Raw genomic sequence first — 57,671 nt, 5'->3', positions numbered from 1 at the left:
CGGCGAGTTCGATTTCGATCCACTGAGCATCGACGTGCGCGGCGGCTATGCCCGCACCGACCGGCGCGCGCCGTTCAACCTGAACTACGTCTATGCCCGCACCAACCTGCCCGAAGAGCAGGACCGGTTCGGCAGCGTCTACCGTGTGGATCTCAGCGGCGCGGGCCAGCAGGCTTTGCAGGAAACCGGCGTTACCTCGTCCTTCTCCGATCTGCAGGAAGAGGTATGGTTCGGCGGTCTCGACCTCAGCTATCAGGTTCTCGACAACCTCTCTGCCACTATCGGCTATGCCTACACCGACACCCAGCGCACGACCACGCGCCGTGCCTTCCAGCTGCGTGCGACGGTGGACCCCGACTTCCACAATCCGGGTGGCGAGCCGCTCGATCCGGCGGTGGTGGAGCAGATTCAGAACGTGGTCCTGCCTGCGGTCGGCACACGCAGCCCTGCGTTGCTGTTCAACGGTGCAACCTTCGACACATTCGACGTGACGTTGCTCGAATTCGGCAGCACCACGCCGGCATTCGATGCCGCTTTGGAAATCCACGCCGGTTACGGCCAGCTTCAGTGGGTGCCGATCGAGACCTTAACGGTGCAGGCCGGTGTCCGCTACGAATCGGCCACGCAATCGTCGATCCCGGTCGGCGCCAACAACACGGCGCAGGCGCGGACGAACGAGAACGATTATTTCTTGCCGGGGTTGACCCTGACCTGGGAGCCGATGGACGATCTGCAGGTTCGTGCCAGTGGTTCGCGCACGCTCGCCCGCCCGCAGTTCCGCGAACTCGTCTCGCAGATCTATTTCGATCCCGAGACGAACCGCACCTATGTCGGCAACACCTTCCTTGACGACAGCGAGCTGCTGAACGTCGAAGCGCGTGCAGAATATTACCTTTCGCGCCAGAACAAGTTCTCGATCGCGGGCTTCTACAAGAAGATCGATAATCCGATCGAAGCGTTCCGCACCGGCGCAGGTGACATCACCTATGCCAACGCACCCGAGGCCACCCTTTACGGTGCCGAGGTGGACGCGCAGTATTTCCTCGACCTTTACGACATGGGCGGCTGGTTCGAGACCAAGCAGCTCCTGTTCCTTGTAAACTACACCTACACGCAGTCGGATCTCAGCGTTGGCGACGAGACCGTCATCATCGACCAGGGTGGCAACCCGATCGAGCGTGCGGCCAACACCATCTTTGTCGATGGCTCGCCGCTGGTTGGCCAGTCCGATCACCTGGTCAACTTCCAGGTCGGTATCGAGGACGTTGACCGTTTGCAGCAGGTGACCGTGCTGATGTCCTATGCCTCGGAGCGGCCCACCTTCCGCAACCTGGCGCCGCTTCCCGACACGGTCGAAAAGCCTGGCGTGCAGCTGGATATCGTCGCGCGCCAAGGTGTGAACCTGTTTGGCGCCGAGGCGGAGTTCAAGCTGGAAGCGCGCAATCTCCTGGGTACGCGCAACCAGGAATACTACGTGAACTCCACCGGCCTGCGGGTTGAGCAGAACACCTACGACGTAGGCCAGTCGTTCTCGGCCGGTCTGTCGGTGACCTTCTAACTGCGCACCGCAAAAGACGTTACGAGGAAAGGCCTCCCGCGTGAGCGGGGGGCCTTTTTGTAGCAAGAGATAAGAGGCGAATGCGCCCGAACCGACGAGGAGCCCCGACTCAGGGCAGGTCGAGCACGTAGCCTTTCGAGTGAACCGTGCGCAGCAAGTGCCCCGCTCCCGCGCTGCGCAGACCAAAGCGCAGCCGCTTGATCCACACATCAACCGTGCGCAGATAGCCCGGATCGCCCGCCTTGCCGAGCGCGTCGACCAGTTCCTGCCGGCTCAGCACACGGTTGGGGTTCTCGGCCAGAAACCGCAGCACGCGAAACTCGTTCGGGCGCAGCGTGATCTGCTGGCCCTTCCAGCGCGCCTGCTCGCCCGCCACGTTGATCTGCAACTCACCCAGATCGAGCACTTGCGGCAAGCTCGGGCGCTGGTGGGTGGCGTAAAGCGCCAGCACCCGGTCTAGCATCGCCTTGCGGTCGAGCGGGCCGATCACATAGTCGTCGGCCCCGGCCTTGATCGCGCGGCGGCGGTCCTCGGGGTCGTCCTCGTCGAGCACCATGGTGATATGGGCATCGCGCGTGCGGGGATCGGCGCGCAGGCGGCGGCACATTTCGAGGCCCGACAAGTCGTCGAGCACCCAGTCGACAAAGGCCCAGACGCTGCCTTCCACCAATTTGTTCGGCCCGACCGAAGTCAATTGCTCGAATACAAATTGCGCATCGCCATGATCGAACCGGTCATACCCGGCCGCTTCCTCGCTGGTGGCGAAGATGGTGACGTGTTCCATCCACTCATTCCCCAATTGGACGGGGGAACCTCTGCAAGCCGGAAATGACCGTGCTATGACAGATGGGCGCAAGCCGTGCAGCGCCATCTCATGGCGCAAGGTCGCTTGCCTCTGGGCCTGACCGAACGGGCGTGGATTATTTCCCGGCAACGCCGGTTTGTCGGGAACCCGGGGTGGCGATCTGTCATTCGAAAAAGCGAAAGCCGCATTTTGGCACGAGGAATTTATCATGGCCGACACTCTTCCCGATCCGATAGAATATGAGGGGTCTGCAGGAGGGTGGGGCTCGCTCAAGGGCATGACCCGGATAGAGCTTTCCGGCCAGGCTGGCCCCGGCGCCGCTGCGACCCTGAAGGTGCAGAACAAGCCCGGCGGCTACATGTGCTCCTCCTGCGCCTGGGCTAAACCGCCCAATCCCCACGTCTTCGAGTTTTGCGAGAACGGCGCGAAGGCAACCTTGTGGGATCTGACTAGCAAGCGCTGCACTCCCGATTTCTTCGCCGAACACAGCGTGAGTGAACTGGCCGGATGGTCGGATTACGATCTCGAAATGCAGGGCCGCCTGACCCACCCGATGCGCTATGACGCGGCAAGCGACAGATATGTCGAGGCAAGCTGGGAAGAGGCGTTCGAAGGCATCGCCGCGAAACTGAACCAGCTCGATCCGAAATCGGTGACCTTTTACGCCAGCGGCAAGGCCGGGTTAGAGGCGAGTTATCTCTACGCCATTTTTGCGCGCGCCTATGGCCACAATAACCTGCCCGACAGTTCGAACATGTGCCATGAGACGACGTCTGTCGGGCTCAAGAAGGTCACCGGGTCATCGGTGGGCACGTGCCAGCTCGACGATCTCGAGCATTGCGACGCGATCTTCTACTGCGGGCAGAACCCCGGCACCAATTCGCCGCGCATTCTGCACCCCTTGCAAGAGGCGGTGAAGCGGGGCTGTAAGATCATCGTGCTCAATCCCTTGCGGGAAAAGGGCCTGCTGGAATTTACCAATCCGCAGAACCCAAAGCAGATGACGCTCGGCAGCCCGACCGAAATGAGCCACATGTATCTTCAGGTGCGGGCGGGCGGCGATATCGCTGCGCTGATGGGCATTTGCAAGCGGGTTATAGAGCGCGACGAACAGGCAAAAGCCGCAGGCGCAGCGCGGGTGCTCGACGAGCAGTTCGTTCAGCAGCACACGCACGGCTTCGATGCCTTCATCGAGACGCTTAAATCCACCGATTGGCAGCAGCTCGAAACCGCCTCCGGCATATCGCGCCCGCAGCTTGAAGCCGCGGGTGACGTCTACGCAGAGGCGAAGAACGTGATCGGGATCTATGGCATGGGGCTGACCCAGCACGTGCATGGTTCGCAGGCCATCGGAATGCTGGTGAATCTGCTGCTGCTATCGGGGAACATCGGGCGGCAGGGTGCCGGCATTTCCCCCATCCGCGGCCATTCCAACGTGCAGGGCCAGCGCACTGTGGGAATCACCGAAAAGACCAAGCTGGCGCCGGTCGAAAAATATCGTGAACTGCTCGATCTCGAAACGCCTGAAGAGGATGGCCGCAACACGGTCGAATTTCTCGAAGCGATGCTGAGGGGTGAGAACAAGGGGTTCATCGGGCTTGGCGGCAATCTCGCCAAGGCGGTGCCAGATCACCTGCGTGTTCATCCGGCCTGGCGCGATATGGAACTGACCGTTCACATCGCTACCAAGCTGAACTCCACCCATTGTATGCCCGGCAAGGCAAGCTGGATCCTGCCCTGCCTTGTGCGAGCGGAGGAGGACATTCAGGAAAGCGGGAATCAGCAGGTGAGCATGGAGGACAGCTTCAGCCATATCTACGGTTCGATCGGCAAGCGCGAACCGGCGAGCGAGCATCTCAAGAGCGAGACCGCCATCGTCTGCGGCCTTGCCAAGGCCACCTTGGACGGCCGCAACCCGAAGTTGACCTGGGATGCCTGGCAGGCCGATTATTCCCGTATCCGCGACCTGATCGCGCAGACATTCCCCGACGAATTCCACGACATGAATGCGCGCATGAACCAGCCCGGCGGCTTCTACCGAGGCAATGCTGCACGCGACCGCATCTGGAAAACAGAAAGCGGAAAGGCGGAATTCACCGATCCCGACAGCCTTACCTCTTGCGGCATCGGCGATGCGCAAGGGCGCTATCACCTCGTAACGTTGCGCTCGAACGACCAGTTCAACACCACGATATACGGCCACGACGATCGGCTGCGCGGCCTCAAGGGCAGCAGGATGATCGTTTTGATGCGGCCGGAAGACATCGTGAGTGAGGGCCTGTCTGAAGGCGAGGAGGTCACGTTGCAGACCGACAGCGATGGCCATGATGCGCAGGAGCGCGCCGTTTCGGGCCTGACCGTCACCCCTTATGACCTGCCCAAGGGCACGCTGGCGGGCTATTTCCCCGAACTCAACGCTTTGGTGCCGCTGTGGTATCACGACAAGCTTTCACAGACGCCTGCGAGCAAGGGCGTGCCCGTGCGGATCGTGAGAGGGTAAGTTCCGCTTTTCGGCACGGGCATTGCGTGTAGTTTAGCGCCCCGTGCCCTGTGCGAGGCGCCATATAGCGCATGTTATCCGTTCGGGCGCGAGCGGCGCGATTTGTGCAAAATGTTCCCCTTTGCCTGCGGCTTGCGGCAAATCTTGCGATGTGGACGATGGGGCCTAAGTAATCTGAACGAAGTTTCTTTAAGGAGAACCCCAAGCTTCCATGCCCCATCCAGAACAGCCCGGAACCTGGCGCTTCGCAATCGATCGTGGCGGCACCTTCACCGATGTCGTTGCCACCGCTCCCGACGGGCAGCTGGTTACCGACAAACTGCTCTCGGAAGACCCGGGGCGCTACGATGATGCGGCGAGTGAATCGGTCCGGCGGCTGATGGAGCGCCATGGCGCAGGGCCTATTGCCGAAATGCGGATCGGCACCACCGTGGCGACGAACGCCCTGCTGGAGCGCAAGGGCGAGCGGCTTGCCCTCGCGATCACGCGCGGCTTTGGCGATGTGCTCAGGATCGGCACGCAGGCGCGGCCCGATATCTTCGCCCGCCATATCGTTCTGCCCGAACAATTGCCGTCCCGCGTGGTGGAAGTGGACGAGCGGGTCTCGGTCGATGGTACGGTTCTGCGCGCGCTCGATCTCGATGCTGCCCGGCGTGACTTTATGGCGCTGCGCGACGAGGGTTTCGACGCGCTTGCCATCGTGCTGATGCACGGGTGGAACCATCGCGATCATGAAGAACAGCTGGCGCAGCTCGCGCGCGAACTGGGCTTTGCGCAGGTCAGCGTCAGCCACGAGGTTTCGCCGCTAATCAAGCTGGTCCCGCGCGGCGATACCACCGCGGTCGATGCCTACCTTTCGCCCGTGCTGCGACGTTATACCGACGGGCTGCAGGCAGGGCTTCCCGAGACCGGGGCCTTGCGTTTCATGCAGTCGCACGGCGGGCTGGCCGAGGTCGGCGCGTTTCGCGGCAAGGATGCGATCCTCTCCGGCCCGGCGGGCGGCGTGGTGGGCATGGTCGCGACCGGAGAGGCGCTCGGGCACGACAAGCTGATCGGCTTCGACATGGGCGGAACCAGCACCGATGTCGCGCACTATGCGGGCGAATACGAGCTGACCGGTGACAGCGTCGTCGCGGGCGTGCGGGTGGCAGCACCAATGATGCAGATCCACACTGTCGCGGCGGGTGGCGGCTCCATCTGCTCCTTCGACGGGTCACGCTTTCGCGTCGGGCCGGAGAGCGCGGGTGCGCATCCGGGGCCAGCCTGCTACCGCAAGGGCGGCCCACTAACCGTCACCGACTGCAACCTCTTTCTCGGTCGGATAGATCCGGCGTTCTTCCCCTCGGTTTTCGGCTCCGATGGCGACCAGCCGCTCGATCCGGCTGCCGCCAAGTCACGGCTGGAGGAGGTCGCCGCATCGCTTGGGGAGCCGAAGGCGCTTGAGGAAATTGCCGAGGGCTTTCTCGCCATCGCGGTCGACAGCATGGCCAACGCCATCCGCAAGATTTCGGTCGCGCGCGGCCACGACGTGACGGCCTATGCGCTCGCCTGCTTCGGCGGGGCGGGCGGGCAACATGCCTGCAAGGTCGCCGACGAACTGGGCATCGAAACCGTGCTGGTCCACCCGCTGGCGGGCATCCTCTCCGCATACGGGATCGGCCTCGCCCCGGTGAAGGCGATCCGCGAGGTCAGCCTTGTGCGCCAGCTTGGCGAAGACTTTGCAGTGGACTTGTCCACGCTCCAAGATGAAGCGCGCACAGCGCTGGTCGAACAGGGGATCGCCGCGGAGGCCGTGACGCTGCACAGCCGTGCCCGTTTGCGCTTCGAAGGCAGCGATTCCACGCTCACAATTGATTGTACCGCAGCGGAGGCGATGGATGCCGCGTTCCGCATCAGCCATCGCCAGCGCTTCGGCTATTCCGACGACAAGGCACCGATCATCGTCGAAGCGCTGAGTGTCGAAGCGAGCGGCATTTCGGGCGGGCTTGGCGAAGCCGTCGCGCAACCTATTGCCGCCGAGGGGGAGGCCACGGGCCACTGGCGCACGATCGAGCGTGCCGCGCTCGGCGTTGGCGAGACGGTCGACGGACCAGCGCTGATTATCGATCCCGGCTCGACCACTGTGATCGAACCGGGCTGGCAGGCGAAGCTGGCCGAAGAGGGCAGCCTGGTCCTCAGCCGCCAGGTGCCGCTGGAGCGTGACCGCGCGGCAGGCACGCAGGTCGATCCGGTGCGGCTGGAAATCTTCAACAACCTGTTCATGGCGATTGCCGAGGAAATGGGCGTGGTGCTGCAATCCACCGCAACCTCGGTCAACATCAAGGAACGGCTCGACTTCTCCTGCGCGCTGTTCGACCGCGAAGGCGCGCTGATCGCCAATGCGCCGCATATCCCCGTGCATCTGGGCAGCATGGGCAACTCCATCGCCCGCGTGATTGAGGAGCGCGGCGAGGCGCGGGACGGTCGCGGCTTCCGGCGCGGTGATGCCAATGTGCTCAACGATCCGTTCCACGGCGGCACCCATCTGCCCGACATCACCGTGATCGTGCCTGTCTTCTACGATGATACGGCCAAGGAACCCGATGCGTTTGTCGCTGCGCGCGGCCACCATGCCGATATAGGCGGGATCGCTCCGGGCTCGATGCCGCCCGAAAGCCGGACCATCGAGGAAGAAGGCGTAATGATCGACAACCTTCTGATGGTCGGCGAAGGCGCCTTCCGCGAGGCTGCCGTGCGCAAAGCGCTCGCCTCCGCGAAATACCCCGCTCGCAACCCCGACCGCAACCTGTCGGACCTGCGTGCCCAGCTTGCCGCCTGTACGCGCGGGGTCGAACTTCTGCAAACTGCCGCGCGCGATCAGGGCGGCGAGGTCGTCAGCGCCTATATGGGCCACGTCCTCGCCAATGCCGAGGAGAGCGTTCGCCGCTTGCTGGGCAAGCTGGACGACGGCAGTTTCGCCTACGAAATGGACAGCGGCGCGGTGGTCAAAGTCGCGATCCGGATCGACCGCGACAATCGCTCGGCAGTGTTTGATTTCACCGGCACGAGCGCGCAGCAGCCGGGCAATTTCAACGCCCCCCACTCGATCACGCGCGCCGCTGCGCTCTATGTTCTGCGCACCCTGATCGACGATACGATCCCGATGAACGACGGCTGCCTGCACCCGGTCGAGCTGGTCGTTCCCGAAGGCTCGATGCTTAATCCCGCACCCGGTGCGGCCGTGGTCGCGGGCAATGTCGAGACGAGCCAGGTGGTGACCGATGCGCTGTTCGCCGCCACCGGGCGGCTTGCGCCCTCGCAGGGCACGATGAACAATTTCACCTTCGGCAACGATAGCCACCAGTATTACGAGACCATCGCCGGGGGCTCGGGTGCGGGGCCGGACCATGACGGGACGAGCGCGGTGCAGACCCACATGACGAACAGCCGCCTGACCGACCCGGAAGTGCTCGAAACGCGTATGCCGGTGCGGCTTGACCGCTTTGCCATCCGGCAAGGCTCCGGCGGCAAGGGCGCGCACAAGGGCGGCGAAGGCGTGGAGCGGCGGATCACGTTTCTTGAGCAGATGCGCGCAAACATGCTCGCCAATCGGCGCAAGGTCGCACCGCGCGGCATCTGCGGCGGGGGCGATGCGCAACCGGGGCGCAACTGGGTGGAGCGGGCCGATGGCTCGCGCGAGGATCTGTCCGCCACGCAGAGCGCACAGATGCAGCCGGGCGATGCCTTCGTGATCCTGACGCCCGGCGGCGGCGGCTTCGGAAACCCTAAAGAATGATGCCGCTGGCGGCCATTGCCATGCGCTTCGCTTCCCGTCCTTTGCCGCCGGAAGCTGGCTCCATGGCGGCCCGCCGATCTCGGGCTTTGTCAACGTGACAAGTGAAACTGCATAGGCCTCAACGGTTTAATAACCGTCACGCTTTTAATGTGCGTGAATGGACATGTCGAACCATCCGCACACACAGGGATGCGAGGATGAGCGCCTGGCCGCGCTGGCGGATCTCGCAATTCTCGACACGCCGGCGGAACACGAGTTTGACAGCTTGACGCGATTGGCCGCGAACGCGCTGAAAACGCGCAGTGCAGCAATCAGTCTGATCGATGCCGACCGGCAGTGGTTCAAAGCGCACCACGCGATTCCGTTCCAAGAGACGCCGCGCGACATCGCCTTTTGCGATCATGCAGTTCGCATCGGCCGAACGCTCGTTGTAAAAGATGCGCGCGAAGACATCCGTTTTTGCAACAATCCCCTCGTCACCGGCGAAACCGGAATTCGCTTCTATGCCGGCGCGCCGATCTTCGCTGCCTCGGGTGCATGTGTGGGCACTCTGTGCATCATCGATGACAAGCCCCGCGCCACCTTCGAAGATGCCGAGCGAAAGGTTCTGGAAGATTTCGCGCGGCTTGCAGGAGAGCTGATCAGAGCCCGCGCCAAACGGCGGGCAGACGAGATCGCGGCGAAGGTTATCGATACAACATCCGATGCGGTGATCGCTGTAGACCGATCCGGCACCATCGTGTTTCTCAACGCGGCAGGGGAAAGGATGTTTGGCCATTTGAGCCAGGACGCACTGGGTCACCACGTTGATTTACTTATCCCGGAGCGGTTTCAGACATGGCAGCAAAGTGTGGCTGAGAACGCCGCACCCGATGATCAGGCGCACCTCTTTGGTGCGTCCGTGGAACTTGAGGCCCGCCATGCGGACGGTCACCAGTTTCCCGTCGAACTGTCGTTCGCTCCATGGGGGGAGGCGCAGGCTGAGGGCGGATTTGCGGCAATCGTTCGCGACATAAGCGAGCGCAAGCAGCTGGAAAGTGACCGCCATCATGCTCGCCAGTTTCTGAACACGATCGTCACCAACTTGCCGGTGATGCTGTTCGTGAAAGATGCGTGCACGCGCAAATATCTGTTTCTCAACAAAAAGGCCGAGGAGCTTATCGGTCGTAGCGCCGACCAGCTAATCGGCCACAGTGACAGTGAACTCTTTCCGGGCGTGGGAGAAAATTTCGAGCGCCGTGATCGATTGGCCGCGGCGTCATCCGAACCCTTCGTTCACGAAAGCGTATTTACGAAGGACAATGGTACGCGCGTCAATATCAGGACAACGCGCGTGCTGGCGGATGGGCCGGACCGCCCGGCCCAGTATATTCTCGGCATGGCCGAAGACCTGACCAGGATGCGCGACACCGAGGCGGAAAATGATCGCCTGGCTCGCTCCGATCCGCTTACAGGCTTGCTCAATCGCGCGAGACTGGTCGAGGCGCTCCACGAGATGGTCGGCGAACAGACGCCTTTTGCCACTTTGAGTATCGACCTCGACCGGTTCAAGGCGGTGAACGATCAGTTCGGGCATCTGGCTGGCGATGAGGTTTTGAAAGAAGTCGGCCGTCGCCTGGCGGAAGTTACCGAACAGACGGACCTGGTTGCGCGCATGGCCGGAGACGAATTTACCGTCGTTCTCACCGGGTCACGATTGCGCGAGCGCGCTGCGCGCGTGGCCAACCGGCTGATCGAGAGTTTGGCCATGCCGATCATGACGACCTGTCACACAGCGCATATCGGCGCGACAGTGGGCATCGTCATTTTTCCCGATCATGGCACCTCGGTAGAAGAACTGCGCGAGCATGGCGATCTGGCGCTGTACCGTGCCAAGAATGACAAACGGGGCAGCATCTGCTTCTTCGATGCCGAGATGGACGCTGCCATAAAGGATCGCTTCAAGCTCGAGGTGGACCTGCGCACAGCTATCGAGGCGCGCGAGGTGCAGCTGCAATACCAACCGGTGGTTTCCTCTGCGACCGGCCGGATGACGAGCGTGGAGGCGCTTGCCCGATGGAGGCATGGTTCGCGCGGCCCAGTGCGACCCGATGATTTCATCGCCCTGGCTGAGGAATGCGGCCTGATCAACGTGATGGGCGCCCAGCTTCTGGCACAAGCCTGCGCGGATGCGAGCAAATGGCCATCCGATATAAAGGTCGCGGTCAATCTCTCGCCGATGCAGTTTCAATCCGGCGATCTGACTGAAATTATCTCCGCAGCCTTGGAGAAAACGGGGCTGGAGCCGGCCCGGCTGCAACTGGAAGTGACCGAGCGGATGGTCATTCAGGATGCCGAGCGGACCTTTGTTCAGCTGGAAGCCTTGCGTGCCTTGGGAATTCAGATCCTCATCGACGATTTCGGGGTCGGCTATTCCTCGCTGAGCTATTTTCAGCGCTTTCCGTTCGACAAGGTGAAGATCGACAAATCTTTCGTCCGCGAGGTCGAAACCTCGCGCTCGTCGCGGGCGATTGTCCGCGCGGTTGTCGGTTTGGCGCGCGAACTGGAAATGGGCATTGTCGCCGAAGGTATCGAGCTGGAGCGTCAGCGTGCAACCCTTACGAAGCTGGGTTGCACGCATCTGCAAGGCTACCTGTTCAGCAAGCCGCTCGATGCCGATGAGGTGCTGGCCTTTGCAGCCAGCCTGAAGGATCGACGGCAAGCGGCATAAGGGCCGCCCTTGCGAAGGGGCTCACGGCCGAACGCGCGGCGCTTGCCGTCTAACCATGAGGCAGAAGCTCCTCGAAGAAGGACGCTTTCCCGGGTGAGCCAGCGGCGTCGACCTCGCGGTGCTGCTTCGGGCTCTTGGCCCGAGCCCGCGCCTGGTGGAGGATCGGCTCGGTATAGCCCGAGGGCTGGCAGGTGCCTGTGAAGATCAGGTCGCTTGCGGCGGAAAGCGCAATGGATTGCGGCCCGTTCGCTACCATCGGGATATAGTCCGCGTTGCCGGCATTCTGGGCATCCACCTTTGCGGCCATGCGCTGCAGCGTTTGTTCGACCATCGCGCGGTCAACCACGCCATGAAGCAGCCAGTTGGCGATATGCTGGCTGGAAATACGCAGCGTGGCACGGTCTTCCATCAAGCCGATATCGTTGATGTCGGGCACCTTGGAGCAACCGATGCCGGCGTCGATCCAGCGCACCATATAGCCGAGGATGCCCTGCACGTTGTTGTCGAGTTCGGCCTGCACGTCCTGCGCCGACCACCTGGCGTCTTCAGCCAGCGGTGCGGTGAGCAGTTTTTCGAGCGGCGCCACCGGTTCGGCGCGGCGCTCCTGTTGGCGTTCGGCAACGTTGCAGCGATGGTAGTGGGTGGCGTGCAGCGTTGCGGCAGTCGGAGACGGAACCCAGGCCGTGCTCGCCCCGCTGATGGGGTGCGCGATCTTGTCGGCCAGCATCGCGTGCATGGCATCGGGCGCGGCCCACATCCCCTTGCCGATCTGCGCCCGCCCGGCAAAGCCGCAAGCAAGGCCGATCTGGACATTGCGATCCTCGTAGGCGGCGATCCATCCGGCTTTCTTGATATCCGCCTTGCGCAGCACCGGGCCAGCCAGCATCGCGGTGTGGATCTCGTCACCCGTGCGATCGAGAAAGCCGGTGTTGATGAAGAACACCCTGTCCTTCACGGCTTGGATGCAGGCGGCAAGGTTGGCGCTGGTGCGGCGTTCCTCGTCCATCACGCCGATCTTCAGCGTGTGGCGATCAAGCCTGAGCATGTCTTCCACCGCATCGAACAGATCGTTGGCGAAAGCGCATTCTTCGGGGCCGTGCATTTTCGGCTTCACGATGTAGATCGCGCCGCTCTCGCTGTTGCGCAGGGGGCCGAGAGCCTTGAGGTCGTGCAGCCCGGCGAGCGCGGTGACGGCGGCATCGAGCAAGCCTTCGAACATCTCCGAGCCATCGGCCAGCCGCACGGCGGGCGTGGTCATCAGGTGGCCGACATTGCGGACGAGCAGCAGGCTGCGGGTGCGCAGCGCGCGCTCGTTACCCTCAGCGTCGCGATAGGTGCGGTCGGGCTCGGCCTTGCGGTCCACTGTGCGCTTACCCTTGGTGAAGCTAGCCGTCAGATCTCCGCGCAGGGCGCCGAGCCAGTTGCGATATCCGGCAACCTTGTCCTCACCGTCCACCGCCGCGACCGAGTCTTCGAGGTCGATGATGGTGGACAGCGCGGATTCGAGGCGAATATCGGCGATGCCGCCGGGGTCGCTCGCGCCGATCGGGTTCGCAGCGTCGATCACCAATTCGATCAGCAGCCCGTTATGGCGGAGCAGGATGTTTTCGCCCTCCGTGCCAGCGAACTGCGTGCCGTCCGCCAATTGCAACGAGCCGCCAGTCCAGCCTGACCAGCTGCCGCTTGCCAGCGGAACACAGTCATCGAGAAAAGCCTTGCCCCAGGCGATGACATCAGCGCCGCGAGCGGGATCATAATCAGGTGTCTGCGGCAGTGTGCCATCGACAGCGTCGGTGCCGTAAAGCGCATCATAAAGGCTGCCCCAGCGCGCATTCACGGCGTTGAGCACGAAGCGGGCGTTCAGCGCAGGCACGACCAGCTGCGGCCCGGCCAGCGTGGCAATCTCGTGATCGAGCCCCCGTGTGCCGATGGTAAACGGCGCAGGCTCCGGCACCAGGTAGCCCATTTCGCGCAGCAAGTGCGCAGGTGCGCCGGTGCCGGCCTGGGGATTCTTCCGGTGCCAGCTGTCAATCGCGGTTTGCAGCTCCTCGCGCCGCTCCAGCAGAGCGCGGTTCCGGGGCGTGAACTGGGCGGCGAGGCGGGCGAGGCCGGACCAGAAGCTGTCGGCGTCGATGCCGGTTCCGGGCAGGGCTTCGCTCTCGATGAATTGCGCCAGCAGTGGGTCGATGGCCAGTCCCGCGCGACAGACGAAGCTGTCGCGCGGTTTGGCACCGACCCCTTGCTCGCAGGCGGGGGCGGCTGCGGGTGTCATCGGCCGAAGCGTCCCAGCCGGTGGTGGAGGTTCGCCAGCTTGCGATTTTCGGCGGTGTCTTCGCTGGTGCGGATGGCGATGGCCAGCGCGTTGCGGATCAGGCCGAAGTCCTCGGTCGAGAAAACCGGGCGGATTGAAGTGGGTTCTTGCATGGTATTTCTCCTTTTCCTTCTGGTGTGCGGCGTCAGGCCGCGAACTGGTTCATGGTGTTGTGTTCGCCGCCGGCTTTCAGCGCGGCTTCTCCGGCAAAGGCTTCCTTGTGGTCGTCGCCGATGTCGGAGCCGGCCATGTTCTGATGCTTCACGCAGGCAATGCCCTGGCGGATTTCCTCGCGCTGCACCTGCTTGACGTAGCCGAGCATTCCTTCCTCGCCGAAGTAGCGCCTGGCGAGATTATCGGTGCTCAGCGCTGCCGTGTGGTAGGTCGGCAGGGTGATCAGGTGGTGGAAGATCCCCGCCCGCGCAGCGGCATCGCGCTGGAAGGTGCGGATTTTCTCGTCCGCTTCGATCGCAAGCGCGCTGTCGTCGTAGTCCACGATCATCAACCGCTCCCGGTCGTATTGCGACAGGTCCTTGCCTTCCGCTTCCCATGCATCGAACACTTGCTGGCGGAAGTTCAGCGTCCAGTTGAAGCTGGGCGAGTTGTTGTAGACCAGCTTGGCCTTGGGGCAGACCTCGCGGATGCGGTCGACCATGCCGGCGATCTGATCGATGTGCGGCTTTTCCGTCTCGATCCACAGCAGGTCGGCACCGTTTTGCAGCGATGTGATGCAGTCGAGCACGCAGCGGTCCTCGCCGGTTCCGGGGCGGAACTGGTAAAGGTTTGATGGCAGCCGCTTCGGACGCATCAGCTTGCCATCGCGGTTGATGAGCACGTCGCCCGTGTTTCCGGCGCCTTCCACGGTCTCGCAATCGAGAAAGCTGTTGTACTGATCGCCAAGGTCGCCCGGCTCGCGGCTGAAGGCGATCTGCTTGGTGAGCCCTGCGCCGAGCGAGTCGGTGCGGGCGACGATCACGCCTTCAGGAATGCCCAGTTCGAGGAAGGCATAGCGGACCGCGCGGATCTTCTGCAGGAAGTCCTCGTGCGGCACGGTCACCTTGCCATCCTGATGCCCGCATTGCTTTTCGTCGGACACCTGATTTTCAATCTGGATGGCGCAGGCACCGGCCTCAATCATCATCTTTGCCAGGAGATAGGTCGCCTCGGCATTGCCGAACCCGGCATCGATATCGGCGATTATCGGCACGATGTGTGTTTCATGGCTGTCGATGGCCTGCTGCGCGCGGGCGGCGGCAGCCTCGTCGCCAGCCTTGCGGGCCTTGTCGAGATCGCGGAACAGCCCGCCAAGTTCGCGCGCATCGGCCTGGCGCAGGAAGGTGTACAGCTCCTCGATCAGCGCCGGGACGCTGGTCTTCTCGTGCATCGACTGGTCGGGCAGGGGGCCGAACTCGCTGCGCAGCGCGGCGATCATCCAGCCTGACAGGTAGAGGTAGCGGCCCTTGGTGGTGCCGAAGTGCTTTTTGATGGAAATCATCTTCTGCTGGCCGATGAAGCCGTGCCAGCAGCCCAGCGACTGCGTGTAGTTCGCCGGATCGAGATCGTAGGCCGCCATGTCGGCGCGCATGATGCGGGCGGTGTGGCGAGCGATGTCGAGACCGGACTGGAAGCGGTTCTGCATCCGCAGGCGTGCGGCGAACTCCGGGTCGATGCCCTGCCAGTCATCGCCGAGGCGATGCTTGATGTTCGATTGCCGATGAATTTCTTCGAAATAGGTCATTGCAAACAGTCCTTGAGGTGATCTCTCTGGACGCCTGTGTTGCAGTGCAGGATCGCGGTGTCGCGCCGTGCGATGTAATGTTGTCGAACTTTACAAGATTTCGATGTAAGGTTGTAAAGTTCGTTACGCTGCGGAGAGCATGATGGCTGCCAAAACGCTGTATCTCGGCCCGCGCCTCAAGAAGTTGCGCCGCGAGCTGGGGCTTACCCAGGCCAATATGGCCAGCGACCTCGACATTTCACCCAGCTATATCGCGCTGATGGAGCGCAACCAGCGCCCGGTCACCGCGGAGATGCTGCTCAACCTGGCGACCACCTACAGGATCGACGTGGCCGACCTTGCGGACAAGGATGCCGACGAAACCGTCGCCCGCCTGCAATCGGCCCTGCGCGATCCGCTGTTTTCCGACATTGCTATCGAACCGCTCGATATCGAGGATATTGCCACCAGCTATCCCGGCATGGCCGAAGCGCTGTTGCGGCTGCACACGGCCTATGGCGAGGAACAGCTGGTGCTGGCTGCGCGGCGAGAGCAGGGATCGGTGCAGGTAGACAGCGCCACCCCCGATCCGGTGGCGGAGGCGCGGGCGTTTCTGGCTGCGCGGCGCAATTGCTTTCCCAGCCTAGACGACAGCGCCAGCGAAGCGGCCCGGAACCTGCCGACTTTTGACGCCATGAAGGACCATCTGGCCGCAGTCTACGGGCTGGAGCTGCGGCTGGCGGACGACGGGCTGCTGCGCGGAAGTATGCGCTGGCACGATTATCACCGCCAGCGCGTGCTCATCTCGGAGCGTCTCGATCCGGCCGGAAGGCGCTTTCAGGCGGCCTTGCAAACGGCAATCATGAGCCAGAGCGCTGAGGTCGACAAGCTGGTGGCCGAAGGTCGCTTTGCTGGCGAGAACAGTGCCCGGCTGGCCCGGCGCGCGCTCATGTCTTACTGGGCGGCCGCCCTGCTCATGCCCTACCGCGCGTTCCATAAGGCCGCGCAGGAACTACGCTACGATGTCGAGGCGCTGGCTGCGCGGTTTTCCGTGAGCTTTGAACAGGCCGCCCATCGCCTGACGACGCTACAGCGCCCCGGGCAGGAAGGGGTGCCGTTCTTCTTCCTGCGGGTTGATCGTGCGGGCAATGTGTCGAAGCGGCTCGATGGCGCGGGTTTTCCGCTGGCCCGGCATGGCGGCGCTTGTCCCTTGTGGAACATTCACGAGGTCTTCGCTTTGCCGGGAAAAGTGGATGCGCAACTGATCGAACTGCCCGATGGCCAGCGCTATGTCTCCATCGCGCGGACTGTTCGCGCTGGCGGAGGCGGGTTCGGCGAGCGCAGCGTGACGCGTTCGGTGGCGCTGACCTGCGATGCCCAGCATCTCGATCAGCTCGTCTATGCGCGGTCTCTTCAGGGGACTGACCCCACGCCCATTGGCGTCGCCTGCCGCTTGTGCCATCGCCCGCGTTGCATCGCCCGCTCGGCCCCGCCGATTGGCCGCGAACTCATACCCAGCCGCTTTCGCGACAACGGGGTGCCGTTCGATTTCTCGCAAGACTAGGCCTGAAACCCGGAGCGCCATCGGCTCGGGCCGAACAGCTAAGGCGCCGTTGCAAAGGCAATGCGGCCCTGCGTGCGTCGCTCCAGCGCGAATGCGGTGAGGAGAATGGCGATGCCTCCCAAGGCAAGTGCGAGACCGACCCAGCCCGGCGCGGTCCAGCCCATTCCGGCGGTGATGGCGAGGCCGGCCAGCCATGGCCCCAGTGCATTGGCGATATTGAATGCCGCGTGGTGAAGAGCGGCTGCCATTGTCTGCGCTTCGCCCGCAACGTCCATCAGGCGGACCTGGAGGATAGGCCCGAGGCCTCCGCCCATTCCGATGGCGAAACAGACAGGCATCAGCAACCAGATATTCCCGGCTGCGAAGGCGAAGAGGGCAAGGAACACCGCGCTCCATGACAACAGGCCGATGGCCGCCCGCCTGAGCGCGCGATCCGCCATCCAGCCGCCAACAAGGTTCCCGGCTAGAATGCCGACGCCGAAGATCGCGAAAACCCACGGAATCATGCCCGGTGCCGCGCCGGTATATTCGCTCAACACTGGCGCGAGGAAGCTGTAAACAGCGAACAACCCGCCGAAGCCCACCGCCCCGGCGCCCAGCGTGAGCAGCACCTGCGGCTGCGACAGCGCGCGCATTTCACCTCGCAGGCTGCGCGCGCCCTCCACCGGTTGCAGCGGCGCCAGGATGCGCAGGGCAAGCGCTGTCGCCGCCGCGATTAGCGCTACGCCGCCGAAGACCACGCGCCAGCCGACATGCAGGCCGAGCCAATTGGCGAACGGCGCGCCGATTACGGTGGCGACAGCAAGGCCCGCCATCACGTAGGACGCCGCTGCTGCGCGGCGTTCCGGCATAAGCGAAGCGGCAAGCAACGCGGCAACCCCGAAATAGGCACCATGCGGCACTCCGCTGAGGAACCGGAACAGGAGCAGCGTGGGGTAAGTGGGTGCCAGCACCGTCGCCGCATTGCCGATCGCGATGGCCGCCATCAGCCACACCAGCAGGCGACGGCGCGGCCAGCTTGCCCCAAACAAGGCGAGGATCGGCGCGCCAATCACCACACCCAAAGCGTAGGCACTCACCGCGTGCGCGGCCACGGGTTCGGTAATGGCGAAGTCTGCCGCGTAGAATGGCAGCAGGCTCATCGCCGCGAACTCGGTGGTGCCAATCGCAAACCCGCCCATCGCGAGTGCAAGAATTACGAGAACGACGCGGGTCCCGGAAAGGCGGTCAACCGGCGTGCTCATGCGTACTGCATCCATGCGCCTTTGGGCAGGCCGAGTTGGCGTTCCACGTCATCGTCTTCCATCAGTTTTTCCATCGCGGCATTAAAAGCCCTCGTGTGATCGGTTTGCGGATGCTCTTCCTTTCGAACCGCAGAAGCCAGTTCGGCAAGGCGAGCTCCAAGCGCCTCGCCGCATTGCGGAAGGGCGGCAGATTGCGCCACGGCTATGTGCGACATGATGATCTCCTTTTCGCCCACTCGCTGTTGCAATGAAGGCGGGAGGCACAACGTTCCGCCATGCTGATAAACACGCAGAGAAACGCTGTGGTTTGAGGAACGCTGGGCAGGGTGCCTAACCCGCAGAGGCGCCCGATAGGTAATTTCGTGTGATCAGTCGATATGCATGGCGCGATCGAGCTCGCTCAGGAAGCGATGGCCGTTCTCGACGTGTCGCCTCATAGCCAGCTCGGCCGCGTCGGCATCGTTGGCCTCGATCGCTTGCATGATGATCCGGTGGTCCTCGACCGCCTCCTTCAAGCGATCGCCGCGATAGAACGTGCCGAACAGCAAATGATGAACAGGTGTGTTCAGGCGCTTGACCAGATCCTCGATCACCTGGTTGCCCGCTCCGCGCATCAGCAAGGTATGCCATTCCGCGTTCAGCCCGCTAAACTTTTCAGGCGCGTTGCTATCCACGCAGGCCTCCATCTCGCTGGCGAGCTGGGCCAGTCTGGCCCGGTCGTTGGCGCTGGCACGCCTGCAGAAGTCGCGCGCGCAAAGGCCCTCGAGCAAGGCGCGCGCCTGATAAAGCTGGCGGACTTCATCCGATGTGGCGCTGCGTACCGATGCGCCGCGAAATTCCTCGATCTCCACCAGCCCTTCAGCCGCAAGGCGCTGGAATGCCTCGCGCACCTTGAAGCGGCTGCCCCCGGTCTGGCGGATTATGTCCACCTCCACCAAGCGCTGGCCCGGAACGAGCCTGCTGCCACGAATTTGCGCGCGAATCCAATCGGCTATCTGCGCGCTGCTCGGCGCTTGCTTGGCTATGGAGCGCGCGAGATCTTCAGGAGAGGGCATGACACAATCGCCTGTAAAATTGTCAACAATATCATCAGTGATATTTCGATTGCGCCAAGCCGTCAAATTTTTCACCCCGCCGCCAACAACGGTCTCCTTTGAAAGGGGCCGGGTGAAGGGAAGGGATGTTCGGAGATGGCAAGTCTACAGTCGAAATCTATCGCTATCGGTCACTATTCGTCGGTTTCACTGGCGATGCTGGCCGCATGTCTGGCTGCTCCGGCGTTCGCACAGGATGACGCCCCTACGGACCGGATTGTCGTCACCGGCAGCCGTGTGAGCACGGGCGAAGCGCCGGTCGGTGCCGCCGCCACGGTGCTGGGGCGAGACGCCATCGTTGAATCGGGCGCCGCCACGATCGACCGCGTGATCAAGGAACTTCCGCAGAACTTCGACCTTGGCGTATCGGAGAACTCGCGCGGCCAGGCCGGTGGCTCTGGCAACATCACATACGGCAACTCGGTCAATCTGCGCGGTATCGGCCCTTATGCGACCTTGGTGCTGGTCGATGGGCACCGGGTGGTGAACAACAGCCGTTCGACCGATCCCTCGGTTCTGCCTACGCTCGGCGTGGAACGGGTCGAGGTTGTCGCCAACGGTGCCTCTGCCATTTACGGGTCTGACGCTGTGGCCGGTGTGGTCAACCTGATCCCGCGCCGCAGCCTCGACGGGATCGAAGGCTTCGCGCGCTACAACGCTGCCGGGGATGGCGCTTTCGACGAATGGGCGGCCGGTGCGGCAGTCGGCAAGGTGTTCGATCGCGGTCAGGTGATGGTCGCTTATGAGCACGTGTTCCGCAACAATCTCTCTGGCGACGACCGCGACTTCTTTACCTCGGACCAGCGCCCGTTCGGCGGCGCGGACTATCGCACCAGCCGCTGTGCGCCCGGCACGCTGGTGATCGATGGCACCACCTATGCTCTGCCCGATCAGTATACCCAGGCGAACGCCGACGCGATCACCGCGGGCACGGCGAACCTGTGCGACAACCTCATCGGACAGGATCTGTTTCCGCAGCAATCGTACGATTCGGTGAACGGCACGGCCACCTTCGAGGTGACCGACTGGGCGGAGCTGTTCTTCGACGGTTTCTATTCGCGGCGCGAGTTCGTGCGCCAGGGCGCGGTGCCGGCCACCCGACTCACCGTGCCCGAAACCAATGCCTTTTTCGTGCGTCCCACCGGCTTTGCGGGAACCAGCTATTCGATCGACTACAGCTTCGTGGAAGACATCCCGCTGGTGAAGACCGAAGGCTATGCTGAAAGCTGGCAGGTTTCCCCCGGCGTTCGTTTCAAGCTCCCCTTCGAATGGGAACTTGAAGCGTTGGCAGCCTACGGCAAGACGCGCGATTTCTCCGGCTCTTATGATGGCACCAACAACGCAGCCCTCAGCGCGGCCCTTGCCAGCAGCGATCCGGATACCGCGTTCGACCCTTACGGCCTCGGCCGCACCAGCGATGCGGTGCTGGGCGGAATCTTCAATCAGATATTCCTCGCACCGACCAACGGCGAGCTGACCTTCTACGAGGTCGGCGCCAGCGGCCCCTTGTTCGAGCTTCCCGGCGGCGAGGTGCGCATGGCGGTCGGCTACGAACGGCAGGAATTCGACGTGTCGCTGGGGTCTGCCCGCGGCGCGCCGACCACGCCGATCCGTTTCCGCGACTTCGATCGCAAGGTGGATTCGGCCTATGCGGAACTGCTGGTGCCGGTGTTCGGTGTGGGCAATGCCACCAGCGGGTTCGAGGAACTGGAGCTGACGGCGGCTGTCCGCCACGACAAGTACTCCGACGTCGGCAACACCACCAATCCGCAGTTCGGCATCAATTGGGTGCCGTTCTACGGGGTCAAGCTGCGCGGCAGCTACGGCACGGCCTTCCGCGCGCCGACAATTCCCGAGATTTACGGCAATTCGAACAACCTGTTCGTGCAGAACTACCAGAACCCGGCTGGCGGGCCTACGATCACCGGTGTGGCGCTGTCTGGCCCGAACCTCGACCTCGGGCCGGAAACCGCGACCACGTGGTCGGTCGGTGCAGATATCGAGCCGGTCGACCGGCTGCGCTTGTCGATCACCTACTTCGACGTTCAGTACGACAATCAGGTAAGCGCGAACCTCTCCAACCTCACGATCCTTGGTCAGGAAAGCCAGTTTGCGGGCACGGGTGTGGTGCTGCGCGATCAGGAAGCGCGGGATCGGGTCGATGCGCTGATCGCTTCGGGCGTGGGCGTGATCGGCGCGCTGCCCGGCGGCAGTGTCGACAACCTGACCGTGTTCGTCGACGGGCGTTCGCGCAACCTAGGCATTTCGACCACGCGCGGGTTCGACCTGGCGGCCAACTATATTGCCGATATCGGTTCCGATGACGTGCTGACGCTCAGCGCATCGGCCACTTATATCACGCATTATAACGTGGCAGTCGCTCCTGCCGCGCCCGAGATCGATCAGCTGAACCTGATTTTCCAGCCGCTCAAGTTCAAGGCGCGGGTGGCTGCGAACTGGGATCATGGCCCGCTTAGCGCGCGGCTCTCGGCGATCCACGTGGGGGGCTATACCAACAACCTGATAACCCCGAACGAGAAGGTGTCGTCCTTCACACCGGTGGACTTCGCTCTGACCTGGCGAGTGGGCGAAACCTTCTCCGGCGGGGTCGAAAACTTCGAACTGACCGCCGAGGTGCGCAACCTGTTCGATAGCGATCCGCCCTATGTGAACCTCGCACCGGGCGGTAATGGCAGCGGCGGATACGACGCGACGGTGGGCAACCCGATCGGACGGCAGTTCGCGATCGGCGCGCGTATTCGCTTGTAGTCGGCTGGATCAGGCGGAGCAGACAGGCATGGTATCGGGGTCGATAGACGTGGCCGTGACCGGCGATATGGTTCTCGACGAACCCGATGCCGGTTACTGGTTATCGGGTATCGCCCCCGCCTTGCATTCCGCCGATCTTGCCATCGCCCATCTGGAGGTGCCCCATACCGCCAGCGGCGACGAACTGGCGGGCGACGTGCCTGCTCCGGGCGCGCCTCCGGAAAACCTGGCCGCACTGGCTCAGGCCGGGGTCGGCATGGTCTCGCTTGCCGGGAACCATATTTCGGACTGCGGGGCGCAGGGCATTGCCGATACCATCGCTGGCCTCGATGCTGCGGGCGTGCTCTACACCGGGGCGGGGCCTGACCTCGCTGCCGCCCGCCGGCCCGCCATCGCCTATGTCAAACAGCGGCGCATCGCCTTGCTGAGCTATAACTGCGTTGGCCCGGAAAATGGCTGGGCGAGCGCGAGCGGGGCCGGTTGCGGTTATCTTCCGATGGGCACTGGCGATGGGTCGCCGGTGACGCCCCAGAAGGACATCGCCAGCATCCTGCCAACGGCATTCGAAATCCTTCGGGATGATATCGCTGCCGCGCGCACACAGGCCGATGTGGTAATCATCGCCATGCACAAGGGCCTCGTTCACAGACCCGCGCAGCTCGCCCCCTACGAGCGCCCCCTTGCCCAAGCGGCGATAGACCATGGCGCGGACGCCGTGATCGGGCATCATGCGCATATCGTGAAGGGCATCGAGTTTTATCGCGACAGGCCGATCTTTCACGGACTTGGCAACGGCTGCGTGGTCACCTCGGCGCTGTCGCCCGATCAGGACCATCCGGCGCGCGCACAATGGGCGCAGCGGCGCAAGGCTCTGTTCGGCTTCGAACCGGATCCGGAATACCGGCTTGCACCGTTTCATCCGGAAGCCGTCAACGCGTTCATCGGCCGTCTGACCCTTGCGCAAGACGGTTCTGTCACCGCAGGCCTGATTCCCGTGCACGTGGAAGCCCCGGGGCGTCCGGTGCTTGCCGATGCATCGCGCGGGCGCGAGATTGCTGCCTATGTCGAACGGATCACGAGGCAGGCTGGCCTGCCCGCGATCACAGTCGAAGAGGATTATACCGTGAGGGCGGCATCATGAGCGCGGCGTTGAGGATCATAATCTGGATCGGGGGGCTGGCCCTGCTGGGCGCCACTGCGGTGGATACGGCGGCCGTGATCGGCCGGCATGTCGGCTTTCCCATACCGGGCTCGATCGAAATGATGCAGGCCATCGTGCTTGTCTCGGGAATTGTCGCCATTCTGGTCGCCACCATCGAGAGCAGCCACGCGCGGGTCAAGCTGGTGGTGAGCCGCCTTGCGCCAAGCCGCCGTTTGCTGGCCGATCGGCTTTCCGACCTTTTGACCCTTGCATTTGTAGCGGCGCTTCTGGCTGGTTCGAGCTGGATCGCCTGGGACTTGCGCCATGCCCATGAACAAAGCGAACTGCTTGGCATACCTTGGATGGCGCTGCGCATCATCGCGGGGGTCGTGCTGGTGGCCTGTTGCGGTGTTCTCGCGTGGCGGGTGATTCTGCCCACGCCGCTTGATCGGGAGGCAGGTGACCCTGCTGCGGTGCACGGCGAATGATGTACGCAACGGCGGCGACCGGTCTGGTCGGCATTCTTGTCTTGCTGTCCATCCTTCTGCTCGGGGGACGGATCGGTGCAGCGCTGGGGCTGGTCGGGCTGGGAGGGCTGGCCCTGATCCTCGGCCCCGAGGCAGCGCTCATCAAGAGCGGCGTGGTGGTGATCGAAACGCTCACCAAATACGAACTTGGCACGCTGCCGCTGTTCCTGTTCATGGCGCATATCTTCTTCTCGATCGACGCCAGCCGCGACCTGTTCGATGCGGCGGCCAAGATGGTCGGCCACCGGCGCGGCGGGCTTGCCTATGCGGGCGTGGCGGGCTGCGCGGGGTTCGGCGCGATCAACGGATCGAGTCTGGCGACGACGGCGACCGTGGGTCTGGTCGCCTATCCGGAAATGAAGCGGCGCGGCTATGACGATACCATCGCCACCGGCAGCATCGCCGCGGGCGGCACGCTCGGCCAGATGATCCCGCCTTCGGGCGCGCTCATCGTGTTCGGCATTATTGCCGAGACCAGCATCGGCAGCCTGTTCACCGCCGCGATCATTCCGGGCATCACGCAGGCGCTGTTCTATGCGGCGGTGATCTTCCTGCTGGTGCGCTGGAAGCCGGGCATCGCTCCTGCGACCGAGCGCACTCCATGGCCAGAACGGCTGCGTTCGCTAAGCCGGATATGGGAAATCGTGCTGCTGATCGCTTTCGTGATCGGGGGGATCGCAGCCGGGATTATCAGCCCGCCGGAGGCTGCGGCCATTGGTTCTGCGGGCGCGCTTCTCATCGCTGCTCTGCGCCGCCGGCTGACCCGCGCCACGCTGTTCGAAGCTTTCCACGAAACCTTGCGCACAAGCGGCCTGATCTACCTGATCATCGTCGGTGCGCTGGTATTCTCGGTCTTTGTCGGGGTCACCGGCCTTGCCGACGGGGCCGGAGCGCTGGTCGAGTACATGGGCCTTGGCCCTGTCGGTACTCTGATCGTGCTCGCTTTGGTGCTGTTGCTGCTCGGCTCGGTGCTCGATGGGCTGGCGCTGATGCTGCTGACCACACCGATCCTGCTGCCGATTGTGGAGGCGCAGGGCCTTAGCGCGATCTGGTTCGGCATTTTCATCACCCGCGCGATGGAGATCGGCTTTGTCCATCCGCCGCTCGGGCTCAATCTCTACATCATCCAGGGCGTGGCGAAGGATGTCTCGATCACGAACATCTTTCGCGGCGTGCTGCCCTTTCTGGCGAGCGATTTTGTGCATTTGCTTCTGATTATCCTGTTTCCGGCAATGGTCCTCTGGCTTCCGGGGGTGCTGGCATGATTGCTTCGGCAGGTCCCAACCTCCCGCTCGCGGTGCTGCGCGCCACCGGTGCCTATGCCGGCCCGCTGCCGATCGATCTCGACAAGCCCGTCACCACCGCCAGCGACTGGATGGAAAGCAAGTTCGCGCCGTGGGCACCGCTCGCCCTGCAAGCCTGGGCGGATGGAGATTATGATCACCTTGACCGCGTCGTTTTCAGCCGCGCCGATGATACGGCGCAGCGCTTCTATTACTATGTGTGCGAATTGCAGCGGCGCGGGCTGGTGGGCGGGCCTGAGGCGATCTTGTTCGACGTGGCAATGATCCCGCGCCAAAGCAGCCTGGAGCGCACCGAACAGAAGGTTCGCGAACTGGCCGATCTGCTGGGCGTGGGAGACTCCGCAATCGACGAGGCGATTATGCCAGCGTCGGGCGCGGCCCCTTCTGGTGAGCAGCCGCTTTGCCTCATTGCCGGATCGCCAATGCCGGACCGCCGACTTCACGATGCGGTCGAGGCGGCAGGTTTCGCCGCAGCGGGGCAGACCTTGGCCCAATATTGGGGCGAGGAAGCAGGCGCGGTTGAGCAGGGCACCGGTGAGCCTTGCGCTGCCATTGCCCGCGCCTTGCACGCCAGCGCCAGCGGCCCGCGCAGCTTTGCCGATCGTGCGGATTTTCTGGCCGATCGCCTCGCCCGGAGCGGGGCCGAAGCCGCGATCCTGTGGCGCATCGAGGAAGACGAGGCGCAGGTGTGGCACTTGCCTGCCGAACGCCGGGTGCTGGAAGAAAGCGGGGTGCCGCACCTGGTGCTGACCCGGCGCGACTGGTTCGCCCGGGATGGGGCGGGCGAGGAAATTTCCCGCTTTCTTGCGGAGGTTACGACATGAAACCGCTTTCCGGACACAGCGTCGCCGTACTCGGCGGCATGGCCGAGCGCCCGCTGGCGCGCTATCTCGCCTCGCTGGGAGCCACGCTTGACGGCGCGGTGGAAAGCGCGAGCTTTGTGATCGACGATCTCGGGCTGGAAAACACCGCCGACCTGCCGATCCCCGAGAGCGCCGTGCATGTTTCCGTCACGCCGTTCGGCTCTGGCGGGCCGCGCTCGCACTGGAAGGGCGGCGAACTGGTCGCCTCGGCGATGGGCGGCGCGCTGCGCCTCACCGGCGAGCCGGGCGAGAAGCCGGTAAAGGAGGCGGGCGATGCCTGCACCTTCCATGCCGATATGGTCGCGGCTGCCGGAGCGATGGCCGCGCACTATGCGCGCGGAACGCATGGCATGGGCCAGCATGTCGACGTGTCGATCCAGCAGGTCGCCATGAGCCGCAATGTCAACGGCGTGCTGGTGTGGCAGTTCGACCGCAAGAAGCTCGACCGCGCGGGCGGCTGCATCGCCTATGGCCGCGCCAAGGTGCAGGTGATCTGGCGGCTGGCCGACGGCTGGTGCTTCCACGCGCTGATGACCGGGCGGCTTGGCGCGCCTGCCAACAAGGCGCTGTCCGACTGGATGGATGAGGCGGGCATCGACAACCCGATGCGCGATGTCGATTGGCTGGCCTACAACCGCTCAACCCTGCCGCCTGAAACCCGCGCATTGTGGGAAGCGGCCATGGCGGAGTTCTTCGCGGGCAAGACCAAAAACGAGATCGCCACCGAAGGCCGCGAGCGCGGCATCAACGCCTGCGTTGTGAACGAACCGGCCGATGTTCTGGCCGATGCACACCTCAAGGCGCGCGGTTTTCTCGGCACCGAAAGCGGCCTGCCCGAACGCTTCGCCGCCATTCGCGAAGGCGCGACGCGGATGGAGCCACCAGCCATTCACACCAGCGAGCGGCCCGGCCCCTTGTCGGGCGTGAAGGTGCTCGATTTTGCCTGGGCGCTGGTCGGGTCGATCACCACCAAAACGCTGGGCGACATGGGTGCCGAGGTGGTGAAGATCGAGAGCCGGGGCCGCCCGGACCTGTCGCGCCTCGACGTGCAGGTGTCTGCCTCCAGCTCAGCCAGTCTCGATGACAAACCGTGGTTTGCGCATCTCAACTCCTCGAAGAAATCGCTGACGCTGAACCTCAAGGCAGAAGGCGCGCGCGAGGTGCTCGATCCGCTGATCGACTGGGCCGATGTAGTGGTCGAGAACTTCTCGCCCGGCACCATGGCGCGGCTCGGCCTCGGGTACGATAGCCTTGCCGCGCACAATCCGGGCGTGGTGATGGTGTCGGGCAGTGTGTTCGGGCAGACCGGCCCGCTGGCGCAGGAATGGGGCGTCGATGGCACTGGGGGTGCGCTTTCGGGGCGGACCTTCCTCACCGGCTATCCCGATGGGCATCCCGTCATCCCCGGCGCGGTGCCCTATGGCGATGTGATTGTGCCGTTCGTGATGGCGGGCCATGTCGCAGCCGCGCTGCAAGCCCGCCGCGAAACGGGGCGGGGCTGCCATATCGATGCCAGCATGTATGAAATCTGCGTTCAGCAGATGCGCGATTTTCTTGCCCGCGCCAAGGCTGGCGAACGGCCGCAGCGGCTGGGCAATGCCGATCCCTCGGTGCTGTTTCAGGATGTCTTGCCGGCAGCTGGCGACGATCGCTGGGTGGCGATCAGCGTTTTTACCGAAGAAGACAGGGCGCGCCTGCTCGATATTACCGGGCCGGACCTAGCCGCCTGGACCTCGCAGCGAACCGATCACGCCATCGCCGCCGAATTGCAACAGGCGGGGATTGCCGCAGGCGCCTTGCAGGATTGCGAAGACCTGATGGAGCACGATCCGCAGATTGCCGGCCGCGCGGCGCTGGTCACGCTCGATCATGCTGTCTTGGGCGAATTCGGGCACATCGCCACGCCGCTCGCCTTTTCGCGTGACGCGATGCAGCCATTCCGCGCGCCGAGCATGGGCGAACATGCGCACGAGGTTGCGCGCACCATTTCGGGCTTGCGCGAGGATAGGATCGCCGAACTCGAAGAAAAGGGAGTTTTCCAGTGAGTACGTCGGCCAACCAGCGCAGCCGCAAGACGCTCGCCTGCACCTCTCAGGCGACCGCCTATCAGAAGGCATTCGGGCAGGAACTGCGCCGCCGCGTGGTCGAGGATCGCGAGCCCTATGCCATCGTGCAGGCCGATACGCCGCACGAGCTGTTTCACGCGATGGACATCCCGATCATCACCAACCAGTGGTGGTCGGCCTATATCTCGGCCAAGCAGCTTTCGAACCGTTACTTCGATGCGATGGTGGAGAAGGGCTATCCCGCGAACAGCTGCAAATACTGTTCGCTTGGCCTCGCCTGCACGCTTGCCAACGATCCCGAGACCGCGCCTTGGGGCGGCCTGCCGACACCCACGATCATGGTCGCGCGGCTCACCTGTGACTGCATCCAGCATGTGTTCGGGCAGTGGGCCGAGGCGATGGGCAGCGAGTTCTTCCCGATGGAAGCGCCGGCATGGACCGACAAGGATCCGCAATGGTTCGCCCATGCGAAAAGCGATTGGGAGCGCGTCTACCAACCCGATCGCATCGCTTTGATGGTGCGCGAGATGGCCGATCTGATTGCCGTCCTCGAAAACCGCACCGGCCGCAAGTTCGACGAGGCGAAGTTCCATCACCTGATGGAGCAGATCAACGTGCAGGAAGGCTATATCTGGGAAGCCGCGCAGGCGATCGGCGAGGCGCGCCCTTGTCCGGTGTCGATTGCCGAGCAGATGCCCAACACCATGATCCCGCAATGGCACCGCGGATCGGACTGGGCGGTTGCCCATGCGAAGAAGTTCCGTGACGAGGTGCTGGAGCGGATCGACGCGGGGCTTGGCGCATCGAGTAACGAGAAGCTGCGCCTGATGTGGATCGGCGCGGGCGTGTGGCACGATCCGGGCTTCTATCAGGCGCTGGAGGAAGATCCGGGCGCGGTGTTCGTCTGGTCGATGTACATGCCCTTTGCCGGGCCGGCTTACATCCGCGATCTCAAGGACAAGCCGATGGAGGCGCTGGCCAGCCGCGTTGCCAGCATGAACGAGACTCTGCATCTGCCGCCCTGGATGAGCAGCTGGATGGTGTCGGAGGCTAAGCGTTGCGGGATCGATGCGGCGATCATGCTGCTTCCGCCCGATAACCGCCTTTCGCAATCGGGCAACAAGCTCACTGCCAGCGCGCTGGAAGAAGCCGGGGTGCCGGTGCTGATGATCGATGCCGATATGGTCGATGCCAAGAGCTGGGATCACGACCGGATGGTGGGCATGGTCGCGCAGTTTCTTGGCGAGCGAGCACCGGCATGAGGCGGTTTGCCGCCCTTCTTGCGCTGCTTGCGATGGTGGCCGGCTGCGCACGGGCGCTGCCCGAGGACGTGACCGAACTGACCTATGCCACGCCCTATCCGCCGTCGCATCCGTTCAGCCAGGCCGACCAGCGCTGGATGGACTATGTCGAGCGCGAAAGCGGCGGCAAACTTTTGATCAAGCCGATCTGGTCGGGAGCGCTGCTTTCTGCCGATATGTCGATGGAGGAACTGCGCCACGGGGTCGCGGACATCGGGCTTATCACGCCGATTTATGTCCGCGGCGGAACGCACCTGTTGCGGACCCAGACCGGCTTTTATTCCGGCGCGGATTCGATCGAGAGCCAGACCGCGCTTTATCGCTGCATGGCCGAGCGTGTTCCGCAGTTCGCCGATGAACTGGAGGGCCTGGAAGTGCTGGCGCTGCAAGGCGGCCTGCTTCCCGGTATCGTGACCCGCACCCGCAAGGTCGAGAGCCTCGAGGACCTCAAGGGCCTGCGCATCCGCGCGCCCACCGAATTGCTCGGCGTGCTGGGCGATCTCGGCGCGGACCCGGTCAACATGCCGATGGGCGAGGTCTATTCGGCCATGGCCAAGGGCGTGATCGACGGCGTGATCGCGCCGCCCGATACGTTCCGCGCGCTGCATCTGACCGAGGTGGCCAAATACTACTATGAGCTGAAAGTTCCGCGCGGGGCCTATCCCTCGCGCGCTATGGGGCTAGAGCGCTGGGAGGCGCTGAGCGCTGCCGAGCGCGCCTTGCTGGAGCGCAGCAAGCCGGTGTGGGAAGCGGCTCTGGCCGAGGAAATCCGCAAGTCCGAACAGGTCGGCCGCGATGCTGCGGCAGGCATCATTGCCGCCTCACCGGTGAGCGAAGCCGATCAGGCGCATTTCGACGCAATTTACCTGCGCGATGGCGAGGCCAATGCACGCAGACTCGCGCGCTTCGGGATCGATGGCCTCGAGGCCTATCGCGTTGCGCGCGCCAGCATCGCCGGGCGCGGCCAGATACGATGTGAAGGGGATATTTGATGACGCAGCCGCTGGCCGGTTTCCGGGTAGCCGATTTCAGCCACGTGATGGCTGGCCCCTTCGCCAGCCATCTGCTGCGGCTGATGGGCGCCGAGGTGATCAAGATCGAATCGAAACGGGGCGACCAGTTCCGCAACTATGGCTCCAACCGCGAGTTCGACGGGATGAGCCCGGCCTTCATCGCCGCCAATGTCGGCAAGAAGAGCATCGCGCTCGACCTCAAGGATCCGGCCGACAAGGAGATCGCTCGCCGCATCGTGGCAAAGAGCGACGTGCTGCTGGAAAACTTCCGTCCCGGCGTCATCGGTAGGCTTGGTTTTGGCTATGACGAAGTGCGCAAGGATAACCCTGGGATCGTGTTCTGTTCGGTCAGCGGCTACGGGCAGGACAGTGCCCAGCGCGACTGGCCCGCGATCGATAATATCGTGCAGGCCACCAGCGGCATGATGATGCTGAGCGGGGCGGAAGGCGATCCGCCGGTGCGGGTGGGCTTTCCCATGGTCGATACGCTGACCGGCCAGACCGCCGCCGTCGCCATTCTCGGCGCGCTGCTGCGGCGCGAGCGGGGCGGGGAGGGCGCGTTCATCGACGTGTCGATGCTCGATGCCTCGATGGCTTTCATGACGAGCGCGCTGACGCCGTTTCTCGTCACCGGTGAAGCTCTCAAGCGGCTCGGCAACACCGGTTACAGCGAATTGCCGACCGCAGGACTGTTCGCGACGGGTGATGGACGGCACATCTCGCTTGGCGTGGTGCAGGACAACCAGTTCGCCGCGCTAGCCCGATTCATGGACCGCGAGGACTGGCTCACTGACGAAAGGTTCGCCACCCCCGATGCCCGCCGTGCGAACTTCGATGCCATGCACGGCCAGCTGGCCGAGATTTTTCGCAAGCGCAAGGCAGAGGAATGGGAGCGCGCGCTGAGCGAGGTCGGCATTCCCTGCGGCATGATCCGCCGGGTTGATGAGGCTGCCGCTCTGGGCGGTCCGGGCGCCTTGCTCGATATCGACATCCCCGGCCTGCCTGTGACGGGCAAGGTCTCGGTGCCCAACGCCGGGTTCCGCATGACCCCCGATGGTCCTGGCACCGATGTGCCGCCGCCTCGGATAGACCAGGATCGCGACGAAATCCTTGCCTGGCTGGAACAGGAAGAGAGCGCCGGAGAGGCCTGACGAACAGGCGAACGGGAGAGAGACAATGCCATTCATACCCTTGCGTACCGCAACCGCCGCCCTGGCCTGTAGCGCTCTCGCGCTGCCCGCCCTGGCGCATGACTATCCAGGCTACGAGCGCCAGTCGCTCTATGTCCCGGTGCGCGACGGCACGCGGCTGGCGATGAACGTCTATCGTCCGGCCGATGACGAGGGTGTGGAGACCGAGCGGCTGCCTGTGATCTTCGTGTTCACGCCTTACCGTGCCCGCTTCGTCGATACGGATGGCGAAGTGCAGGAAGTGGCGCTGGAGGACAACCTGGCGCTGCGTAGCTTGCTGCGGGCAGGCTATGTCGTCGCCGTGGCCGATATTCGCGGGAAAGGTGCCAGCTTCGGCGCGCGGCGCGGCTTTCAGGACCGGACCGAGGCGCAGGACGGCCACGATCTGGTCCAGTGGCTGGCCGAGCAGCCTTGGTCGAGCGGAAATGTAGGCATGGTCGGCTGTTCCTATCTTGGCGGCACCACCACCCATGTCGCCAGCACCGCGCCGCCTGCGCTGAAGGCGATCTTCACCGGCGCAACCGACTGGGACAAGTACGAATTCGTGCGGCGCGGCGGGATCACCGCGCAGTTCAACACCCGGCCAGACGAGAAACTGTCAGTCGATCTGGCCAGCGTGCCGGTCGATGCCGATCCCGATGGCGCGCTGCTGCGCGAGGCGGTGGCTATGCACGCCGATAACACCCCGATGGCAGGCCTCTGGTATGGAATGCCCTACCGCGACAGCGTGAGCGACTTCACGGGCAACGCCTTCTGGGACGAAGTGGCGATCTGGAAATATGCGCAGACGATCCGCGAAGCAGGGATCGCCACCTACATGTGGAGCAACTGGAAGGACGAGCCGACAAGCCAGATCATCGTTGCCGCCCAGAACCTGGACAGCCGCCTTCTGGTCGGCCCCGGCAGCCATTGCGTGCCGCCGCCAAGCTTCGACTTTACGGGCGAGATCACTCGCTATTTCGACTATCATCTCAAGGGCATCGACAGTGGTTTCGCCGAAGCCCCACGCATCACCTATTATCGCGACGAGGGGGACGGCAAGAGCAGCTATGTAACAAGCGAAGAGCTGCCCGGCGCATCGAGCGAGACGCTGACCTACTATCTGGGCGCGGACGGCACCAACCTGCTCGGCGCGCATCCGGTCGGCAACGGAAGCGCGGGCTTCGCCGTCGATTACGGGGTGGCCGACGATGCCTACTTCGCTTTCTGGCCGCCTTCGCTCGACGGGCATGGCGTCACCTTCGATAGCGCCCCTGCCAGCGAAGCCTTCGATCTGCTCGGCTATCCGGTGGCGAACATTGCGGTAAGTGCCGACAGGCCCGATGCCGACGTGTTCGTCTATCTGGAGGACGTGGCTGCCGATGGCGAGGTCGAGGTGCTCTCGTTCGGAAGGTTGAAGCTCTCTCACCGCAACGTTTCGCCAGCACCGTGGGATACGCTCGGTATGCCCTGGCATTCGGGCCGCGAGGCCGATGTGGAACCCTTGCCCGAGGGGGAGGCGGCGGTGCTTTCCATCGCCATGATGCCGCTGTCGCACCGCGTGATGCCGGGGCACCGGCTACGCTTTCTGGTAACGGGCGCCGATCCGCGCCAGCGCAACCTTCCCGACCTGGCGCAAGACCCCGCGCCGCGCATTTCGGTGCATTATGGCTGGGCAACCGGATCGCGCATCGATCTGCCGCTGGCATCCATGGGGGATGCGGGCGAATGACGCGGCATGACGGCTTTCGCTTCGCTTTCGCCGCTGCCTGCTTCGCGATGACAGGCGCTTGTGTGCTGCAGGCGCCGGCAGAGCTGCCGAGCTCTGTCGGACTGGCGGGGCAAATCGGCGGGGTGGCCGGAAGCGGAGCCTGGCCGGCTATTGCCCAGCGGATTACGGACGCACCGAACTATACTGTCTATCGGCCGGCGGAACTGCCCGATGCGCCTATGCCCATCCTCCTATGGGGCAATGGCGGGTGCAGAGATAACGGCCTGAGCGCCAGTCACTTCCTGCGCGAGGTTGCGAGCCACGGCTATCTAGTGATCGCCAACGGCAAACCGGGCGAGGAACGGCCGGTCCTCGCCGAACTGCCACCGCCGCCGCCAGTTAATGGGCCGCCTCCGCCACCGCCTGCCGACCGGCCTGCGGACGAAACCAGCGTCGCGGGGATGCTGGCCGGAATCGATCTTGCGCTGGCAATGGACGCCGATCCGGAAGATCCGCTTCATGGCAGGATCGACACTGGCCGCATCGCTGCCTTCGGCCACAGCTGCGGCGGCTTGCAGGCACTCGCGGCCGGCGCAGATCAGCGCATAGACACGGTGATGGCGCTCGGCAGCGGGGTCTATAACCGTCCCCGCTCGGGCCTGAGCGGGGTGCAGATCGGCAAGGATGACTTGCGCAAGCTTCATGGCCCGGTGGCCTATGTGCTGGGAGGCCCTGCGGATATTGCCTGGGCCAACGGGAATGATGATTTTGCGCGCATCGCGCATGTGCCGGTGGTGCTGGGAAGTCTCCCGGTCGGCCACGGCGGAACCTTTGCGCTGGAAAACGGAGGCTCATGGGCGAGCTTCGCGGTGAACTGGCTGGATTGGCACTTGCGCGGCGACCAGGAGGCGCGAAGCGCTATTCTGCAAAATACCTGCCCCCTGTGCGCGGCCAACGGCTGGACGATCAGGGCAAAGGGGTTCGAATAGCCCCTTTGCTGCAAGCGAGCGAACCAAGATACTGATTTCTGCGATATAGACGAGCCCGGCGGCGAAAATCAGCGATGAGCTGAACCGCCCGATGTTTTCCGGACGCTGTTGGTGCGCAACTTGCGCTGTCGTACCAAGTCGACGCAGGGGCTTCTGAAAAGCGCCGGTGGCGGAGACGGAGGGATTCGAACCCTCGATACCCCGATAGAGGTATGGTTCCTTAGCAGGGAACTGGTTTCAGCCACTCACCCACGTCTCCGGACCCAGCGGCAAGCCCGGCCCTATAACCGCGCCTCGCCAGCGCATCAAGGGCGTCCAGTACCTAATTTTCACAAGGCGCGCTGGATGGCCCCATCAGCGCACCGCGCGATTCGGCTCACCGCAAAAGAGACTCGGCCTGCCGCGCGTTCATTGCCGCTTCAGCCGCCGGGGATTCTTGTGCGAGCGACGGAAGATACACGCGCAATTTGAAGAGGGCGCCACCATGAACATCGCCATTCTCACCCGCTGGGCGGGCCTTGTCGCTGCGAGCCTGGCGCTTGTAGCGGCGCCGGTCAGCGCGCAGCAGATCGAGACGGTCGACCCGAACCTCGTGATCGACGGTGATCTCGAAGGCGAAACGACCACGCCGCAAGTCCCTGCTGACACTGGCGATGGCTGGATCGCACCCGAGTACGACACCAGCCCCGAATCGCCCGATACGCCAAGCCCCTCGCTTGAGCTGCCCTCGAGCCGCTATGACAGCCTGCCGCAGGACGACACGACGACCGCGCCACCGGCCACCACTGGCCCGGCCACCACTGGCGCAAATCAGGATACCTATGCCGAGGACGACCTGATCGGTGCCGCTGAAGGGCTGTTCGGAAAAGGGGCCGAAGGCCTCGCACGCCTGATCGAGGATATTCTTGCCAAGCAGGGGCAGCCCAACGGCTATATCGTCGGGCGCGAAGGCGGCGGGGCGTTCATCGTCGGCGTGCGCTATGGCTCTGGCACGCTGCATCACAGGATCGAAGGCAACAAGCCCGTCTATTGGACCGGCCCGTCTATCGGGCTCGATGCAGGGGCCAATGCCGCCAACACTTTCGTGCTGGTTTACAACCTCTATGATTCCGAAGATCTGTTCGAACGTTTCCCGGCGGGCGAGGGGCAGGCTTACTTCGTTGGCGGGTTCAATGTAAGCTACCTGCGGCGCGGCGACATTGTGCTGATTCCGATCCGCGTGGGCGCCGGTCTGCGGCTTGGTATCAACGCGGGCTACATGCGCTTTAGCCACAAGCAGCGCTGGTTGCCGTTCTGATCGCAAAACGGCCTTGCCCTTCGCTGCGGTGAGCGGCAAAGGACGGCCACTATGCTGGACAGACTCGACCAACAACCGCCCGACGCGCTGCTTGCGCTGATCAAGCTCTATGATGCCGACCCCCGGCCGACCAAGATCGACCTTGGCGTGGGTGTCTACCGCACCAGCGACGGGGCGACCCCCGTCTTCGGCGCGATCAAGGCGGCGGAAAAGCGGCTGGTGTCGGATCAGCCGAGCAAAGCCTATCTTGGCCCGGAAGGCGACATGGGCTTCGTTCAGGCGCTGATCCCGCACGTGTTCGGCGAAGCGGGCGACATGGGCGGCCGGATCGACGGTATGCAGACGCCGGGCGGCACCGGCGGCGTGCGTATTGCGGCAGGCCTGGCCAAGAAGGCGGGCGTTGCCAAGGTGCTGATGGGCACGCCGAGCTGGCCCAACCACGCCCAGATCTTTGCCGATCTCGCGATGGAGATCGAAGGGTTCGACCACCGCGCGGCCGACGGCACTGCGAACATGGATGCGCTGCGCACGGCGCTTAAGAACGCGGGCAAGGGCGATGCGGTGCTGCTGCACGGCTGCTGCCACAACCCGACCGGCGTGGACTACACCCCCGCGCAGTGGGATGAGATCGTCGACCTGCTGGTCGAGCGTGAGATCCTGCCGATTGTCGACCTGGCCTATCAGGGCTTGGGCGATGGCATGGAGGAAGACGCCTATGGTCTGCGCAAAGTAGTGGCCAACGTGCCGGAAGCGCTGATCGCCTACAGCTGCGACAAGAACTTCGGCCTTTATCGTGATCGTGTCGGCGCGTTCTACGCGCTCGGCAAGACGGCTGACGACACCGTGCGGATCATGTCGAACGGGTGTTCGCTGGCTCGGGCCAACTGGTCGATGCCGCCCGATCACGGGGCAGCCGCCGTGGGCCTGATCCTGAACGACGAAGCGCTCACGAAGCAGTGGCTGGACGAACTCGACTCGATGCGCGCACGGATTGGCGAAGTGCGCAGCCAGCTGGCCGCCGCCGGCAAGGCTGGCTCGGTCGACCTTACGCCGCTGGGCGAGCAGAAGGGCATGTTCGCCATGCTCCCGCTCAGCAAGGAACAGATCGGCGCGCTGCGCACCGATCATGGCGTCTACATGGCAGGCTCGGGCCGCATCAACGTGGCGGGCCTGACCAGCGGCAACATCGGCGACTTCGTGAAGGCGCTGGAGTCGGTCTCGGGTTAAGCCCCCGCGCGCAGGGCCTGCATCCGCTGGAGGTAGCGGGCGATGGTGTCGATCTCGAGATTGACGCGATCGCCCTGCTTCAGCTCGCCCAAAGTGGTGACTTCGGCGGTGTGCGGGATGATATTCAGTCCGAACTGAACTGACCCATCGGGCTGGTCGCTGACCGTGTTGACCGTCAGCGAAACGCCGTTGACCGTGATCGAGCCCTTGGGGGCGATGAACGGCGCCAGCTCGGCAGGCGCGGTGATGGTGAGGCGGGTCGAATCGCCTTCGGCTCGCAGCTCGGTGAGGGTGCCTACCGCATCGACATGGCCGGTCACGATATGGCCGCCCAGTTCGTCACCCAGCCTGAGCGAGGGTTCGAGATTGAGCTTGCCGCCCTCGCTCCACATGCCCGGCGCGGTGCGCGAAACGGTTTCGCCCGAAATGTCGACCGCGAAGGTCATTGAACCAATTGTACCGCTCTTTGCGACCACGGTGAGGCACACGCCCGAACAGGCGATCGACGCGCCGATGTCGACTTTCGCCGGGTCGAAAGGGCAGGCGATGACGGCGCGCAGGTCACCGCGTTGCTCCACGCTCTGGATGGTGCCGATGGCGGTGACGATGCCGGTGAACATGCTGGCTTAGATCCCTTCGTTGCGGGCGCGGGCATAGACTTCGAGCCGGTCGCTGCCAAGCTGGCGACTTTCGGTGAGATTCCAACGCCCGTGCGCATCGGCCAGCGCGCCAAGGCCGATGTCAGGAATGCCGGGGAGCCCGCCACCGATCAGGATCGGGGCGCGGTAGATCAGCAGCCGGTCGACGAGGTCGGCGCGCAGGAAGCTTGCCGCCGTCGCCGCGCCGCCTTCGACGAACAGGTAACGCACTCCGGTCATGGCGGAAATGTTGGCGGGTGAGGCTAGCTTTTGCCATCCGTCCGGGACTTCGCCAGAAGTAAGCGCCCAGCGGGAGGGCGAGCGGTCCTCCAGCCCCGGCAGACGCACGTCGAGCCGCGGCTTGTCGGCGCGCAGGGTTCCGCCGCCGACAAGAATCGCGTCGGACCTGGCCCGTTCGCGGTGGCAATGGGCGCGGGCCGCTGCCCCGGTGATCCACTGGCTCTCGCCTTGTGCGGTGGCGATGCAGCCATCGAGCGAGAGCGCGAGTTTGAGCGTCACATGCGGACGCCCCTGAGTCAGCGCACAGGCATGACCTTCGAGCCGCATGGTCGCCGCACTGCTTCCAGTTTCACTGACGGCAATGCCCGCCTCGCGCAGCCGTTCAACGCCCTTGCCGCAGGTGCGCGGATCGGGGTCGGCCATGCCGATCACCACCCGCGCGAGACCCGCAGCCACGATCAGGTCGGAGCAGGCTGGCCCGCGCTCCGAAACATGGGCGCAAGGTTCGAGCGTGACGTAGAGCGTGGCCCCGCGAGCGTCTTGGCCCGCTTCGGCAAGCGCAACGGCTTCTGCGTGAGGGCGCCCGCCGACCTGCGTCCACCCGCGTCCGACCACGCGGCCCTCGCGCAGGATCAGCGCGCCGACGCCCGGATTGGGGCAGGCGGAAGGGCGCGCACGCTCGGCCAGCGCGGCGGCAGCGGCGAGCCAGCGCGCATCGTCAGCCGGCGGCACGCGCGCAATATTCCTCGACGCTTTGCGCGACCTCTTTTTCGCTCGGCCCGACCTCACCCGCCGCCTCGGCAGCGGCTTTGGCGGCAGCCTGTTCGGCCTCGATCTCGGCCTGCATCTCGTCGACGTCGATGAAGGTCGCCCGGCCCAATGCGGCATAGGCTTCCTTGCGCGCTTCCTCCTGCTGTGCGAGTCGGGCTTCGAGGTCGTCCTTCAGCTTCTGGTTGGCGCAGTTGGAGGCAATGATCTCGGCGTCGGTGCGGTTTTCATCCAGCGTCGAGATGTAGACAACCTCGGGCGGGGCCGGGGCCACGCGCACGCTCTTGGGGATGAACAGCATGAAGATCGCAAAGGTCATGGCCATGGCCACGCCGAGGATATGCCAGCGGTAGGGCGTCTCGGCGCGCCATTGCGAGGCAAAATCCTGCGCCGCGTGCTTGGGCGAAATCCGGCGGAAAAAGCGTTTCATGTCCGCCCTTGATAGGGACTTTGCCGCAAGACCGCCAGTGCCCGCCGCACTCTGCTAGCGTGCTTAGACGAAAGCAGCGTAGAGCTTCGGTCCTTCGGCTTTCAGCCAGCGGTCGGCCGCGCGGACGTCGCCTTCGAACAGTCCGGCCAGATGCGCGTGGAAAGCGGGTGAGTGGTCGAAGTAGGCGAGGTGGGCCACCTCGTGGGCGACGACCGAGCGGCGCACGAAGTCGGGTGCCATGGCGAGCCGCCAGTTAATGCGGATCGTGCGGCCATTCTGCCCTTCGCCCGAACACGAGCCCCACCGCCGACGCGCGCGCGACAGGCCGAGCTGCGGCAGCACCTCGTCCGCACGCGCGCAATAGAAGGCAAGGTCGTCGCCCGCCAGCCGCAGCGCTTCGCTCTCGAGCCAGCGCTGGACTCGGGCCTCGATCCGCTCTTGCGGGCCGCCCAGCAACAGCGCGCCATCGTCGGGCACGGGGTTGCGCGGATAGGTCTTGTCCCAGGCGATCCGCAGCGTATCGCCGCGAAAGGCGATGGTGCTGCCATCGATCACCGCCACCGGAGTGACAGCCTTGGCGAGCTGCGCCGCAATCCAGTCATGCCGGGCATGGGCAAAGGCGAGCGCATCGGCGGTGCGCGCCCAGGTCGGCATGGAAATGCGCAATTCGCTGCCGTCGCGTGCCAGCCGCATGGTGAGGCGGCGCGCCTGCTTGAGGCGGCGGATGGCAAGCGGCAGGGTGCGACCGGCGATCTCGATCTGCGGATCGTCGAGCGGGTGAGCCTGACGATTGCGCAGCCAGTCGATCATTCCTCGGGCCAGTCCACGATATGGTGCTCAATCGGCCCGGCATCGTTCTCGCTGATGCAGCGCCCGGCGACACATGCGCCCGAGGCGATCATGGCATCTTTGCTGCCCGTCAACAGCGGGTGCCATTGCGGAATCGGGCGATCATCGGCGCGGCGCTTGTAGGCGCAGGTTTCGGGCAGCCAGGGCACCTGCGCCACCAGCTTTGGCGTCAGGCGCAGGCAATCGGGCACGAAGGCCTTGCGGTGGGCATAGTCGCTGCAGCGCGCGGTGCCGGTGTCGAGCAGCTTGCACGCGACGTTGGTTCCCAGGATCTGGCCGGTATCCTCGTCTTCCAGCTTGTGCAGGCAGCAACGGCCACAGCCGTCACACAGCGCCTCCCACTCCTCGCGCGAGAGGCTGGTCAGCGGCAGTTCCCAGAAACGGTCTCTCAGCGCACCCATTTCGCCAGTTCCGCGGCGACAGCCTGCCCTTGGTCCTTCACATCGAGAGGCATCAGGGCGACCGGATTGCCCTCCGGGTCCATCAGGTAGGCTGCGTTGGAGTGATCCATCATGTAGCCGCCGTTCTCGTTCACTTCACCCTTGGAATAGTAGACCGAATAGGCATCGGCGGCGGCCTTTACCTGCTCGGGCGTGCCGGTGAGCCCGATAAGATCGGGCGAGAAATTCGCGGTGAACTCGGCCAGCACCTCGGGCGTGTCGCGCGCGGGATCGATGGTGATGAAGAGCGGCTGGACCTGTTTCGCGAGATCGGGATGCTCGGCGGCATAGAGCTTCAGGCCCTGGCCAAGCCGCTGCATGTCAAACGGGCAGACGTCGGGGCAGTAGGCATAGCCGAAATAGACCACCTTCCACTTGCCGTCGTAGTCCGACGCGTGAACCGCCTTGCCGGTCTCGTCGACGAGTGTGAAGTCGCCCCCGATCGAGGAGCCCCACAGCGCGCCCTGTTCAAGCGGCGGCTGGCCCGAACCGCAGGCAGCGAGCGGCGACAGGGCGGCGAGGGCGAGCAGGAGCGGGCCTAGGCGTCTGGAGGCGAGGCGTGCCGGAAGTATTGTGGGCATGACGAGGGGTTCATGCTCTGCTAACGCGCCACAGGCAAGAGCCGGATGCCACGAAATGCGCGGCTTTTGCGCAGAAGCTTGGTGCAGCAACAGGAGGACGGCGTGGCGCAGCCCGCTTTTCGCAAATTCATTATCGTGCTTGCAGCCCTGGTGCTGGGCGCGGTCCCCGCTTCGGCGCAGATGTATTCGGATGGCTACAAGTTCCTCCAGGCGGTGAAGGACAAGGATGGCGATGTCGCCACCTCGATGCTCAACGAGCCGGGCTCGACCGTGGTCAATGCGCGCGATCTCTCCACCGGCGAAACCGCCTTGCATTACACGGTGCAACGCCGCGACAACACCTGGACCGGTTGGCTGCTGCAACAGAACGCAAACCCGAATATCGCCGACAAGAAGGGCGTGACCCCGCTCGGCCTCGCGATCCGGCTGAATTTCCTCGAAGGGGTGGAAACGCTGATTGCCGGCGGCGCACGCATCGATGAGACCGATTTTACCGGGCAGACGCCGCTGATTGCTGCCGTGCTTTCGCGCAATAGCGAGCTGGTCGAGGTGCTGCTCGACGCCAATGCCAACCCCGATAAGACCGACAATGCCGGGCGCAGCGCGCGCGACTATGCCAGCGAGCGCGGTGCCGAACGGATGCTGATGTTGATCGAGGGCCATGACAACGCCGCCGATGCCGATCCCGATGGCGGGCGCATTTATGGGCCGAGCTTCTGATGGTCGCGGCTGCTGACAGGCTCGAAGAGGCCGGTTCGCTGGCCGATGTGCGCGTTGCGCTGGCTCCGGCGCTGGCGCAGGCGGCGGTGTTCGACGGCTGGACCGAAGTGGCGGTGGATGCTGCGGCCGAGGCCGAGGGTGTCGACCCCGCAATCGCCCGGCTCGCTTTCGCGGATGGTCCGATGGCGATGATCGAGGCTTTCGTCGCCGCGACCGATGCCGCGATGCGCGCGCATTTTGCCGATGGTCGGCTCGGCAATATGAAGATTCGTGAACGGATCGCCGCGCTGGTGCGGTTCCGGCTCGATCAGGCCGCCGGGCTGGAGGAAGCGCTTTCGCGTGCGCTGGCTATCCAGGCCATGCCGACTAATGCGCCGCGTGCCCTGAAGCTCGGCTGGAGCAGCGCCGATGCCATGTGGCGCCTCGCCGGTGACACCGCGACCGACTACAATCACTACACCAAGCGCGCGATCCTCGCTTCGATCTATGCCGCCACGCTGGCCGTGTTCATCGAGGACCAGAGCGAGGGCAAGGCCGAGACTCACGCCTTCCTCGATCGGCGGATCGACGGGGTGATGAAGTTTGAGAAGGTCAAGGCGCAGCTCACCAGCAAACGCGAGCATTTCGATATTGTCCGCTTTCTCGGGCGCTTGCGCTATCCGCAAAGCTGATCTCGATCAGCCTTAATGACAATCAGTTGCAACAGCAGGGCGCTTCTGGCACGGGAGCTCGTGTGGATACGCAACTGACTCTTGACCAGATCGCTCCCGGCGCGCGCGCCGAGATTATTGCCGTTGCCTGGGACGCGCTTGCTCCCGAGGAAGCCAAGCGCTTGCGCGCGCTGGGGCTCGACGAGGGGGCGCGGGTGGCTGTGGCCCATCGCGGGATTTTCTTCGGCAGCGACCCCATGGCCATCACCCTTGGCCGTACCACAATCGCCATTCGCCGCGCCCATGCGCGCGCCATGCAGGTGAAGCACCCATGAGCCGGGTTCCCGTTATCGCCCTGGTCGGCAACCCCAATGCCGGCAAGTCCGCCCTGTTCAACGCGCTGACCGGGGCGCGGCAGAAGATCGCCAACTATCCGGGCGTAACGGTGGAGCGCAAGGCGGGCCGCGCGGCGCTGCCTTCGGGCCAGCCGATCGAGCTGGTCGACCTGCCCGGCTCCTACTCACTCGACGCGGCGAGCCCGGATGAAGAGGTGACCAGCCAGGTCGTGATGGGCCGGTTTCGCGGTGAAGCCATGCCCGAGGTGCTGGTTGTGGTGGTCGATGCGGCCAACCTCGAACAGCACCTTGTCTTCGCGCAGGAGCTGATCGCGCTGGGCCGTCCGGTGGTGGTTGCGCTTAACATGGTCGACCTTGCAGAACGCGACGGGCTGGTGCTCGATCCGGCAGCTTTGTCCGCAGCGCTCGGCGTGCCGGTGGTGCCGACCGTGGCCGTGCGCAAGCGCGGGCTAGATGCGCTGCTGGAAGAGATCGAGAAGGCACCGCAGCAGGATCGCGCGCTGCGCCACGAGGTTGCCGAGCTGAGCCTGCCAGAACGGCGCCTCAACGCGCACAACATGGCGACCGGGGCGATCCTGTCGGAAACCGCCGCGCATCGCTGGCATTCGCGGCTGGACAAGGTGCTGTTGAATCCGTGGGCAGGGCCGGTCATCTTGCTCGGCTTGCTGTTCGTGATGTTTCAAGCGGTGTTTGCCTGGGCCGATCCGTTCATCGCGCTGATCGAAGGCATGATCGAGACCATGATCGGCTTCGTCGAGGCTACCTTGCCCGCTGGCATCCTGCAGGATTTCCTGACGCAGGGCGTGCTTAGCGGGGTTGGCTCGGTGATCGTGTTCCTGCCGCAGATCATCATCCTGTTCGCCTTCATTCTGGCGATGGAGCAATCGGGCTACATGGCCCGCGCGGCTTTCCTGATGGACCGGCTGATGGCCTATGTTGGGCTGTCCGGGCGCAGCTTCATCCCGCTGCTCTCCAGTTTTGCCTGCGCCATTCCGGGCATCATGGCCACCCGCGCGATTGCCGATCCGAAAGACCGATTGACCACGATCCTGATCGCCCCGCTGATGACTTGTTCGGCACGGCTGCCGGTCTATGCCGTGATCATCGGCGCCTTCATCCCGGCGCGCACCGTTGGGCCGGGCATCGGGCTGCAAGGTCTGGTGCTGTTCGGGCTTTATCTGTTCGGCATTGTCGGCGCGATGCTGGTGGCGCTGGTGCTGCGCCGCACGGTGACCAAAGGCGCGGCCTCGGGCTTTATCATGGAAATGCCGCGCTATCAGGTGCCGCCGCTGCGCGATTTGCTGATCGGCCTGTGGCAGCGCGCCTTCATCTTCCTGCGCCGCGCCGGCACGATCATTTTCATGGCGACGGTGATCCTGTGGGTGCTGCTGAGCTTTCCGAAGGCCGATCCGGGCGAAAGCCAGGTCGAGGCGAGTATCGCCGGGCACATTGCCGATGGCCTCAACGTCGTGATGGAGCCCATCGGCTTCAACCACGAGATCAGCCTTGCATTGATCCCGGCGATGGCAGCGCGCGAGGTTGCCGTCTCCGCACTGGCTACCACCTATGCCATCGACGGCGACGAGGATGCGCAGGCCGCCGGGCTTACCGAACGGCTGGCAGCGGACTGGAGCCTGCCCACGGCGCTGGCCTTCCTCGCCTGGTTCGTGTTCGCGCCGCAGTGCCTTTCGACCATCGCCGTCGCCCGGCGTGAGACGAATGGGTGGAAATGGCCGGTTGTCATGTTGGCCTACCTGTTTGGATTGGCCTATGTCTTCGCCGGAATCACCTATTGGGGCGCTCTCGCCCTCGGATTGTAGCGAAGGATAGTTGGCAAATGGCAGGTTCTCTCAACAAGGTTATGCTGATCGGGAACCTGGGGGCCGATCCCGAGGTGCGCACGTTCCAGAACGGCGGCAAGGTCTGCAACCTGCGCGTCGCGACCTCGGAGACGTGGAAGGACCGCAACACCGGCGAGCGGCAGGAACGCACCGAGTGGCACACTGTGGCGATCTTCAACGAGGGCCTTGCAGGCGTGGCCGAGCGGTTCCTCAAGAAGGGCTCGAAGGTCTATCTCGAAGGCCAGTTGCAGACGCGCAAGTGGCAGGACCAGAACGGCAATGACCGCTATTCGACCGAGGTCGTGCTGCGCGGGCCGAACTCTGTCATGACCATGCTTGACGGCGCATCCGGTGGCGGCGGTGGTGGCGGCCAAGGAGGCTACGGCGGCAGCTCTGGCGGTGGCGGCTATGGCGGCGGTCAGCGCAGCGGCGGTGCCGGCAGCCAGGGCGGAAATGCCCCGTCCGGTGGCGGTTCGAACTACGACGATCTCGACGACGATATTCCGTTCTGAGTCGGCCAAAGCCGAATCGCTGGCTCAGTCCTTCTTGAGCTGAGCCAGCGCCTCGGCCAGCGCGCCGCCCTTGGCCGCATTGTCGAGCCCCTGTTCACTGCGCACCGTGTCCGCATCGGGGCCGGTGGCAAAGGGATCGATGGCCAGCACGAGGCTCTGCGCCACCGCCTCGCCCAGGTCGAAACTGGTGCCATCATAAGGCAGGGCGTCCAAATCCTCGGAGCCCAGTTCCACCTCTTCAGCTTCGTAGTCGGCCCAGTCTTCCTCGGGTACGAATCGCAGCGAGAACGCATCTTCGATCGTTGCGGGCAGATCGTCACCACTAACAGCGCAGCTTTGCACTATGTCGGCACGCAGGGTGCCGCTGGCGAGCACATCGTCACCTGCGATATCTAGCACGATATCGGCTTCCAGCCGCTCCACCGAGACCAGCCCGAATCGCTTGGCTAGCGCCGCGCACTCGGCTTCACTCGCGCCGATTCGCACTGGAGCCTCGCCCACCGAGCGGCGATCGACGATGCGCGAGAATTCGGGGCTGGCGATTTCGCCTTCGCTCATGGCCTCACCTTTCCGGCCAGCAAGGCCTCGTCTGTCTGCGCGGCAAGATCGGCATGAAGCGCGCGGGTACGCACGGCGAGCTGGAAGGGCTTTTTCTCTTCGTCCGCCAGCGTCACGTTGCGCGCGAGGATGACCGCCAGCGACGCATCGCTTTCGGTCATGGCCTCGCGCAGTGCGCCCATGCGGCCGCCCAGCGCGCTCATGATTTTGCCCATGCGCTTGCCCACCATCAGGTCGCCCACGCCCGTTTCGCGCAGTTGCCGGTCCATGTCGGCGACGAACAGCTCGGTCAGCCGCGCGGTTTGCGGGGTGAGCTCAGGGCTCTTTTCCATCCTGAGCAGCACCAGCGACAGCACCAGCGCGATCATGTCGAAGCGCCCGTCTACCGTGTCGGCCACGCCGCAATCGGCATACCACTCGCGTTCGCGGCTCACGATAACGATATCGTGCCACAGCGGGCGCAGTGCCTCGCGCGGGTCCGCGCTGGGTTTGAGAAAGCGGGAAATGAGCGACATCTTCGGTGGACAAGTCCTATCGTTAAGCCATGGTTCAATGCGCGAGCCGCACCCGGTGGCCCCGGCTGCCATTGCGCAAGCGGGCAGGCTTGCTTAAGGCGCAAATGCATCCAATAGAGTAACCGCCGGGGCGCTGGCAATCGCGCGCGGTGATAAAGGAAGTGAGACTTATGGCAGGGTTGTTGCGAGCAGGTGGACGGATCGGCATGGTCGCCACGCTGGCAGTGCTGGCCTCGGCTTGCTCCTCGATCACCAATCATCGCGGCTATATCATCGATGAAACGCTGGTAGCTTCGGTCGCGCCGGGGCTCGACAACAAGCAGTCGGTGCGCGGCACGCTGGGCGAGCCGACCATGGTGAGCGAGTTCGGCGATCCGGTGTGGTACTATGTTTCCAGCCGCACCACGCAGGCACCCTTCACGCGCCCCCGTATCGAGGATCATACGGTGTTTGCGGTCCACTTCACTCCCGATGGCACCGTCTCTGCGGCAGAGCGGACCGGAATGGAGCAGGTCGTTCGCCTCGACCCTGAAAGCGACGAGACGCCGACGTTGGGCCGCCATCGCGGCTTCCTCGAAGACCTGTTCGGCAATATCGGCACGGTCGGCGCAGGCGGCCTGGGCGGCGGCGGCGCGGGTAGCTGATCGCAGCGCCTTGCAGGCGGTGGGCTTGCTGCCCATATCCGCCGCATGAGTGACGATAGGGCGAGCCACGGCCTGATCCAGTGGCACGGAACCACCATCATCGGCGTGAAGCGCGGCGAGCAAACCGTGATCGCGGGCGATGGTCAGGTCTCGATGGGCAACACCGTGATGAAGCCCAATGCGCGCAAGGTCCGCCGCCTGGGCGAGGACGGCAAGGTCATAGCCGGATTCGCAGGCGCGACCGCCGATGCCTTCACCCTGTTCGAGCGGCTTGAGAAAAAGCTAGAGCAATATCGAGGCCAACTGCTGCGCGCGGCGGTGGAGCTGGCCAAGGACTGGCGCACCGACAAGTATCTGCGCAATCTCGAAGCCCTGATGATCGTGGCCGACAAGGACACGCTGCTGGTGCTGACCGGCAATGGCGACGTGCTCGAACCCGAAGCGGGGATCGCCGCCATCGGTTCGGGCGGCAACTATGCGCTCGCCGCTGCGCGCGCCGTGGCAGACTACGAAGAGGACGCCGAGGCGATTGCCCGCAAGGCGATGGCGGTTGCGGCAGACATTTGCGTCTTCACCAATGGTAACGTGACGCTGGAACGCGTCTGATCCTCTCGGCCCGTTCGCCATGCGCTTGAGCGAGCCGACAACTCTGGAAAAGCAACACTGATGGACAACCTCACCCCCAAGGCGATTGTCGCCGCGCTCGACGAGCACATCATAGGCCAGAAGGAAGCCAAGCGCGCGGTTGCCGTGGCACTGCGAAATCGCTGGCGCCGCCAGCGCTTGCCCGATGATCTGCGCGAGGAGGTCACGCCTAAGAACATCCTGATGATCGGCCCCACCGGCTGCGGCAAGACCGAAATCAGCCGCCGCCTCGCGAAATTGGCCGAAGCTCCATTCGTGAAGGTCGAGGCGACGAAGTTCACCGAGGTCGGCTATGTCGGCCGCGACGTCGAGCAGATCGCACGCGATCTGGTGGAAGAGGCGATCCGGCTCGAAAAAGACCTGCGCCGCGAGAAAGTGCGCGAGGCCGCCAGTGATGCGGCGATGGAGCGGCTGCTTAACGCGCTAGTCGGCGAGGGCGCGAGCGAAGCGACCCGCGCCAGCTTCCGCGCGCGCGTCGTCGAAAACGCGATGAACGACACCGAGGTCGAGATCGAGGTGGTCGACCAGCCCAACATGCAGATGGACATCCCCGGCATGGGCGGCGGCGCGACTATGATCAACCTTTCCGAGATGATGGGCAAGGCCTTCGGCGGGCCGCCCAAGAAGCGGGCCAAACTGAAGGTACCCGAAGCATGGGACCGGCTCGTCGACGAGGAAGTGGAGAAGCGCACCGATTCGGACGATGTCGCCCGTGTGGCGCTCGCCAATGCCGAGACCAACGGGATCGTGTTCCTCGATGAGATCGACAAGATCGCCGTGTCCGACACGCGGGGCGGCGGATCGGTCAGCCGCGAAGGCGTGCAGCGCGATCTGCTGCCGCTGATCGAAGGGACCACGGTCGCCACCAAGTATGGCCCGATGAAGACCGACCACGTGCTGTTCATCGCCAGCGGCGCGTTCCACGTCTCGAAGCCCAGCGACATGCTGCCCGAATTGCAGGGCCGCCTGCCGATTCGCGTCGAGCTACGAAGCCTCACCGAAGAGGATTTCATCGCCATCCTGTCGGAGACGCGGGCCAATCTCGTCACCCAGTACAAGGCACTGCTTGGCACCGAGGACTTGCAAGTCGAACTGGGCGAGGAAGCGATCGCCGAGATTGCGAAGATTGCCGCGCAGGTGAACGAGAGCGTCGAGAACATTGGCGCGCGGCGCTTGCAGACGGTGATGGAAAAGCTGTTCGAAGAGCTGTCGTTCGAAGCCGAGGATCGCAAGGGCGAAAGCGTCACCATCGACGCAGCTTACGTGCGCGAACGGCTCGGCGAGCTGGCAGGCGATGCCGATCTGAGCAAATATATCCTGTAGAGGACAAGCCATGGCCAGCAGACCACCCGAGGGCGCGCTGCCCTATCGCCTGCTCACCGGCAAGGACGACCGCGCCTTTTGCGAGAAGGTGTCGAAAGCGCTCGAAGAGGGCTGGGAGCTCTATGGCGAGCCCAAGCTGAGCTACGACTGGTGGCGCGGCCAGACCAAATGCGCGCAGGCAGTGGTCTGGCCCGGCTACGAACCGAGGCGCTAAAGCCTACGGGTGCGGCGCGAGGCCGATCTCGACACCGGTCTTGTCGGTCAGCGCGAACTTGTCGACCAGGTCGGCGCTGGCCTGATTGAGGCCGACCACCTGCACGCTGCGCCCGTGGCGGCGCATCCGCTCCACCACCTTGTCGAGTGAGCCGATGGCGGAAATGTCCCAGAAGTGCGCCTTGGTCACGTCGATCACCACGTGGTCGGCGGCATCGGCATGATCGCCCTCGGGGCCGAGCTGGGCATAGAAGCGGCTGACTGAGGCGAAAAAGATCTGCCCGGTCACGCGATACACGGCCTTGTCGCCCTCGCGCACCCGCTCGACCTTGAACATGCGCTGCACCTTGCCGGTGAAGAAAATCCCCGACAGCAGCACGCCAGCGACCACGCCAAGCGCAAGGTTGTGCGACCAGACGACGATGGCCACGGTGGTCAGCATCACTACGCTCGAAGGCCAGGGGTGGTGGCGGATATTGGGGATCGAATTCCACGAGAAGGTGCCGATCGAGACCATGATCATCACCGCGACCAGCGCCGCCATCGGGATCTGGCCGACAACAGGGCCGAGCAGTGCGAGAAGGATCAGCAGGGTGAGGCCGGCGATAAAAGTTGAGAGCCGTCCGCGCCCGCCGCTGGTCACGTTGATCACCGATTGCCCGATCATCGCGCAACCGCCCATGCCGCCGAAGAACCCGGTCACGAAGCTGGCGATGCCCTGGCCCGCCGTCTCGCGCCGCTTGTCGCTTTCGGTGTGGGTCATGTCGTCGACGATCTGGGCTGTGAGCAGCGATTCGAGCAAACCCACTGCGGCCATGGTCAGCGCATAGGGGGCGATGATCTGCAGCGTCTCCCAGGTGAAGGGCACCTGCGGAATGTGGAAGAACGGCACGCCTTCGGGCAACTCGCCCATGTCGGCCACGGTGTTCACCTCAAGGTCGAGCCCGATGGTGATGAGGCCCACCACCACGATTGCCACCAGCGGGCTGGGCACCACGGTGGTGAGGCGCGGCAGCAGGTAGATGATCGCCAGCGCGCCGGCGACGAGCGGGTAAGTGATCATCGGCACGTCGATCAGCTGCGGCAGCTGCGCCACGAAAATCAGGATCGCCAGCGCGTTGACGAAGCCCGTGATGACCGAGCGCGAGACGAATTGCATCATGAGATCGAGCCGCAAGACCGAGGCCACGCCCTGAATCACACCCATCAGGATGGTGGCGGCGAACAGGTACTCCACCCCATGATCGCGCACCAGCGGCACCACCACCACGGCCACCGCGGCGGTGGCGGCTGAGATCATGCCCGGCCTGCCGCCGGTAAAGGCGATGACCATGGCAATCGTGATCGAGGCATAGAGCCCCACGCGCGGATCGACGCCTGCGATGATCGAGAAACCGATCGCCTCGGGGATCAGCGCGAGGGCAACGACGATCCCGGCGAGGATATCGGCGCGCGGCTGGCCGAGCCAGTCACGCCGGAGCGTGGCAGTGTTGAGCATGGGGCATGTCCGTTTGGTTGGGCACGCCCCGTCCGGCGCGCCGCGTCATTTACGGATGCGCGCCTGCCTCATTGTGCGCCGCAATGCAAGGCGGTGGTGCCCGGATCAGGACTCTTCGGGATACCAGAACACATCGTGACACGATTTGCAGCTGGGCTGGAGATCGTTGACGAGCTGCGTGACCCGGGCCGCATCCTGCGCCTGCGCGGCCAGCAAAAGCTGCGCCGTCTGGGCGCGCATTGCGGTGGCCATGGCGCGGAAGGCTTGCGGCGAGGTGTCGAGCCGCTGCTGGATCGCGGCAAGGTCGGTTCCCTCAGGTGCTTCGGTCAGTTCGCCCTCGGGATCGGCAACGATGAAGCGCTGCGCGTCTGCCATCTTGGCCGCCTGAATATCGAGGTTGGCGGCATGGCTCTTGAGCGCGGCCCAGGTGTCGGCGGTCATCAGCGCGGGATCGAAGTTGCCCTCGTCGTTCATCACCTCGACCTGCATGTCCCAGATCGCGGTGATCGGCGGGTTGATCTGATTGACCATTCCTTCGCGCACGAAATAGGTGTCTGGGGTCGTCGATGCCTGATCCACGGTTGCGCAAGCAGCCAGAGCCAGCGCAAGACCTGAGATCGCCGTGGCCCGCCGTGACCATACCTGCATTATCCGTGCTCCCTATTCCGCAGCGTCCTGAAGGTCTGACGCCTCGCTCAATTGCCGGTTCCACATCTCGGCGTATAGCCCGCCAAGGCGCAGAAGCCCCGCATGATCGCCTTGCTCGACCACGCGGCCATCATCCATGACATGGATCAAATCGGCATCGGCAATGGTCGAAAGACGGTGCGCGATGGCGATGGTGGTGCGCCCCCTCGACACCCGCCGCAGCGTTTCGAGAATATCCTGCTCGGTGCGGGTGTCGAGCGCGCTGGTCGCTTCGTCGAGCAGCAGGATGCTCGGGCTTTTTAGCAGGGTGCGGGCAATCGCCACGCGCTGCTTCTCGCCGCCCGAAAGCTTCAGCCCGCGTTCGCCTACCTGCGTGTCGTAGCCGGTGGACAGTTTCTCGATGAACGGAGCGATGGCGGCATCGCGTGCGGCCTGCGCGATCTCTTCATCGCTCGCGCCTTCGCGGCCGTAGGCGATGTTGTAGCGCAGCGTATCGTTGAACAGCACGGTATCCTGCGGGACGATCCCGATGACTGCTCGCAAGGATTCCTGCGAGACATCGGCAATATCGGTGCCGTCGATCGTGATGCGGCCTTCCCACGGATCGTAGAAGCGGAACAGCAGCCGCCCGACCGTGCTCTTGCCCGCGCCCGAGGGGCCGACCAGCGCGATATGCGCGCCTGCTTTCGCTTCGAAGCTCAGCCCCTTGAGGATCGGGCGTTCGCGATCATAGCCGAAGGTGACATTGTCGAACACGACGGTCGGCTCGCGCAGCACCAGCGCGGGCGCACCGGGCTTGTCTTCCACCTCCACCTCGCGATCAAGCAGCTTGAACATATCGGCCATGTCGACCAGCCCCTGCCGGATCGTGCGATAGACCCAGCCCAGCATGTCGAGCGGGCGGAACAGCTGCATCAGATAGGTGTTCACCAGCACCAGATCGCCCGGCGTCAGTTCGCCCTTGCTCCAGCCCCACACGGTCCAGGCCATGGCTGCGGCCATCATTCCCTGCAGTATCAGCGCCTGCACGATGTTAAGCAGCGCGAGCGAGTTCTCGGTCTTGATCGCGGCCTCGGCATAGGCGCCGGTGGCCGAGGCGAACCGCTCCTTCTCGCGGGCCTCGGCCCCGAAGTATTTCACCGTCTCGTAGTTCAGCAGCGAATCGACCGCACGCGCCATGGCAGTGCCGTCGAGGTCGTTCATCTGCTTGCGCAGACCCACGCGCCATTCGGTGATCCGCTGGGTAATCCAGATGAAGCCCACCACCGTCACCGCCGTGGCCGCGACCAGTTCCCAGCCGAAGATCGTCCAGAAGATCACGCCCACCACCAGCAGCTCGACCACGGTGGGTGCGATGTTGAACAGGAGGAAATAGAGCATCTGGCTGATCGAGCGGGTGCCGCGCTCGATCACGCGGGTGATTTCGCCCGTCCGGCGCGAGAGGTGAAAACGCAGCGAAAGCTGATGCAGCCGCTCGAACACATCTTCCGAAAGCCCGCGCACCGCATCCTGCCCCACGCGGTTGAAAATGATGTTGCGGCTCTGGTCGAACAGCACCGTGGCAAAGCGTCCGGCGGCATAGGCAATCACCAGCCCCATCGCGACCCAGACGGCGGGATCGCCCGTAGCCGCCATGGTATCGACCGCTTTCGCATAGGCGAGGGGGAGCGTGAGCACGACGACCTTGGCGAGGATCACGAAAAAGGCCGCGCCCCCGATCCGGCGTTTGAGATCGGGGCGGCCTTTGGGCCACATATAGGGCAGGAAGCGCCGGATGGTGGCCCAGTCGGCGATTTCTCCGGTGGCGGGGGTCTGCATGTCGCGCATTATGGGCCAAGTGGGGCCTCGCGCGCGTCGTGGCAAGTTTTACGGGAACAGCGCCCGGTTTCCGATGTGCGTATTGTCGGGCAGGTCGAACAGCACGCGGCGGCTTTCGAAGTCGACCGCTACGCGCTTGAACAGGCGCAATTCGCGCATTCCCAGCACCATGGCCGGACGCTCGTTGAGCCCGAGGGCGGCGAAGGTGGGCGAATCGGTGAAGGCGATCACGATGTTGTTGATCGCCGCCCGTTCGAGCTGGAGTGTGCGTGCAAGCCGCGTATTGCCCGTGATGGTCACGCCGTTGACGTCGGTCATCTCCGAATTGTCGAGCGCGCGGGCACGTCGCAGCCGGTTTTGCAGCGCGAGGTTGCCGAATGAGCTTTGCGCGCCGGTGTCGATCACCACGTCGACGTCGACCCCGTCGATCTCGGCCCGTTGCACGATCAACTGGCCATGCTTGCGGCGCGCACGAACCACAATATCGAACCCGCGGTTGCCGCCCAGCTCATCGGCATGGGCAACCGCGATATGGCTGTTCTCGAAGTCGAACAGCACGCGCTGATCCTGCAGGGAATCGAGCCCGAGAATACCGTCGGCATCGCCGATATGCTCGGCTTCGAGAATGGCGGCGGTGGCCAGGTCGAATTCGCGGCTGCCCAGCGCGATGGTGGGCAGCGCTGTGGTCTCCACCTGGCGCTGGCTGGCCATGGCGACCAGCGTCGCCGTATTGCGGTCGAACAGTTCGAGCTGGTCGGCCACATTGCGCGCGACCACGGTCGCCTCGGCGCCGGTATCGACGAGGAAACGGAATGGCCCTTCGCCGCGGATCGTGACCGGCACCGTCATGCGGCGATAGCGTTCGGTCTCGAAGGCGATGATCTCGGCCAGCGTCGGCTCGCGGTCGACTGCTGGCGGGGCGGCAGCCTCCGGGGTGGGGTTGGCTATGGTGGCGGCAAGCGCGCTTGCCATGGCGATCAGGCTCATGGTCTTTCTCCCGAACGGCAGGTCTGCGCCTGTCGTTTCATGGCAGCGATCATACCACCGTTTGCGCCCCGGCCAAAGCCGGCGGAACTTCGACTTGGTCAACGCTTTATTGATGAGCCGGCGCTACAAGCGTTGCCTATATCCACGCCGCCGTGCGCCGCCTCGGCAGTGGCGAGAGACGATGACGAGAAGGTCCCCGATTTGAGTAGTCTGCCCGCAAGGATTGTGCGCCGCCTGCGCGAGCGGCGGTTTCCAAGGCAGATCGCAGGCATTCTGGCGACCCCGCCGATCACCGCGCGCGACGATGGTCTGGTGCTGTTCTCGATGATCGGGACGCGGGTGCTGCTCCCCTATCTCGTCGCCGCCAAGAGCCTGCACGCACAGCTGAACGCCGGGCGGTTCGTGATTCTCGACGATGGAACGCTGACCGGGCGCGACAAGGAGCTGCTCGCGCACCATTGCGACAATCCGCGGATCATCCCGATTGCCTCGGTCGACACCGCGCCGTGCCCGCGCGGTGGAACCTGGGAGCGGCTGCTGACGATACTCGACCTGCGGCGCGACAATTATGTGATCCAGTTCGACAGCGATACGGTCACCACCGGTAAGGTGCCCGAAGTGGCGCAGAGCATTGCCGCGAACCGCACCTTTACCATTCGCGGGGATGAAGAGGCTGAGATCCTGCCTGTGGCCGAGATCGCCCGGCGGCATCGGGGCCAACCGACCGAGCATGTCCAGGCCGCGCTTGAGGCGCGGATAGACAAGCTCGCGTTGGCAAGCCTTGCCGATCCGCATTATGTGCGGGGATGCTCGGGCTTTGCCGGCTTTGCCCGGGAAGCGGCGGGACGGGCGCTTGCGGTGGAATTTTCGCAAGGTGCCGAGGCCTTGCTTGGCCGTGCGAAGTGGTCCGAATGGGGCAGCGAACAGGTGACGAGCAACTTCGTGGTGGCCAACGCGGAGAACGCGCTGCTGCTACCTTACGACCGCTACATGAATTTCTGGGACGAGGGCATTCCGGCCGACGTTCGCTTCATCCATTTCATCGGTACCTGCCGTTTCCACCGCGGGGCCTATGCCGCTGCCTGCCGCAAGGTGATCGCCGAGCTGCGGCGCTAGCCAAGCGTTTCGGCGATGGCTGCGGCCATGTCGCGCACCTGCCGCTCCATCGAGAACCTTTCCTCTACCCGCGCGCGTGCCGCCATGCCGTGCGCCTTGCGCAAGGCCGGATCGCGCAAATAGGCTTCTATCGCCTCGGCAAACGCGTCTTCGTCCTCGATGGCCACCAGCGCGCCGGTGCGGCCATCGGCGACGATTTCGCCCGGCCCGGCGGCGGCGCAGGCCACCACCGGCACCGCGCAGGCCATTGCCTCGGCCAGCACCAGCCCGAAGCTCTCGCGCTCGGCGGCGTGGACCATCAGGTCAGCCGACTGGAAGAATGGCAGCATATCGGCGCGCGCACCGACAAAGCGGAAGCGATCCGCCAACCCCATCTCGGCGGCGAGCTTCTGCCACCTGGCGCGCATCTCGCCGTCGCCGACGTAGCTGAAGCGGACATTGGCGAACTCGGGCTGCGCCAGAACGCGCTCTGCGCAGCGTAGAATTAGTTCAATCCGCTTTTCCCTGCGCGCTTGCCCGGCACAGATCACCTGCAGCTCGTCATCATCGCGGGGATGGCTTGCGGGCACGAAGTGCTCGGTATCGATGCCATTGGGAATGATGACCAGGCGCTCGCTCGGGATCTTTGCATAGCTCTTCAGCCATTCGCCTTGCGAAGCGGAGTTGGCGATGTGCAGATCGTGCAACTGCCGCTTAAACACGCGGCGCACCACGAACTTGGCGAGCTGGCGAGGCAGCGAATCGCGCACGCGGTGGTCGAAGCTGTCTTCCTCGGTGTTGATCGTCTTGACCCCGAGCGAGTTCAGGAAGGCCATGTCGAGCGAGGTGGGCAGGGCGCTCATGTAAACGATGGCCGCGATATCGTGCGCGGCGACGAACTGCGCCAGCTTAGCCTTGTTGGCCTCGCTAAGATGATAGCCGTCCAGTTCCACCGGCTGCATATGTTCGATCCGGTGGACCGAATGGCCGGTGAGCTTGGGAAAGGCGACGTAGGAATCGTAGTCGGTAAGCAGGTCCGCGATCCGGTCGCGCACCCGCACCACCGTGCGCCAGACGAAGCCCTGATCGTCTGGGTAGCGGATACAAAACACGATGCCTTTGCGGCTCATACCTTGGCCTCATCTCACTAAGGAGAGAGCGGCAAGCCGAGCTTTCCTGCCAGCATCGCCACCTCGTCGAACAGGGGATGCCGCAGAATGCGCAGCATGGCCAGCCAGCACAGCGTGACGGGTATGCCCAGAACCAACAGCCGCAGGATCGGCCAGCTAAGGCCGATCTGCACGATAGCCAGCTGGCTGACATAGGCCACCGCCGCACACACCACGGCCACCACTGCACTAGGCATCAGCATTCGGGCGAAGGAGGCCAGCCCGCAGCCGAGATCGCGGCGTTGGAGCACCAGCCACACGCTGGAACTGGCCAGCGTCGCCAGCATCATCGCCCAGCCGAACGAAACGATATCGCCGTTCCACAAGGCGAGCCCCAGCCCGATCCGGAACAGCGCCGTGCCGAGCAATGGCATTGAGGCGAGGTAGGGCCGTCCGATCGCATTGAAGGCTGCCGTATGATAGTAGAAGGTGAGGTCGATCGCCGCCATCAGCGCCAGCGGGGCGATGGCAGGCGCAGCGGGAAGCCAGGTTTCGCCATAGAGGCCGACCACCATGTCTTCGGCCACAATCATTGTCACCGCCAGCAGCGGCCAGCCAATCGCAGTCACCAGGGCGATGGCCCGATGCAGCAGAGGCTCAAGTGATTCTCCCGCGTGGTGCGCCTTGGCCAGATAGGTCTGCGAGCCGAAGGTGATCGCCGAGCCCGCTACATACATGAAGATCGAGACGGTCGAGTTGGCGCGGCTGAGCAGGCCGACCTGCCGGGCCGATCCGATCTTGCCGAGAATCAGGTCGGGCAAGGCGTTGTTGCCTGCCTGCACGAGGTTGGTGAACAGCGCACCCGAGCCGAAGCGCAGGATTTCGCCGGTCTCGCGAAAGCGCGGGAGGTAGGCCATGTGCAGCGGCCGCAGCCAGATATAGACGAGCCCGGTCGAAACGACGTTGGCCAGGTTAGCCCAGGCGAGGCTCGCTGCGCCATTGCCGGCCAATGCAAGCCCGATAGCGGTGGCCGAATAGGCAGCGGTGCCCACGGCGGTGCCGACCGCGATCTTCTTCGCATCGTATTCGCGCAGCAGCAGGGCCAGAGCCACCGAACTGAACGGAATGAACAGGAAGCTCACCGCCAGAATGCGCATGACCGGCCCGATTGCATCATAGCCGAACCAGCGGGCGACCCAGTCGCTGGCGAGCCAGACAATCACCGCAACCGTCCAGGTGATCGCGTAGGCGACGCCGAGCGCCGAGCGCACCCGCGGCCTGCTCAGCCCGTCGGCGCGCTGGAGATAGGAGCTGACCCCGAACTCGCGGAACACGTGGGCGATGTTCACCAGCACGATGGCGATGGAGTAGATACCGATCTCGGCCGGCGTGAGGATGCGCGCCACCACCAGTGAGACGACGAACATCACCATGGTCGCTCCCGAGGAAGCCACGAAGTTGATCGCCAGCGACTTGCGGAACGTGCTCATGCGCGTGACCCTAGCGTGACCGGGCGCCGCGGTCGCGCTCCGTGTGCGGACAACCTTTCTGTGGTGAGAATCATCGCGGCCTTATGCCGAGGCTGCCTTTAGATGGCGTAAAGCGGTCCAAGTGAAGGGCCTGCCGCTAATGGGAGAGGCGGCGAGGCCGGGAAATGCGGGTGGATTCGGCCGGATTCGCCAGCTTCGGCTTGTTGCTTGGCGGGGGGCGAGGCGGACCGCATTCACGGAACCAAGGAATTTTCGTTGCTTGTCAGTCCCTTGTGAAATCTTGAAACAAAAGTGCAAAAACGCTGTTGACCGAATCTTGGTCCGCGCCTAGATGGGCTCCACCGACGCGGTGCAGCGGACTTCCGCCACTGAGTTGGTCGCCAAATTTGACGGATAGCCGGCTCCCCCGGTGAAAATCGGGGAACCGATCGCTGTCCGCTTTTGAGTT

The 57,671-nt window shown here is 64.2% G+C and carries 50 protein-coding genes and 1 tRNA gene (1 of these 51 running past the window's edge); 28 read left to right on the top strand and 23 right to left on the bottom strand.

Features of this window, described 5'->3' with window-relative positions:
• Nucleotides 1–1,558: the 3' portion of a TonB-dependent receptor domain-containing protein gene (locus E0473_RS06695; RefSeq protein WP_137680126.1), read on the top strand. The gene continues 1,211 nt to the left of window position 1, outside the view; the window shows 1,558 of its 2,769 coding nt (coding positions 1,212–2,769); the start codon falls outside the window, past its left edge; it ends in the stop codon at nt 1,556–1,558.
• Nucleotides 1,559–1,667: 109 nt separating this feature from the next.
• Here the strand turns inward: E0473_RS06695 and E0473_RS06690 are convergent, their stop codons facing one another.
• Nucleotides 1,668–2,342 (bottom strand): response regulator transcription factor, encoded by a 675-nt coding sequence (locus E0473_RS06690; RefSeq protein WP_137680125.1) that lies wholly within the window; start codon nt 2,340–2,342, stop codon nt 1,668–1,670.
• A gap of 229 nt (nt 2,343–2,571) precedes the next feature.
• Here E0473_RS06690 and E0473_RS06685 point away from each other — a divergent pair, with 229 nt between their 5' ends.
• The 3 genes from E0473_RS06685 to E0473_RS06675 all read left to right on the top strand — a co-directional run bounded on the left by E0473_RS06685 (nt 2,572) and on the right by E0473_RS06675 (nt 11,348).
• Nucleotides 2,572–4,863: an FdhF/YdeP family oxidoreductase gene (locus tag E0473_RS06685; protein ID WP_137680124.1), complete on the top strand. Its 2,292-nt coding sequence runs from the start codon at nt 2,572–2,574 to the stop codon at nt 4,861–4,863.
• A 211-nt stretch (nt 4,864–5,074) separates the two neighbouring features.
• Nucleotides 5,075–8,638: a hydantoinase B/oxoprolinase family protein gene (locus E0473_RS06680; protein WP_137680123.1), complete on the top strand. Its 3,564-nt coding sequence runs from the start codon at nt 5,075–5,077 to the stop codon at nt 8,636–8,638.
• 157 nt (nt 8,639–8,795) lie between these two features.
• Nucleotides 8,796–11,348, top strand: coding sequence for a sensor domain-containing phosphodiesterase (locus tag E0473_RS06675; RefSeq protein WP_137680122.1), 2,553 nt, complete (start codon nt 8,796–8,798; stop codon nt 11,346–11,348).
• A gap of 49 nt (nt 11,349–11,397) precedes the next feature.
• On the opposite strand, the gene E0473_RS06670 is transcribed toward E0473_RS06675, so the two are convergent.
• Genes E0473_RS06670 through E0473_RS06665 form a run of 3 tightly spaced genes read right to left on the bottom strand, consistent with a single transcriptional unit; the run spans nt 11,398 to nt 15,397 of the window.
• Nucleotides 11,398–13,620, bottom strand: coding sequence for a malate synthase G (locus E0473_RS06670; RefSeq protein ID WP_137680121.1), 2,223 nt, complete (start codon nt 13,618–13,620; stop codon nt 11,398–11,400).
• Nucleotides 13,617–13,772, bottom strand: coding sequence for a hypothetical protein (locus E0473_RS15500; protein WP_162848943.1), 156 nt, complete (start codon nt 13,770–13,772; stop codon nt 13,617–13,619). Before E0473_RS15500 ends, E0473_RS06670 begins: the two co-directional genes overlap by 4 nt.
• Nucleotides 13,773–13,804: 32 nt before the next feature.
• On the bottom strand, nt 13,805–15,397 hold the full coding sequence (locus E0473_RS06665) for an isocitrate lyase (protein WP_137680120.1): 1,593 nt from the start codon (nt 15,395–15,397) through the stop codon (nt 13,805–13,807).
• A gap of 139 nt (nt 15,398–15,536) precedes the next feature.
• Between E0473_RS06665 and E0473_RS06660 the strand changes: the two genes are divergently transcribed.
• Nucleotides 15,537–16,940: a helix-turn-helix domain-containing protein gene (locus E0473_RS06660; RefSeq protein WP_421721781.1), complete on the top strand. Its 1,404-nt coding sequence runs from the start codon at nt 15,537–15,539 to the stop codon at nt 16,938–16,940.
• Nucleotides 16,941–16,978: 38 nt separating this feature from the next.
• Here the strand turns inward: E0473_RS06660 and E0473_RS06655 are convergent, their stop codons facing one another.
• From E0473_RS06655 to E0473_RS06645, 3 genes are all read right to left on the bottom strand, one after another.
• Entirely contained in the window at nt 16,979–18,184 is a 1,206-nt protein-coding gene (locus tag E0473_RS06655) for an MFS transporter (protein ID WP_137680119.1), read from the bottom strand.
• The gene (locus E0473_RS06650; RefSeq protein ID WP_137680118.1) at nt 18,181–18,420 is read right to left on the bottom strand and encodes a hypothetical protein; all 240 of its coding nucleotides are present in this window, start codon (nt 18,418–18,420) and stop codon (nt 18,181–18,183) included. The genes E0473_RS06655 and E0473_RS06650 overlap by 4 nt, the downstream gene beginning before the upstream one ends.
• A gap of 132 nt (nt 18,421–18,552) precedes the next feature.
• On the bottom strand, nt 18,553–19,305 hold the full coding sequence (locus E0473_RS06645; RefSeq protein WP_241657379.1) for a GntR family transcriptional regulator: 753 nt from the start codon (nt 19,303–19,305) through the stop codon (nt 18,553–18,555).
• 69 nt (nt 19,306–19,374) lie between these two features.
• On the opposite strand from E0473_RS06645, the gene E0473_RS06640 reads away from it, so the two are divergent.
• Genes E0473_RS06640 through E0473_RS06590 form a run of 11 tightly spaced genes read left to right on the top strand, consistent with a single transcriptional unit; the run spans nt 19,375 to nt 34,131 of the window.
• Nucleotides 19,375–22,047 carry a TonB-dependent receptor plug domain-containing protein gene (locus tag E0473_RS06640; protein WP_137680117.1) on the top strand — a complete coding sequence of 891 codons (2,673 nt, stop codon included), beginning with the start codon at nt 19,375–19,377 and terminating at the stop codon, nt 22,045–22,047.
• Between the two features lie 28 nt (nt 22,048–22,075).
• Nucleotides 22,076–23,188, top strand: a complete 1,113-nt coding sequence (locus E0473_RS06635) for a CapA family protein (protein WP_137680116.1) — start codon at nt 22,076–22,078, stop codon at nt 23,186–23,188.
• Nucleotides 23,185–23,676, top strand: coding sequence for a TRAP transporter small permease (locus tag E0473_RS06630; protein ID WP_137680115.1), 492 nt, complete (start codon nt 23,185–23,187; stop codon nt 23,674–23,676). The genes E0473_RS06635 and E0473_RS06630 overlap by 4 nt, the downstream gene beginning before the upstream one ends.
• Nucleotides 23,673–24,980 (top strand): TRAP transporter large permease, encoded by a 1,308-nt coding sequence (locus E0473_RS06625; protein ID WP_241657378.1) that lies wholly within the window; start codon nt 23,673–23,675, stop codon nt 24,978–24,980. The genes E0473_RS06630 and E0473_RS06625 overlap by 4 nt, the downstream gene beginning before the upstream one ends.
• Complete coding sequence (locus E0473_RS06620; RefSeq protein WP_137680114.1) at nt 24,977–25,843, top strand: hypothetical protein; 867 nt, start codon at nt 24,977–24,979, stop codon at nt 25,841–25,843. Before E0473_RS06625 ends, E0473_RS06620 begins: the two co-directional genes overlap by 4 nt.
• Nucleotides 25,840–27,927, top strand: a complete 2,088-nt coding sequence (locus tag E0473_RS06615; protein WP_137680113.1) for a CaiB/BaiF CoA-transferase family protein — start codon at nt 25,840–25,842, stop codon at nt 27,925–27,927. The genes E0473_RS06620 and E0473_RS06615 overlap by 4 nt, the downstream gene beginning before the upstream one ends.
• The gene (locus tag E0473_RS06610) at nt 27,924–29,210 is read left to right on the top strand and encodes a 2-hydroxyacyl-CoA dehydratase subunit D (RefSeq protein ID WP_137680112.1); all 1,287 of its coding nucleotides are present in this window, start codon (nt 27,924–27,926) and stop codon (nt 29,208–29,210) included. Before E0473_RS06615 ends, E0473_RS06610 begins: the two co-directional genes overlap by 4 nt.
• Complete coding sequence (gene dctP / locus E0473_RS06605) at nt 29,207–30,241, top strand: TRAP transporter substrate-binding protein DctP (RefSeq protein ID WP_137680111.1); 1,035 nt, start codon at nt 29,207–29,209, stop codon at nt 30,239–30,241. The genes E0473_RS06610 and dctP overlap by 4 nt, the downstream gene beginning before the upstream one ends.
• The gene (locus E0473_RS06600) at nt 30,241–31,413 is read left to right on the top strand and encodes a CaiB/BaiF CoA transferase family protein (RefSeq protein WP_137680110.1); all 1,173 of its coding nucleotides are present in this window, start codon (nt 30,241–30,243) and stop codon (nt 31,411–31,413) included. The genes dctP and E0473_RS06600 overlap by 1 nt, the downstream gene beginning before the upstream one ends.
• Before the next feature lie 25 nt (nt 31,414–31,438).
• Nucleotides 31,439–33,163, top strand: a complete 1,725-nt coding sequence (locus E0473_RS06595) for a CocE/NonD family hydrolase (protein WP_137680109.1) — start codon at nt 31,439–31,441, stop codon at nt 33,161–33,163.
• On the top strand, nt 33,160–34,131 hold the full coding sequence (locus tag E0473_RS06590; RefSeq protein ID WP_137680108.1) for an alpha/beta hydrolase: 972 nt from the start codon (nt 33,160–33,162) through the stop codon (nt 34,129–34,131). The genes E0473_RS06595 and E0473_RS06590 overlap by 4 nt, the downstream gene beginning before the upstream one ends.
• Nucleotides 34,132–34,298: 167 nt before the next feature.
• Here E0473_RS06590 and E0473_RS06585 read toward each other — a convergent pair.
• Nucleotides 34,299–34,390, bottom strand: a tRNA-Ser gene (locus tag E0473_RS06585).
• A gap of 225 nt (nt 34,391–34,615) precedes the next feature.
• On the opposite strand from E0473_RS06585, the gene E0473_RS06580 reads away from it, so the two are divergent.
• Both E0473_RS06580 and E0473_RS06575 read left to right on the top strand, forming a co-directional pair.
• A complete protein-coding gene (locus tag E0473_RS06580) occupies nt 34,616–35,428 on the top strand; it encodes a DUF1134 domain-containing protein (RefSeq protein ID WP_137680107.1) in 813 nt (270 codons plus the stop codon).
• Between the two features lie 51 nt (nt 35,429–35,479).
• Nucleotides 35,480–36,655 carry an amino acid aminotransferase gene (locus E0473_RS06575; RefSeq protein WP_137680106.1) on the top strand — a complete coding sequence of 392 codons (1,176 nt, stop codon included), beginning with the start codon at nt 35,480–35,482 and terminating at the stop codon, nt 36,653–36,655.
• Here the strand turns inward: E0473_RS06575 and E0473_RS06570 are convergent.
• The 6 genes from E0473_RS06570 to E0473_RS06550 form a co-directional block, all read right to left on the bottom strand.
• Nucleotides 36,652–37,275 carry a riboflavin synthase gene (locus E0473_RS06570; RefSeq protein ID WP_137680105.1) on the bottom strand — a complete coding sequence of 208 codons (624 nt, stop codon included), beginning with the start codon at nt 37,273–37,275 and terminating at the stop codon, nt 36,652–36,654. The genes E0473_RS06575 and E0473_RS06570 overlap by 4 nt on opposite strands.
• Nucleotides 37,276–37,281: 6 nt before the next feature.
• A complete protein-coding gene (gene ribD, locus E0473_RS06565) occupies nt 37,282–38,265 on the bottom strand; it encodes a bifunctional diaminohydroxyphosphoribosylaminopyrimidine deaminase/5-amino-6-(5-phosphoribosylamino)uracil reductase RibD (RefSeq protein WP_241657377.1) in 984 nt (327 codons plus the stop codon).
• Nucleotides 38,252–38,731: a hypothetical protein gene (locus E0473_RS15590; protein WP_241657376.1), complete on the bottom strand. Its 480-nt coding sequence runs from the start codon at nt 38,729–38,731 to the stop codon at nt 38,252–38,254. The genes ribD and E0473_RS15590 overlap by 14 nt, the downstream gene beginning before the upstream one ends.
• Nucleotides 38,732–38,794: 63 nt before the next feature.
• Nucleotides 38,795–39,541: a M48 family metallopeptidase gene (locus E0473_RS06560; RefSeq protein ID WP_137680103.1), complete on the bottom strand. Its 747-nt coding sequence runs from the start codon at nt 39,539–39,541 to the stop codon at nt 38,795–38,797.
• The gene (locus tag E0473_RS06555; protein WP_137680102.1) at nt 39,538–39,981 is read right to left on the bottom strand and encodes a YcgN family cysteine cluster protein; all 444 of its coding nucleotides are present in this window, start codon (nt 39,979–39,981) and stop codon (nt 39,538–39,540) included. Before E0473_RS06555 ends, E0473_RS06560 begins: the two co-directional genes overlap by 4 nt.
• Nucleotides 39,969–40,601: an SCO family protein gene (locus tag E0473_RS06550; protein ID WP_137680101.1), complete on the bottom strand. Its 633-nt coding sequence runs from the start codon at nt 40,599–40,601 to the stop codon at nt 39,969–39,971. The genes E0473_RS06555 and E0473_RS06550 overlap by 13 nt, the downstream gene beginning before the upstream one ends.
• A 102-nt stretch (nt 40,602–40,703) precedes the next feature.
• Between E0473_RS06550 and E0473_RS06545 the strand changes: the two genes are divergently transcribed.
• From E0473_RS06545 to ssb, 5 genes are all read left to right on the top strand, one after another.
• Nucleotides 40,704–41,321, top strand: coding sequence for an ankyrin repeat domain-containing protein (locus tag E0473_RS06545; RefSeq protein WP_241657375.1), 618 nt, complete (start codon nt 40,704–40,706; stop codon nt 41,319–41,321).
• Nucleotides 41,321–41,992 carry a COQ9 family protein gene (locus E0473_RS06540; RefSeq protein ID WP_137680099.1) on the top strand — a complete coding sequence of 224 codons (672 nt, stop codon included), beginning with the start codon at nt 41,321–41,323 and terminating at the stop codon, nt 41,990–41,992. The genes E0473_RS06545 and E0473_RS06540 overlap by 1 nt, the downstream gene beginning before the upstream one ends.
• Nucleotides 41,993–42,066: 74 nt before the next feature.
• Complete coding sequence (locus tag E0473_RS06535) at nt 42,067–42,306, top strand: FeoA family protein (protein ID WP_137680854.1); 240 nt, start codon at nt 42,067–42,069, stop codon at nt 42,304–42,306.
• Nucleotides 42,303–44,147, top strand: coding sequence for a ferrous iron transporter B (feoB, locus tag E0473_RS06530; protein ID WP_137680098.1), 1,845 nt, complete (start codon nt 42,303–42,305; stop codon nt 44,145–44,147). Before E0473_RS06535 ends, feoB begins: the two co-directional genes overlap by 4 nt.
• Before the next feature lie 17 nt (nt 44,148–44,164).
• A complete protein-coding gene (gene ssb / locus E0473_RS06525; protein ID WP_137680097.1) occupies nt 44,165–44,680 on the top strand; it encodes a single-stranded DNA-binding protein in 516 nt (171 codons plus the stop codon).
• Nucleotides 44,681–44,704: 24 nt separating this feature from the next.
• On the opposite strand, the gene E0473_RS06520 is transcribed toward ssb, so the two are convergent.
• On the bottom strand, nt 44,705–45,238 hold the full coding sequence (locus E0473_RS06520) for a YceD family protein (RefSeq protein WP_137680096.1): 534 nt from the start codon (nt 45,236–45,238) through the stop codon (nt 44,705–44,707).
• The gene (locus E0473_RS06515; RefSeq protein ID WP_137680095.1) at nt 45,235–45,753 is read right to left on the bottom strand and encodes a ubiquinol-cytochrome C chaperone family protein; all 519 of its coding nucleotides are present in this window, start codon (nt 45,751–45,753) and stop codon (nt 45,235–45,237) included. Before E0473_RS06515 ends, E0473_RS06520 begins: the two co-directional genes overlap by 4 nt.
• Before the next feature lie 170 nt (nt 45,754–45,923).
• Between E0473_RS06515 and E0473_RS06510 the strand changes: the two genes are divergently transcribed.
• The 4 genes from E0473_RS06510 to E0473_RS06495 are packed head-to-tail and all read left to right on the top strand — an operon-like array spanning nt 45,924 to nt 48,579.
• Entirely contained in the window at nt 45,924–46,397 is a 474-nt protein-coding gene (locus E0473_RS06510; RefSeq protein WP_241657374.1) for an outer membrane protein assembly factor BamE, read from the top strand.
• 45 nt (nt 46,398–46,442) lie between these two features.
• On the top strand, nt 46,443–47,003 hold the full coding sequence (hslV, locus tag E0473_RS06505) for an ATP-dependent protease subunit HslV (RefSeq protein ID WP_137680094.1): 561 nt from the start codon (nt 46,443–46,445) through the stop codon (nt 47,001–47,003).
• Nucleotides 47,004–47,060: 57 nt separating this feature from the next.
• On the top strand, nt 47,061–48,365 hold the full coding sequence (gene hslU, locus E0473_RS06500; protein ID WP_137680093.1) for an ATP-dependent protease ATPase subunit HslU: 1,305 nt from the start codon (nt 47,061–47,063) through the stop codon (nt 48,363–48,365).
• A 10-nt stretch (nt 48,366–48,375) separates the two neighbouring features.
• Complete coding sequence (locus tag E0473_RS06495) at nt 48,376–48,579, top strand: DUF1737 domain-containing protein (protein WP_137680092.1); 204 nt, start codon at nt 48,376–48,378, stop codon at nt 48,577–48,579.
• A gap of 3 nt (nt 48,580–48,582) precedes the next feature.
• On the opposite strand, the gene E0473_RS06490 is transcribed toward E0473_RS06495, so the two are convergent.
• From E0473_RS06490 to E0473_RS06475, 4 genes are all read right to left on the bottom strand, one after another.
• Entirely contained in the window at nt 48,583–50,076 is a 1,494-nt protein-coding gene (locus E0473_RS06490) for a SulP family inorganic anion transporter (protein ID WP_137680091.1), read from the bottom strand.
• A gap of 105 nt (nt 50,077–50,181) precedes the next feature.
• The gene (locus E0473_RS06485) at nt 50,182–50,724 is read right to left on the bottom strand and encodes a cytochrome c (RefSeq protein WP_137680090.1); all 543 of its coding nucleotides are present in this window, start codon (nt 50,722–50,724) and stop codon (nt 50,182–50,184) included.
• A 12-nt stretch (nt 50,725–50,736) separates the two neighbouring features.
• Nucleotides 50,737–52,551 (bottom strand): ABCB family ABC transporter ATP-binding protein/permease, encoded by a 1,815-nt coding sequence (locus E0473_RS06480; RefSeq protein ID WP_137680089.1) that lies wholly within the window; start codon nt 52,549–52,551, stop codon nt 50,737–50,739.
• Nucleotides 52,552–52,590: 39 nt separating this feature from the next.
• Entirely contained in the window at nt 52,591–53,529 is a 939-nt protein-coding gene (locus tag E0473_RS06475; RefSeq protein ID WP_137680088.1) for a retropepsin-like aspartic protease, read from the bottom strand.
• A gap of 168 nt (nt 53,530–53,697) precedes the next feature.
• Here E0473_RS06475 and E0473_RS06470 point away from each other — a divergent pair, with 168 nt between their 5' ends.
• Entirely contained in the window at nt 53,698–54,645 is a 948-nt protein-coding gene (locus tag E0473_RS06470; protein WP_137680087.1) for a hypothetical protein, read from the top strand.
• Here the strand turns inward: E0473_RS06470 and E0473_RS06465 are convergent.
• The 3 genes from E0473_RS06465 to E0473_RS15525 all read right to left on the bottom strand — a co-directional run.
• A complete protein-coding gene (locus E0473_RS06465) occupies nt 54,642–55,754 on the bottom strand; it encodes a glycosyltransferase family 4 protein (protein ID WP_137680086.1) in 1,113 nt (370 codons plus the stop codon). The two genes, E0473_RS06470 and E0473_RS06465, sit on opposite strands and share 4 nt — an antisense overlap.
• Before the next feature lie 17 nt (nt 55,755–55,771).
• Nucleotides 55,772–57,223 (bottom strand): oligosaccharide flippase family protein, encoded by a 1,452-nt coding sequence (locus E0473_RS06460; RefSeq protein WP_137680085.1) that lies wholly within the window; start codon nt 57,221–57,223, stop codon nt 55,772–55,774.
• 262 nt (nt 57,224–57,485) lie between these two features.
• A partial coding sequence (locus E0473_RS15525) for a hypothetical protein (protein WP_206663428.1) occupies nt 57,486–57,671 on the bottom strand: 186 nt, incomplete at its 5' end.

The sequence above is a fragment of the Aurantiacibacter suaedae genome (genome assembly GCF_005434915.1).
GTDB lineage: Bacteria > Pseudomonadota > Alphaproteobacteria > Sphingomonadales > Sphingomonadaceae > Alteraurantiacibacter > Alteraurantiacibacter suaedae.
The sequence above is the reverse complement of the archived record's forward strand: the minus strand, read 5'-3'. Positions and strand labels throughout refer to the sequence as shown.

Coding starts and splice junctions, on each gene's coding strand:
- E0473_RS06580 (WP_137680107.1), top strand. CDS start 34,616: ATGAACATCGCCATTCTCACCCGCTGGGCGGGCCTTGTCGCTGCGAGC.
- E0473_RS06630 (WP_137680115.1), top strand. CDS start 23,185: ATGAGCGCGGCGTTGAGGATCATAATCTGGATCGGGGGGCTGGCCCTG.
- E0473_RS06635 (WP_137680116.1), top strand. CDS start 22,076: ATGGTATCGGGGTCGATAGACGTGGCCGTGACCGGCGATATGGTTCTC.
- E0473_RS06675 (WP_137680122.1), top strand. CDS start 8,796: ATGGACATGTCGAACCATCCGCACACACAGGGATGCGAGGATGAGCGC.
- E0473_RS15500 (WP_162848943.1), bottom strand. CDS start 13,772: ATGCAAGAACCCACTTCAATCCGCCCGGTTTTCTCGACCGAGGACTTC.
- E0473_RS06595 (WP_137680109.1), top strand. CDS start 31,439: ATGCCATTCATACCCTTGCGTACCGCAACCGCCGCCCTGGCCTGTAGC.
- E0473_RS06655 (WP_137680119.1), bottom strand. CDS start 18,184: ATGAGCACGCCGGTTGACCGCCTTTCCGGGACCCGCGTCGTTCTCGTA.
- E0473_RS06590 (WP_137680108.1), top strand. CDS start 33,160: ATGACGCGGCATGACGGCTTTCGCTTCGCTTTCGCCGCTGCCTGCTTC.
- E0473_RS06515 (WP_137680095.1), bottom strand. CDS start 45,753: ATGTCGCTCATTTCCCGCTTTCTCAAACCCAGCGCGGACCCGCGCGAG.
- E0473_RS06465 (WP_137680086.1), bottom strand. CDS start 55,754: ATGAGCCGCAAAGGCATCGTGTTTTGTATCCGCTACCCAGACGATCAG.
- E0473_RS06475 (WP_137680088.1), bottom strand. CDS start 53,529: ATGAGCCTGATCGCCATGGCAAGCGCGCTTGCCGCCACCATAGCCAAC.
- ssb (WP_137680097.1), top strand. CDS start 44,165: ATGGCAGGTTCTCTCAACAAGGTTATGCTGATCGGGAACCTGGGGGCC.
- E0473_RS06615 (WP_137680113.1), top strand. CDS start 25,840: ATGAAACCGCTTTCCGGACACAGCGTCGCCGTACTCGGCGGCATGGCC.
- feoB (WP_137680098.1), top strand. CDS start 42,303: ATGAGCCGGGTTCCCGTTATCGCCCTGGTCGGCAACCCCAATGCCGGC.
- E0473_RS06520 (WP_137680096.1), bottom strand. CDS start 45,238: ATGAGCGAAGGCGAAATCGCCAGCCCCGAATTCTCGCGCATCGTCGAT.
- E0473_RS06685 (WP_137680124.1), top strand. CDS start 2,572: ATGGCCGACACTCTTCCCGATCCGATAGAATATGAGGGGTCTGCAGGA.
- E0473_RS06660 (WP_421721781.1), top strand. CDS start 15,537: ATGATGGCTGCCAAAACGCTGTATCTCGGCCCGCGCCTCAAGAAGTTG.
- E0473_RS06570 (WP_137680105.1), bottom strand. CDS start 37,275: ATGTTCACCGGCATCGTCACCGCCATCGGCACCATCCAGAGCGTGGAG.
- E0473_RS06665 (WP_137680120.1), bottom strand. CDS start 15,397: ATGACCTATTTCGAAGAAATTCATCGGCAATCGAACATCAAGCATCGC.
- E0473_RS06690 (WP_137680125.1), bottom strand. CDS start 2,342: ATGGAACACGTCACCATCTTCGCCACCAGCGAGGAAGCGGCCGGGTAT.
- E0473_RS06575 (WP_137680106.1), top strand. CDS start 35,480: ATGCTGGACAGACTCGACCAACAACCGCCCGACGCGCTGCTTGCGCTG.
- E0473_RS15590 (WP_241657376.1), bottom strand. CDS start 38,731: ATGAAACGCTTTTTCCGCCGGATTTCGCCCAAGCACGCGGCGCAGGAT.
- E0473_RS06510 (WP_241657374.1), top strand. CDS start 45,924: ATGGCAGGGTTGTTGCGAGCAGGTGGACGGATCGGCATGGTCGCCACG.
- hslV (WP_137680094.1), top strand. CDS start 46,443: ATGAGTGACGATAGGGCGAGCCACGGCCTGATCCAGTGGCACGGAACC.
- E0473_RS06550 (WP_137680101.1), bottom strand. CDS start 40,601: ATGCCCACAATACTTCCGGCACGCCTCGCCTCCAGACGCCTAGGCCCG.
- E0473_RS06555 (WP_137680102.1), bottom strand. CDS start 39,981: ATGGGTGCGCTGAGAGACCGTTTCTGGGAACTGCCGCTGACCAGCCTC.
- E0473_RS06560 (WP_137680103.1), bottom strand. CDS start 39,541: ATGATCGACTGGCTGCGCAATCGTCAGGCTCACCCGCTCGACGATCCG.
- E0473_RS06495 (WP_137680092.1), top strand. CDS start 48,376: ATGGCCAGCAGACCACCCGAGGGCGCGCTGCCCTATCGCCTGCTCACC.
- dctP (WP_137680111.1), top strand. CDS start 29,207: ATGAGGCGGTTTGCCGCCCTTCTTGCGCTGCTTGCGATGGTGGCCGGC.
- E0473_RS06625 (WP_241657378.1), top strand. CDS start 23,673: ATGATGTACGCAACGGCGGCGACCGGTCTGGTCGGCATTCTTGTCTTG.
- E0473_RS06670 (WP_137680121.1), bottom strand. CDS start 13,620: ATGACACCCGCAGCCGCCCCCGCCTGCGAGCAAGGGGTCGGTGCCAAA.
- E0473_RS06490 (WP_137680091.1), bottom strand. CDS start 50,076: ATGCTCAACACTGCCACGCTCCGGCGTGACTGGCTCGGCCAGCCGCGC.
- E0473_RS06485 (WP_137680090.1), bottom strand. CDS start 50,724: ATGCAGGTATGGTCACGGCGGGCCACGGCGATCTCAGGTCTTGCGCTG.
- E0473_RS06680 (WP_137680123.1), top strand. CDS start 5,075: ATGCCCCATCCAGAACAGCCCGGAACCTGGCGCTTCGCAATCGATCGT.
- E0473_RS06480 (WP_137680089.1), bottom strand. CDS start 52,551: ATGCGCGACATGCAGACCCCCGCCACCGGAGAAATCGCCGACTGGGCC.
- E0473_RS06540 (WP_137680099.1), top strand. CDS start 41,321: ATGGTCGCGGCTGCTGACAGGCTCGAAGAGGCCGGTTCGCTGGCCGAT.
- E0473_RS06640 (WP_137680117.1), top strand. CDS start 19,375: ATGGCAAGTCTACAGTCGAAATCTATCGCTATCGGTCACTATTCGTCG.
- E0473_RS06600 (WP_137680110.1), top strand. CDS start 30,241: ATGACGCAGCCGCTGGCCGGTTTCCGGGTAGCCGATTTCAGCCACGTG.
- E0473_RS06460 (WP_137680085.1), bottom strand. CDS start 57,223: ATGAGCACGTTCCGCAAGTCGCTGGCGATCAACTTCGTGGCTTCCTCG.
- E0473_RS06620 (WP_137680114.1), top strand. CDS start 24,977: ATGATTGCTTCGGCAGGTCCCAACCTCCCGCTCGCGGTGCTGCGCGCC.